This window comes from Agromyces sp. C10 (assembly GCF_023217995.1).
Classification (GTDB): domain Bacteria; phylum Actinomycetota; class Actinomycetes; order Actinomycetales; family Microbacteriaceae; genus Agromyces; species Agromyces indicus.
Window position 1 is genome coordinate 56,099 of sequence record NZ_JALPSX010000013.1, and the last position, 54,490, is coordinate 110,588.

General features: G+C 74.2%; 57 protein-coding genes (2 of these 57 cut by a window edge). 26 read left to right on the forward strand and 31 right to left on the reverse strand.

Translation table 11 applies throughout. The annotated features are described in order from the left end of the window. The 4 genes in view from paaD to paaA are tightly spaced (at most 32 nt apart) and all read right to left on the reverse strand, a layout consistent with a single transcriptional unit that may run on beyond the window. Positions 1-444 carry the 5' portion of a 1,2-phenylacetyl-CoA epoxidase subunit PaaD gene (gene paaD, locus M1L56_RS14540; protein WP_067948148.1) on the reverse strand. The gene continues 54 nt to the left of window position 1, outside the view, so the window shows 444 of its 498 coding nt (coding positions 1-444); it begins with the start codon at positions 442-444; its stop codon lies beyond the left edge, outside the window. A 32-nt stretch (positions 445-476) separates the two neighbouring features. After that, positions 477-1,334 (reverse strand): 1,2-phenylacetyl-CoA epoxidase subunit PaaC, encoded by an 858-nt coding sequence (gene paaC, locus M1L56_RS14545; RefSeq protein WP_248599775.1) that lies wholly within the window; start codon positions 1,332-1,334, stop codon positions 477-479. After that, positions 1,331-1,636, reverse strand: coding sequence for a 1,2-phenylacetyl-CoA epoxidase subunit PaaB (paaB, locus tag M1L56_RS14550; RefSeq protein ID WP_067948099.1), 306 nt, complete (start codon positions 1,634-1,636; stop codon positions 1,331-1,333). Before paaB ends, paaC begins: the two co-directional genes overlap by 4 nt. Further along, positions 1,636-2,607 carry a 1,2-phenylacetyl-CoA epoxidase subunit PaaA gene (paaA, locus tag M1L56_RS14555; RefSeq protein WP_067948101.1) on the reverse strand — a complete coding sequence of 324 codons (972 nt, stop codon included), beginning with the start codon at positions 2,605-2,607 and terminating at the stop codon, positions 1,636-1,638. Before paaA ends, paaB begins: the two co-directional genes overlap by 1 nt. 106 nt (positions 2,608-2,713) lie before the next feature. On the opposite strand from paaA, the gene paaI reads away from it, so the two are divergent. From paaI to M1L56_RS14575, 4 genes are all read left to right on the forward strand, one after another. Next, positions 2,714-3,223, forward strand: a complete 510-nt coding sequence (gene paaI / locus M1L56_RS14560; RefSeq protein ID WP_231878589.1) for a hydroxyphenylacetyl-CoA thioesterase PaaI — start codon at positions 2,714-2,716, stop codon at positions 3,221-3,223. 116 nt (positions 3,224-3,339) lie between these two features. Beyond that, positions 3,340-4,602: a phenylacetate--CoA ligase PaaK gene (gene paaK / locus M1L56_RS14565; protein WP_082847121.1), complete on the forward strand. Its 1,263-nt coding sequence runs from the start codon at positions 3,340-3,342 to the stop codon at positions 4,600-4,602. 16 nt (positions 4,603-4,618) lie between these two features. Beyond that, complete coding sequence (locus M1L56_RS14570) at positions 4,619-5,245, forward strand: TetR/AcrR family transcriptional regulator (protein WP_248599776.1); 627 nt, start codon at positions 4,619-4,621, stop codon at positions 5,243-5,245. A 29-nt stretch (positions 5,246-5,274) separates the two neighbouring features. Next, positions 5,275-6,042, forward strand: coding sequence for an SGNH/GDSL hydrolase family protein (locus M1L56_RS14575; protein WP_248599777.1), 768 nt, complete (start codon positions 5,275-5,277; stop codon positions 6,040-6,042). A gap of 6 nt (positions 6,043-6,048) precedes the next feature. Here M1L56_RS14575 and M1L56_RS14580 read toward each other — a convergent pair whose 3' ends face one another. The 3 genes from M1L56_RS14580 to M1L56_RS16155 are packed head-to-tail and all read right to left on the reverse strand — an operon-like array spanning position 6,049 to position 8,130. Continuing rightward, entirely contained in the window at positions 6,049-6,822 is a 774-nt protein-coding gene (locus M1L56_RS14580) for an ABC transporter permease (RefSeq protein ID WP_248599778.1), read from the reverse strand. Then, positions 6,819-7,562: an ABC transporter ATP-binding protein gene (locus M1L56_RS14585; RefSeq protein WP_248599779.1), complete on the reverse strand. Its 744-nt coding sequence runs from the start codon at positions 7,560-7,562 to the stop codon at positions 6,819-6,821. Before M1L56_RS14585 ends, M1L56_RS14580 begins: the two co-directional genes overlap by 4 nt. After that, entirely contained in the window at positions 7,555-8,130 is a 576-nt protein-coding gene (locus M1L56_RS16155) for a TetR/AcrR family transcriptional regulator (RefSeq protein ID WP_248599780.1), read from the reverse strand. The genes M1L56_RS14585 and M1L56_RS16155 overlap by 8 nt, the downstream gene beginning before the upstream one ends. Before the next feature lie 132 nt (positions 8,131-8,262). Between M1L56_RS16155 and M1L56_RS14595 the strand changes: the two genes are divergently transcribed. Both M1L56_RS14595 and M1L56_RS14600 read left to right on the forward strand, forming a co-directional pair. After that, positions 8,263-8,967 (forward strand): GAF and ANTAR domain-containing protein, encoded by a 705-nt coding sequence (locus M1L56_RS14595; protein ID WP_248599781.1) that lies wholly within the window; start codon positions 8,263-8,265, stop codon positions 8,965-8,967. Then, positions 8,964-9,677, forward strand: a complete 714-nt coding sequence (locus M1L56_RS14600; protein WP_248599782.1) for a GAF and ANTAR domain-containing protein — start codon at positions 8,964-8,966, stop codon at positions 9,675-9,677. The genes M1L56_RS14595 and M1L56_RS14600 overlap by 4 nt, the downstream gene beginning before the upstream one ends. An 18-nt stretch (positions 9,678-9,695) precedes the next feature. Here M1L56_RS14600 and M1L56_RS14605 read toward each other — a convergent pair whose 3' ends face one another. Continuing rightward, positions 9,696-10,055 carry a hypothetical protein gene (locus M1L56_RS14605; protein ID WP_248599783.1) on the reverse strand — a complete coding sequence of 120 codons (360 nt, stop codon included), beginning with the start codon at positions 10,053-10,055 and terminating at the stop codon, positions 9,696-9,698. A gap of 176 nt (positions 10,056-10,231) precedes the next feature. Between M1L56_RS14605 and M1L56_RS14610 the strand changes: the two genes are divergently transcribed. After that, on the forward strand, positions 10,232-12,334 hold the full coding sequence (locus M1L56_RS14610) for a RecQ family ATP-dependent DNA helicase (protein ID WP_248599784.1): 2,103 nt from the start codon (positions 10,232-10,234) through the stop codon (positions 12,332-12,334). Positions 12,335-12,344: 10 nt separating this feature from the next. On the opposite strand, the gene paaZ is transcribed toward M1L56_RS14610, so the two are convergent. The 5 genes from paaZ to M1L56_RS14635 form a co-directional block, all read right to left on the reverse strand. Beyond that, a complete protein-coding gene (gene paaZ, locus M1L56_RS14615) occupies positions 12,345-14,420 on the reverse strand; it encodes a phenylacetic acid degradation bifunctional protein PaaZ (protein WP_248599785.1) in 2,076 nt (691 codons plus the stop codon). A gap of 61 nt (positions 14,421-14,481) precedes the next feature. Beyond that, complete coding sequence (locus tag M1L56_RS14620) at positions 14,482-15,345, reverse strand: 3-hydroxyacyl-CoA dehydrogenase family protein (protein ID WP_248599786.1); 864 nt, start codon at positions 15,343-15,345, stop codon at positions 14,482-14,484. Then, complete coding sequence (locus tag M1L56_RS14625; RefSeq protein WP_248599787.1) at positions 15,342-16,112, reverse strand: enoyl-CoA hydratase/isomerase family protein; 771 nt, start codon at positions 16,110-16,112, stop codon at positions 15,342-15,344. Before M1L56_RS14625 ends, M1L56_RS14620 begins: the two co-directional genes overlap by 4 nt. After that, a complete protein-coding gene (locus tag M1L56_RS14630) occupies positions 16,109-17,311 on the reverse strand; it encodes an acetyl-CoA C-acyltransferase (protein ID WP_248599788.1) in 1,203 nt (400 codons plus the stop codon). The genes M1L56_RS14625 and M1L56_RS14630 overlap by 4 nt, the downstream gene beginning before the upstream one ends. 266 nt (positions 17,312-17,577) lie before the next feature. Further along, positions 17,578-19,545 (reverse strand): DEAD/DEAH box helicase, encoded by a 1,968-nt coding sequence (locus M1L56_RS14635; protein WP_248599789.1) that lies wholly within the window; start codon positions 19,543-19,545, stop codon positions 17,578-17,580. A 286-nt stretch (positions 19,546-19,831) separates the two neighbouring features. On the opposite strand from M1L56_RS14635, the gene M1L56_RS14640 reads away from it, so the two are divergent. The 6 genes from M1L56_RS14640 to M1L56_RS14665 all read left to right on the forward strand — a co-directional run bounded on the left by M1L56_RS14640 (position 19,832) and on the right by M1L56_RS14665 (position 26,024). Beyond that, entirely contained in the window at positions 19,832-20,359 is a 528-nt protein-coding gene (locus M1L56_RS14640; RefSeq protein ID WP_231878590.1) for a GNAT family N-acetyltransferase, read from the forward strand. A 10-nt stretch (positions 20,360-20,369) separates the two neighbouring features. Further along, entirely contained in the window at positions 20,370-21,518 is a 1,149-nt protein-coding gene (locus M1L56_RS14645; protein WP_248599790.1) for a hypothetical protein, read from the forward strand. A gap of 79 nt (positions 21,519-21,597) precedes the next feature. Further along, positions 21,598-22,611: an alpha/beta hydrolase gene (locus tag M1L56_RS14650; protein WP_248599791.1), complete on the forward strand. Its 1,014-nt coding sequence runs from the start codon at positions 21,598-21,600 to the stop codon at positions 22,609-22,611. A 43-nt stretch (positions 22,612-22,654) separates the two neighbouring features. Continuing rightward, entirely contained in the window at positions 22,655-23,650 is a 996-nt protein-coding gene (locus M1L56_RS14655) for a YihY/virulence factor BrkB family protein (protein WP_248599792.1), read from the forward strand. Between the two features lie 56 nt (positions 23,651-23,706). Beyond that, positions 23,707-24,294: an antibiotic biosynthesis monooxygenase gene (locus M1L56_RS14660; protein ID WP_067948140.1), complete on the forward strand. Its 588-nt coding sequence runs from the start codon at positions 23,707-23,709 to the stop codon at positions 24,292-24,294. After that, a complete protein-coding gene (locus M1L56_RS14665) occupies positions 24,291-26,024 on the forward strand; it encodes a glycosyltransferase (RefSeq protein ID WP_248599793.1) in 1,734 nt (577 codons plus the stop codon). The genes M1L56_RS14660 and M1L56_RS14665 overlap by 4 nt, the downstream gene beginning before the upstream one ends. Before the next feature lie 34 nt (positions 26,025-26,058). On the opposite strand, the gene M1L56_RS14670 is transcribed toward M1L56_RS14665, so the two are convergent. Together M1L56_RS14670 and M1L56_RS14675 are read right to left on the reverse strand one after the other, a co-directional pair. Continuing rightward, complete coding sequence (locus tag M1L56_RS14670; protein WP_248599794.1) at positions 26,059-27,003, reverse strand: NADP-dependent oxidoreductase; 945 nt, start codon at positions 27,001-27,003, stop codon at positions 26,059-26,061. Between the two features lie 38 nt (positions 27,004-27,041). Continuing rightward, positions 27,042-27,818, reverse strand: coding sequence for an IclR family transcriptional regulator (locus M1L56_RS14675; RefSeq protein WP_248599795.1), 777 nt, complete (start codon positions 27,816-27,818; stop codon positions 27,042-27,044). Positions 27,819-27,900: 82 nt separating this feature from the next. Between M1L56_RS14675 and hutH the strand changes: the two genes are divergently transcribed. From hutH to hutI, 4 genes are all read left to right on the forward strand, one after another. After that, positions 27,901-29,511, forward strand: a complete 1,611-nt coding sequence (hutH, locus tag M1L56_RS14680) for a histidine ammonia-lyase (RefSeq protein WP_248599796.1) — start codon at positions 27,901-27,903, stop codon at positions 29,509-29,511. 122 nt (positions 29,512-29,633) lie between these two features. Then, on the forward strand, positions 29,634-31,082 hold the full coding sequence (locus M1L56_RS14685) for a M23 family metallopeptidase (RefSeq protein WP_248599797.1): 1,449 nt from the start codon (positions 29,634-29,636) through the stop codon (positions 31,080-31,082). A 78-nt stretch (positions 31,083-31,160) separates the two neighbouring features. After that, entirely contained in the window at positions 31,161-32,882 is a 1,722-nt protein-coding gene (gene hutU, locus M1L56_RS14690; RefSeq protein WP_248599798.1) for a urocanate hydratase, read from the forward strand. Between the two features lie 3 nt (positions 32,883-32,885). After that, a complete protein-coding gene (hutI, locus tag M1L56_RS14695; RefSeq protein ID WP_248599799.1) occupies positions 32,886-34,121 on the forward strand; it encodes an imidazolonepropionase in 1,236 nt (411 codons plus the stop codon). A gap of 20 nt (positions 34,122-34,141) precedes the next feature. Here the strand turns inward: hutI and M1L56_RS14700 are convergent, their stop codons facing one another. Both M1L56_RS14700 and M1L56_RS14705 read right to left on the reverse strand, forming a co-directional pair. Continuing rightward, positions 34,142-34,438, reverse strand: coding sequence for a DUF503 domain-containing protein (locus tag M1L56_RS14700; protein WP_248599800.1), 297 nt, complete (start codon positions 34,436-34,438; stop codon positions 34,142-34,144). 52 nt (positions 34,439-34,490) lie between these two features. Then, complete coding sequence (locus M1L56_RS14705) at positions 34,491-35,141, reverse strand: hypothetical protein (protein WP_248599801.1); 651 nt, start codon at positions 35,139-35,141, stop codon at positions 34,491-34,493. A gap of 59 nt (positions 35,142-35,200) precedes the next feature. On the opposite strand from M1L56_RS14705, the gene M1L56_RS14710 reads away from it, so the two are divergent. Beyond that, entirely contained in the window at positions 35,201-35,590 is a 390-nt protein-coding gene (locus M1L56_RS14710; RefSeq protein ID WP_374256929.1) for a DUF2200 domain-containing protein, read from the forward strand. Here the strand turns inward: M1L56_RS14710 and M1L56_RS14715 are convergent. Genes M1L56_RS14715 through M1L56_RS14725 form a run of 3 tightly spaced genes read right to left on the reverse strand, consistent with a single transcriptional unit; the run spans position 35,565 to position 37,161 of the window. After that, entirely contained in the window at positions 35,565-35,822 is a 258-nt protein-coding gene (locus M1L56_RS14715; RefSeq protein WP_067949076.1) for a DUF6510 family protein, read from the reverse strand. The two genes, M1L56_RS14710 and M1L56_RS14715, sit on opposite strands and share 26 nt — an antisense overlap. Further along, on the reverse strand, positions 35,822-36,562 hold the full coding sequence (locus M1L56_RS14720) for an FAD-binding oxidoreductase (RefSeq protein WP_248599828.1): 741 nt from the start codon (positions 36,560-36,562) through the stop codon (positions 35,822-35,824). Before M1L56_RS14720 ends, M1L56_RS14715 begins: the two co-directional genes overlap by 1 nt. Positions 36,563-36,567: 5 nt before the next feature. Then, positions 36,568-37,161, reverse strand: a complete 594-nt coding sequence (locus M1L56_RS14725; RefSeq protein ID WP_248599803.1) for a sulfite oxidase-like oxidoreductase — start codon at positions 37,159-37,161, stop codon at positions 36,568-36,570. A 92-nt stretch (positions 37,162-37,253) separates the two neighbouring features. Here M1L56_RS14725 and glp (M1L56_RS14730) point away from each other — a divergent pair, with 92 nt between their 5' ends. From glp (M1L56_RS14730) to M1L56_RS14750, 5 genes are read left to right on the forward strand one after another with little or no spacing between them, the layout of a single operon-like run. Then, entirely contained in the window at positions 37,254-38,504 is a 1,251-nt protein-coding gene (gene glp, locus M1L56_RS14730) for a gephyrin-like molybdotransferase Glp (RefSeq protein WP_248599804.1), read from the forward strand. Further along, entirely contained in the window at positions 38,501-39,106 is a 606-nt protein-coding gene (locus tag M1L56_RS14735; RefSeq protein ID WP_248599805.1) for a molybdenum cofactor guanylyltransferase, read from the forward strand. Before glp (M1L56_RS14730) ends, M1L56_RS14735 begins: the two co-directional genes overlap by 4 nt. Beyond that, positions 39,103-39,363: a DUF6457 domain-containing protein gene (locus tag M1L56_RS14740; protein ID WP_248599806.1), complete on the forward strand. Its 261-nt coding sequence runs from the start codon at positions 39,103-39,105 to the stop codon at positions 39,361-39,363. The genes M1L56_RS14735 and M1L56_RS14740 overlap by 4 nt, the downstream gene beginning before the upstream one ends. A gap of 52 nt (positions 39,364-39,415) precedes the next feature. Then, positions 39,416-40,483: a GTP 3',8-cyclase MoaA gene (gene moaA / locus M1L56_RS14745; RefSeq protein ID WP_248599807.1), complete on the forward strand. Its 1,068-nt coding sequence runs from the start codon at positions 39,416-39,418 to the stop codon at positions 40,481-40,483. Continuing rightward, positions 40,476-40,748: a MoaD/ThiS family protein gene (locus M1L56_RS14750; RefSeq protein WP_231878609.1), complete on the forward strand. Its 273-nt coding sequence runs from the start codon at positions 40,476-40,478 to the stop codon at positions 40,746-40,748. The genes moaA and M1L56_RS14750 overlap by 8 nt, the downstream gene beginning before the upstream one ends. 14 nt (positions 40,749-40,762) lie before the next feature. Here M1L56_RS14750 and M1L56_RS14755 read toward each other — a convergent pair whose 3' ends face one another. From M1L56_RS14755 to M1L56_RS14775, 5 genes are read right to left on the reverse strand one after another with little or no spacing between them, the layout of a single operon-like run. Continuing rightward, entirely contained in the window at positions 40,763-41,059 is a 297-nt protein-coding gene (locus tag M1L56_RS14755) for a winged helix-turn-helix domain-containing protein (protein WP_067949064.1), read from the reverse strand. 36 nt (positions 41,060-41,095) lie between these two features. After that, entirely contained in the window at positions 41,096-41,515 is a 420-nt protein-coding gene (locus M1L56_RS14760; RefSeq protein WP_248599808.1) for a molybdenum cofactor biosynthesis protein MoaE, read from the reverse strand. Next, on the reverse strand, positions 41,508-42,626 hold the full coding sequence (moaCB, locus tag M1L56_RS14765; protein WP_248599809.1) for a bifunctional molybdenum cofactor biosynthesis protein MoaC/MoaB: 1,119 nt from the start codon (positions 42,624-42,626) through the stop codon (positions 41,508-41,510). The genes M1L56_RS14760 and moaCB overlap by 8 nt, the downstream gene beginning before the upstream one ends. After that, on the reverse strand, positions 42,623-43,816 hold the full coding sequence (gene glp, locus M1L56_RS14770; protein ID WP_248599810.1) for a gephyrin-like molybdotransferase Glp: 1,194 nt from the start codon (positions 43,814-43,816) through the stop codon (positions 42,623-42,625). Before glp (M1L56_RS14770) ends, moaCB begins: the two co-directional genes overlap by 4 nt. Then, the gene (locus M1L56_RS14775; RefSeq protein WP_248599811.1) at positions 43,816-44,943 is read right to left on the reverse strand and encodes a ThiF family adenylyltransferase; all 1,128 of its coding nucleotides are present in this window, start codon (positions 44,941-44,943) and stop codon (positions 43,816-43,818) included. Before M1L56_RS14775 ends, glp (M1L56_RS14770) begins: the two co-directional genes overlap by 1 nt. 128 nt (positions 44,944-45,071) lie before the next feature. Here M1L56_RS14775 and M1L56_RS14780 point away from each other — a divergent pair, with 128 nt between their 5' ends. After that, complete coding sequence (locus M1L56_RS14780; protein WP_248599812.1) at positions 45,072-45,782, forward strand: GNAT family N-acetyltransferase; 711 nt, start codon at positions 45,072-45,074, stop codon at positions 45,780-45,782. A gap of 1 nt (position 45,783) precedes the next feature. Here the strand turns inward: M1L56_RS14780 and M1L56_RS14785 are convergent, their stop codons facing one another. Both M1L56_RS14785 and M1L56_RS14790 read right to left on the reverse strand, forming a co-directional pair. Next, complete coding sequence (locus tag M1L56_RS14785) at positions 45,784-46,266, reverse strand: histidine phosphatase family protein (protein ID WP_248599813.1); 483 nt, start codon at positions 46,264-46,266, stop codon at positions 45,784-45,786. Beyond that, positions 46,263-47,240 carry an arginase family protein gene (locus M1L56_RS14790; protein ID WP_248599814.1) on the reverse strand — a complete coding sequence of 326 codons (978 nt, stop codon included), beginning with the start codon at positions 47,238-47,240 and terminating at the stop codon, positions 46,263-46,265. Before M1L56_RS14790 ends, M1L56_RS14785 begins: the two co-directional genes overlap by 4 nt. 152 nt (positions 47,241-47,392) lie before the next feature. On the opposite strand from M1L56_RS14790, the gene M1L56_RS14795 reads away from it, so the two are divergent. Both M1L56_RS14795 and M1L56_RS14800 read left to right on the forward strand, forming a co-directional pair. Further along, positions 47,393-49,567: a copper-translocating P-type ATPase gene (locus tag M1L56_RS14795; protein ID WP_248599815.1), complete on the forward strand. Its 2,175-nt coding sequence runs from the start codon at positions 47,393-47,395 to the stop codon at positions 49,565-49,567. A 45-nt stretch (positions 49,568-49,612) separates the two neighbouring features. Beyond that, the gene (locus tag M1L56_RS14800) at positions 49,613-50,029 is read left to right on the forward strand and encodes an MmcQ/YjbR family DNA-binding protein (RefSeq protein WP_248599816.1); all 417 of its coding nucleotides are present in this window, start codon (positions 49,613-49,615) and stop codon (positions 50,027-50,029) included. 4 nt (positions 50,030-50,033) lie between these two features. Here the strand turns inward: M1L56_RS14800 and M1L56_RS14805 are convergent, their stop codons facing one another. From M1L56_RS14805 to M1L56_RS14820, 4 genes are all read right to left on the reverse strand, one after another. Beyond that, on the reverse strand, positions 50,034-50,558 hold the full coding sequence (locus M1L56_RS14805) for an HAD family hydrolase (protein ID WP_248599817.1): 525 nt from the start codon (positions 50,556-50,558) through the stop codon (positions 50,034-50,036). Beyond that, entirely contained in the window at positions 50,555-51,319 is a 765-nt protein-coding gene (locus M1L56_RS14810) for a GntR family transcriptional regulator (protein ID WP_248599818.1), read from the reverse strand. Before M1L56_RS14810 ends, M1L56_RS14805 begins: the two co-directional genes overlap by 4 nt. A gap of 105 nt (positions 51,320-51,424) precedes the next feature. Further along, positions 51,425-52,066 (reverse strand): DUF305 domain-containing protein, encoded by a 642-nt coding sequence (locus tag M1L56_RS14815; protein WP_248599819.1) that lies wholly within the window; start codon positions 52,064-52,066, stop codon positions 51,425-51,427. A gap of 77 nt (positions 52,067-52,143) precedes the next feature. Beyond that, positions 52,144-54,490 carry the 3' portion of an efflux RND transporter permease subunit gene (locus M1L56_RS14820; protein ID WP_248599820.1) on the reverse strand. Its footprint extends 1,025 nt past the window's final position, so only the last 2,347 of its 3,372 coding nucleotides appear in the window; the start codon falls outside the window, past its right edge; the stop codon is at positions 52,144-52,146.

Below are 54,490 nucleotides of genomic sequence, written 5' to 3' on the forward strand. Positions count from 1 at the left end.
CGCCTTGCACGACGTCGAGCCGAAGCGGGCGAGTTCGCGGGTGTTCAGGGAGTCGCAGCGCGGGCACTTGACCGCCATCTGCAGGCGGATCGGCCCGCCCCCGCGCACGGGCGCGTGTCCCGACGGCGCCTGGATGCCGTAGGTCCGGAGCTTCTCCTTGCCGGACTCGCTCATCCAGTCGGTGGTCCATGCGGGCGAGAGCACCAGCTTCACGTCGACGTGGTCGTAGCCCGCGTGCGTGAGCGCGAGCACGACGTCGTCGCGCATGGCGTCCATCGCGGGGCAGCCGCTGTAGGTGGGCGTGAGCTCGACGTGCACGCCGTCGTCGTCGACGGCGACCGAGCGCAGCACCCCGAGGTCCTCGATCGTGAGCACCGGCACCTCCGGGTCGGTCACCGTGGCGGCGACCTCCCACGCGGCGCGCGAGGCCGGGTCGCTCGGCACCGGGCGGGCGACGGATGCCTCGGGGGTCCCGGTCACCACGACGCTCCCGGGTGCGACCGGGCGAGCACCTGCATCTCGGCGAGCATCGGGCCGAGGTGCTCGGTGTGCCCGCCCTGGCGTCCGCGGCCGCCGACGACGAACGCGAGGCGCCCTTCGGGGCGGGTGAGCTCGGCCTCGGCGAAGACCTGGTCGATGACGGCGTCGAACGCGGGCCGCAGCGACGACGGCAGCGGCGCGACGCCCTCGGCGGCGAGGCGCTCGGCGAGTTCGTCGTCGCGGAACAGCTCGTCGACGTACGGCCAGGTCTGCTCGACGGCGCGGATCATGCGGCGGCGCGACTCGTCGGTGCCGCCGGCGAGGCGCAGAGTCCACTGCACGGCGTGGTCGCGGTGGTAGTCGACCTCCTTGGAGGCCTTGGCCGCGATCGCCGCGAGCGTGGCATCCATCGACTGCTCGAGGTGCCGGTAGAGCTCGACGAGGTAGGTCGACGCGAACAGCTGGCGCGCGATGGTGTGCGCGAAGTCGCCGTTCGGCTGCTCGAAGAGCCACGCGTTGCGGAACTCGGGCTCGTCGCGGAAGTACGCGAGGTCGTCCTCGCTGCGGCCGTCGTGCGTGCCGGCGTAGTGCAGCAGCGAGCGCGCGTGGCCGAGCAGGTCGAGGGCGATGTTGCCGAGGGCGACGTCCTCCTCGAGCTCGGGGGCGCGCGTGATCCAGTCGCCGAGGCGCTGGGCGAGCACGAGGGCGTCGTCGCCGTAGCGCAGGGCGACCTCGGCGACGTCGGCGGATGCCGCGTGGCCGGCGCTCGCCTCGGCGCCCGCGAGTTCCTCGGCGAGCGCGACGCGGTCGACGGTGACCTCGCCGTGCGGGTCGAGGTCGGTCTCGGCGCTCACAGGTGCTTCACCCCTTCGGACTTCGTGTAGTACACCGCGTGCCGGTAGTTCTTGCCGGCCGGGCTCTCGAAGAACGCGCCCTTGGCGTCGGGGTCGCTGGTGGTGACCGCGTCGGCGGGCACGACCCAGATCGACACGCCTTCGTTGCGGCGGGTGTAGAGGTCGCGCGCGTTGCGGACGGCCATGTCGGCGTCGGGTGCGTGCAGCGATCCGACGTGCACGTGGCTCAGGCCGCGGTTGGCGCGCACGAAGACCTCCCAGAGGGGCCAGGCCTCGGTGCCGGTCTCACCGGGGGTCGACATCACGCCACCGCCTTCTGCTTCGCGGCCTGCTTGCGGGCGTACTCGGCGGCCGCCTCGCGCACCCAGGCGCCCTCCTCGTGGGCCTCGCGCCGGCGGCGCAGCCGCTCGGCGTTGGCGGGGCCGCGGCCGGCGAGGACCTCGTGGAACTCGGTCCAGTCGATCTCGCTCATGTCGTAGCGCTGCTCCGCCTCGTTCCACTTCAGGTTCGGGTCGGGCAGGGTGACGCCGAGCACCTCGGCCTGCGGCACGAGCATGCCGACGAAGCGCTGGCGCAGCTCGTCGTTGGAGAAGCGCTTGATGTTCCAGGCCATGGACTGGGCGGAGTTCGGCGACTGGTCGTCGGGCGGGCCGAACATCATGAGGCTCGGCCAGTACCAGCGGTCGACCGCGTCCTGTGCCATCTCGCGCTGCTCGGGCGTGCCCTGCATGAGCTCGAGCAGGATCTCGAAGCCCTGCCGCTGGTGGAACGACTCCTCCTTGCAGATGCGGACCATGGCGCGGCCGTAGGGGCCGTAGGAGGCGCGGCACAGCGGCACCTGGTTGCAGATCGCGGCGCCGTCGACGAGCCACCCGATGGCACCCATGTCGGCCCACGTCGGCGTCGTGTAGTTGAAGATCGAGGAGTACTTGGCCTTGCCCTCGATGAGCTGCTGCATCATCTCCTCGCGGCCGATGCCGAGCGTCTGGGCCGCCGAATAGAGGTAGAGCCCGTGGCCCGCCTCGTCCTGCACCTTGGCCATGAGGATCGCCTTGCGCTTGAGGCTCGGGGCGCGGGAGATCCAGTTGGACTCGGGCTGCATGCCGATGATCTCGGAGTGGGCGTGCTGGCTGATCTGCCGGATCAGCGTCTTGCGGTACGCGTCGGGCATCCAGTCGCGCGGCTCGATGCGCGAGTCCTGGGCGATGAGCTCGTCGAAGCGGGCCTGGGCGGCCTCGTCCTCGACCACGCTCAGATCGGCGGGTGCGGTCATCGTCGACTCCAATGCTCTCGGGACCGGCGGCGGCGGGTGCCGTGGCATCCGACATTACCAACCGATCGTTCAGTTAGTATAAGCTCGTGTCCAGCGCCTCGGCAACATGACCGACGGCGATCCCCACGCACTCGACGAGGAGCAGCGCATGACGGATGTCGCGACCGAACGCCACGACGCCGGCCGGCCGGCGGGCGAGCAGGCGGATGCCGCGGCATCCGCTCGCCCGAACCGCGCCATGATGCAGCGCGACCTCGCCTCGGCGTCGCTCGGCATGGTCGTCGAGCGCGACGACCCCGGCCATGCCGTGGTGTCCATGCGCGTGCGGGAGGACATGACGAACGGCTTCGCCATCACCCACGGCGGGCTCGTCTTCACGCTGGCCGACACGGCCTTCGCGATCGCCTGCAACGAGGACCACCAGGTCACCGTGGCCGCGGGCGCCGACATCACCTTCCTGAAGTCCACGGTCGCCGGGCAGACGCTCACCGCGACCGCCGTGCGCCGCGCACGCAGCGGGCGCACGGGCCTCTACGACGTGACGGTCGTCGACGAGCAGGGCGACGCCGTCGCCGAGTTCCGCGGCCGCTCCATCACCACCAACCGCACCCTCTGACCCACCCGGGAGCCACCGTGTCGACGACGACCCTTCCGCAGACCCCCGCCGAGTCCCGCCCGACCGTGTCGGGCCTCGTGCCCGCGTCGCCCGACGAGCTCGACCCCGAGGAGCGCATGTCGCGCGCCGAGATCGAGGCGCTCCAGCTCGAGCGGCTGCAATGGACCGTGCGCCACGCGTACGAGAACGTGCCGCTGTACCGCCGCAAGTTCGACGAGCACGGCGTGCACCCCGACGACATCCGAACGCTGGCGGATGTCGCGAAGCTGCCGTTCACGACCAAGGCCGACCTGCGCGAGACCTACCCGTTCGGCATGTTCGCCGTGCCGATGGACCGCGTGGCGCGCATCCACGCGTCCTCCGGCACGACCGGCCGGCCCACGGTCGTCGGCTACACGCACGCCGACCTCGACCGCTGGGCGACGCTCGTCGCCCGCTGCCTCCGCGCGAGCGGCGTGCGGCCCGGCATGAAGGTCCACAACGCCTACGGCTACGGCCTGTTCACGGGCGGCCTCGGCGCGCACGCCGGCATCGAGAAGCTCGGCGCGACCGTGATCCCGATGTCGGGCGGCCAGACGGCGCGGCAGGTGCAGCTCATCCGCGACTTCGAGCCCGACGCCATCATGTGCACGCCGAGCTACCTGCTCACCATCGCCGACGCGATGGAGGAGGCGGGCATCGACCCGCGCTCGACGACCCTGAAGACCGCGATCCTCGGAGCCGAGCCGTGGACCAACGAGATGCGCCGCCGGATCGAGGAGCGTCTCGGCATCGACGCCGTCGACATCTACGGGCTCAGCGAGGTCATGGGCCCCGGCGTCGGCAACGAGTGCGTCGAGGCGAAGGACGGCCCCCACCTCTGGGAGGACCACTTCCTCCCCGAGATCATCGACGGCGACACGGGCGAACCGCTGCCCGACGGCGAGCGCGGCGAGCTCGTGTTCACGTCGCTGACCAAGGAGGCCTTCCCGGTCATCCGCTACCGCACGCGCGACCTCACCCGGCTGCTCCCCGGCACCGCCCGCCCGGGCATGCGCCGCATGGAGAAGATCACGGGCCGCAACGACGACATGATCATCCTGCGCGGCGTGAACCTCTTCCCGACGCAGATCGAGGAGCTCGTGCTCGGCATCGAGCACCTCACGCCGCACTTCATCCTCGAGCTCACCCGCACCGGCCACATGGACGACATGACGGTGCGGATCGAGCGCCACCCCGACCTGCCCGTCGAGGCCTGCCAGGCCGCGACGGTCGTGCTCGCGGGCCGCATCAAGGAGTTCGTCGGTTCGTCGGTGCGCGTCCAGCTCGAGGAGCCGGGTGCGCTCCCCCGCAGCGAGGGCAAGTACAAGCGCGTGTACGACCTGCGCGAGCCCCGGTGATGCGAGACTGAAGCGGATGACGGAGAACGGGGCGCGGCGCGGACGGCCGGGGTACGACCAGCAGGGCATCCTCGAGGTCGCGGTGGCCGCGTTCAACGAGTACGGCTACGACGCCACGTCGATGGGCGTGCTCGCCGACCGTCTCGGCCTGTCGAAGTCGGCGATCTACCACCACTTCGCCTCGAAGGACGAGATCCTCGAGCGCGCGCTCGACCAGGCCCTCGGGGCGCTCGAGGGCGTCCTCGACGAGTCCGGCGCGTCCGAGGGCAGCGCGGCCGACCGGCTCGACCACGTGCTGCGCGGCGCCGTGCACGTCCTCGTCGACCAGCTGCCGTACGTGACGCTGCTGCTGCGCGTGCGCGGCAACACCGAGATCGAGCGGACCGCCCTCGCCCGCCGGCGCGCGTTCGACCGCCGCGTGATGGCGCTCGTCGAGACGGCGCAGGCCGAGGGCACGCTCCGCACCGACATCGACGGCCGCATCGTCGAGCGCCTGCTGTTCGGCATGATCAACTCGATCGTCGAGTGGTACCGGCCCGGCGGCCGCGAGGACGCGGCCCGGCTCGCCGACGACGTGATCGCGGTCGCGCTCGACGGGCTCCGCGTCCCCGCCGCCGAGCGGGAGGCCGTGCTGGGCGGCTGACGCCCAACCGAGTGCTCTACCATCGATCCGTGCCCGACCAGCCTCGCCCCGTACGATCGCGCGCGCTCGCGATCACCCGGGTCGCGGCGACCCTGGTGATCGGGACCATGCTCGGCGCCGGCGTGGGCGTGGCCGTGGTGGCCGACCCGCTCGCCTCGTCGGAGCTCCCGCCCGAGGAGCGGGCGCCCGTCGATCCGCTTTCGACGCTGCCCGACGAGCCCACCGCGCTGATCATCGGCGACTCGTTCTCGGAGGGCGTCGGCGCCTCCAAGCCCGACGCCGGCTGGGCGCGCACGGCCTCCGACGCGCTGTCGTGGCGCGCCACGATCGACGCGGTCGGCGGCACCGGCTTCACGAAGGGCGTCGCCTCCGACGGTCGCACCGGCCTGGCGTTCGGCGACCGCATCGAGGCGCACGCGGCGACCGGCGCGGAGTACGACGTCATCGTGCTCCAGGGCGGGCTCAACGACTTCCTCGCCCCGCACCGCGAGGAGGTCGTCGCGACGAAGCAGGCCGTCGAGGCCGCCCGCGAGCGCTGGCCGGATGCCGCGATCGTGGTGTTCGGACCGCTCGAGCCGCTCGCGCTCGGCGTGCAGCGCAGCGCGCGCCTCGCCGCGATCCGCGAGGGCGCCGACGAGGCGGGCGCGACCTTCGTCGACCCGAAGCTGCCGGACGCGTGGATCAACGAGCGCAACTCGGTCCGGTTCGACGCGGGCGACGGCCTGCACCTGAACGACGCCGGGTACGCGTTCATCGCCGCGCGGTTCGCCGCGGTCATCGAGTCGTACGCCGGCTGAGCTCCGTCAGCGATCGAGCTGCAGCCGCGACCACGCCCGCGCGCACAGCCCGGCGAAGGCGAGGGCGGTGACGGGCACGAGCGCGAGGCCCCAGCCGGTCGCGGCATCCGGCTCGATGGCCCAGAGTGCGGGAGCGACGAACGGGATGGCCCCGCCGACCCCCACGACCGCGAGCACCTGGGCCACGGCGATCAGCGCGACCGTCGCGGCGATGCCGGGGAGCAGGCCCCGGCCCGCCGTCGCCGCCCACGCGGCGGGGGTCGCGATGAGCGCGGTGAGGACGGCGAGGGCCGGGATGCGCAGCAGCGACGCCGCGGCATCCGTCACGCCGTGCCCGAGCGCGAGCCCCGCGACCGCGACCGCGCCCGTCAGGAGGACCGCCACGGTCGCCGCCCACGCGAAGTAGACCACGAGCTTGGCGACGGCGATCGTCGACCGCCGGATCGGCAGGGCGAAGAGCCCGGCGACCGTGCCGTCGGCGAACTCGCGGCCGACGAGCCAGCTCAGGGCGACGCCGAAGCCGAGCAGCGCGGCCGCCGACTCGACCTGCGCGACGACCCCGACCAGACCGTTCCAGCCGCCCGCGCCCGCGAGCGGTCCGAGTTTCGCGGCGAGCCGTTCGTCACCGGAGGCGGCGCCCGCCGCGGCTCCGACCGCGAGCACGACGATGCCGACGACGAGGAACGCCGTGATGCCCTGCAGCGCCCGCGACGCCACGGCCTTCCGTGCCTCGACGGCGATCGCGGTGCCGATCCCGTGCAGGGGTCGCGAGCCGGTCATGTCCCGCTCCGTTCGAGGTCGTCGGCGTGCACCCGCGCGAAGAACGCCCGTTCGAGGTCGGCTCCGGCGGGGTCGAGGGCGCCCACCACCCGGCCGGCGTTGACGACGGTGATGCGGTCGGCCACGCGCGCGACCTCGTCGAGGTGATGGCTCGAGACGAGCACGCCCGCGCCGTCGGCGGCCAGCGCGAGCAGTTCGGCGCGCAGCAGCAGGACGCCGGCCGGGTCGAGCGCGTTGGACGGCTCGTCGAGCACGACGAGCCGCGGCCGGTGCTGCAGCGCCGCGGCGAGACCCAGGCGCTGGCGGTTGCCGAGCGAGAGCTCGCCGACGCGTCGACGCTCGAGGCCCTGCAGGCCGAGGGCCGCGATGCCGCGCTCGACGACCTCGCGCACGTCGCCGCGGGGCACGCCCCGCAATCGGGCGACCGCAGCGAGGCTCGTCGCCACGTCGAGCTCGCGATAGGCGAACGGCTGCTCGACGAGGTGACCGACCGCCGACCACGCCTCGGGCGGCGCGAGCTCCATGTCGTGGCCGAGCAGGCGCACGCGGCCCGCGTCGAGCCGGAGCATGCCGAGGACGGACCGCAGCAGGGTCGTCTTGCCGGCGCCGTTGAGCCCGGCGAGCGCGTGGATCTCGCCGGCCGCCACGTCGAGGTCGATCCCGCGGATGCCGGCATCGCCGCGGAACCGGCGGACGAGTCCCCTCGCCTCGAGTCGCGCCGCGGTCGTCGCCTCAGTCACGGTCGGCTCCCACCACGGCGAGCGCGCGCTCGATCGCCGCGCCGAGGGTCTCGACCTCGCCGTCGGCCCACGCATACAGTCCCGTCACGAGGGCGGCGAGCACCGCGGATGCCGCGACCCGGGCATCGAGCGGGTCGGTGCCGTCGTCGACGAGCTGCGCGACGATCGCCGCCTCGGTGCTGCCGGTGCTGCGCCACATCGCCCCGCGCAGCGCCGGCGTGCGCGCTGCGATGCGCACCCGCCGCCGGATCTCGGGCTGCTCGGGCTCGGGCAGCGAGCGCCAGACGGCGAGGATGCCCGCCGCGGCGCGCCGGAGCGGGGGCAGCTCGCGCGGCTGCTCGCCGATGCCGGAGGCGAGGAAGGGGTCGTACGGGTCCTCGAGGACGAGCTGCTCCTTGGTGGCGAAGTGCCGGAAGAAGGTCATCTCGGTCACGCCCGCGGCCGCGGCGATCTGCGCGGCGGTGGTCTGCTCATACCCCTGCCGCTCGATCAGCTCGAGCCCGTGATCGATGAGGCGCTGTCGCGTGCGCGCCCGGCGGTCAGTAGGGGAGGTCGAGGACGTGGTCACGGCGGAATGTTAGTCACTAACATCAGTGCCGGCAAGAGGCGCATGCGCTGCGACGTCCGGTCCCCCTGACGCGGCCCCCTCGGCGGAGTACCGTGGGACGGAGGCGCACCTTGCGTCCGAAGGGGTGATCGGGTGGACGACGCGTTCGACTCGGCCATGGACGGGCTCGCGGACCGCCGCGCCGCCGAGGCGGACCTGGCCTCGACGGTGCTCCGCGCCGTCCCGGTCACGGGCGCTTCGGTCTCGACGCTCGGGGGCATCCTCGAGAAGGAGACGATCTCGTCGACCGACCCGATCGCCGCGCGCGTCGACGAACTGCAGTTCGACCTCGGCGAAGGGCCGTGCTGGGATGTCGTGACGGCGGGCCGCCCGATCTTCGAGCCCGAGATCCAGACCCGACCCCGTCACCGGTGGCCCGCGTTCATCGAGGCGATCCAGCGCGAGCCCGTGGGGGCGATCTTCGCCTTCCCGCTGTCGATCGGCACGCTGCGGATCGGCGCGCTCGACCTCTACCACGAGGGGCCGGCCGAGCTGAGCGACGAGGACGCGCGTCGCGCCGCAGCCATGGCCACGCTGATCAGCCGGTACGTGATGCGTCGGGCGCTGCGGCTGGCCGGCGAGCCGGACCCCTCCGATCACCGCCACGCACGCCGAGTGGTCCACCAGGCGACCGGGTTCGTGATCGCCCAGCTCGGGCTCTCGCCGGAGGACGCGTACCTGCTCATCCAGGGCCAGGCGCTCGCCCAGGGCCGCACGATGAACGAGATCGCCCACGACATCATCGATCGCCGCCTGTCGTTCACGACGGATGACGGCCGGATCGAGGAGGAATCATGACGAAGACCTCGCGCCAGGAACGACTTCTCGAGGTCTTCGCGACCCTCGCGGACACCCTCGTCGACGACTACGACACCGTCGAGCTCCTGCAGATGCTCGTCGAGAGCTGCCAGGAGCTGCTCGACGTCTCGGCCGTCGGCCTGCTGCTCGCCGACGCCGACGGCAACCTCGAGGTGATGGCCTCGACCGGCGAGGACAGCGAGCTCGTCGAGACCATCCAGCTCGCCGCCGAGGACGGCCCCTGCATCGAGGCGTTCCGGACCACGTCGGTGGTGCACGTGCCCGACATCGCCTCGGCGCCGGAACGCTGGCGCGGGTTCAAGGTGGCGGCGCTGCACAGCGGGTTCGCGTCGGCCTACGGCATTCCGATGCGGCTGCGCGAGGAGACGATCGGCTCGCTCAACCTGCTCCGCACCGAGCCGGGCGAGCTCAACCGCCTCGACCTCCGCACGGCGCAGGCGCTCGCCGACGTCGCGACCATCGGCATCCTGCACGAACGCGCCCTGCGCGCGAGCGACCTGACGCGTCGGCAGCTGCAGCTCGCCCTGAACTCGCGCGTGACCATCGAGCAGGCGAAGGGCGTGCTCGCGCACACCCACGACATCTCCCCCGAGGAGGCGTTCGGGCTCCTGCGCACCCACGCCCGGAGCCACAGCCTGCCGCTCGGCGTCGTCGCCGAGCGGGTCGTGCACCGGGAACTCATCTTCTGAGCCGCGCGCCGGCTGCGGTCAGAACTCGTCGTAGGCGCTCAGCAGGTCGGAGTGCCCGTTCCCCTCGCCGTCCAACCGGATCGTCGGGCTCCGTCCGAACGCCGCCGCCCGGTGCCGGATGAGCGCGGCGGCCGCCTCGTCGTCGGGGTGGGAGTCGATGGCCGTCGACTCCTCCCACTTCGCCTCGCTGGCGAGCGGCATCCCGTCGCCGATGAGGAGCCGCATGCGGCCGACCGAGCCGTCGATGCGGCGGGTCCGCACGTGCACGACATCGACCCGCGCGCGGCGTGCGAGCGTGAGGGCGTAGTCGAGGAGCGCGTCGGCGACGATGTCGGCGACGATGAACTCGCCGCCGGCGTAGGTGATCCGCTGCGCCATGTCGCGCCTCCTCGAACGTATCGTCCGTGTGCCCCAGGGTCCGGGGGGCGCATGCGCATGCATTCTACTCGCGGCTTCCGGACGCGCTCAGGGGGGTTGCGCATCGCGAAACCGGGCCGGGCTGATCCGGTCGGACCGCCCGAGCGGCTGTCGGCGGCATCCGCCAGAGTGGAGCCATGACCTCCGTCGACGCGCCCTCCGCCACTCGCGCCGAGGCGCTCGCCGCGCTTCGCGACCTCGTCGGTCGCCCCGATGCCGACTTCCACGAGGGCCAGTACGAGGCCATCGAGGCGCTCGTCGACGGGCGGCGCCGTGCGCTGGTGGTGCAGCGCACGGGCTGGGGCAAGTCGGCGGTGTACTTCGTCGCGACGCTGCTGCTGCGCCGTCGCGGCGGCGGGCCGACCGTGCTCGTCTCCCCGCTGCTCGCGCTGATGCGCGACCAGATCGCCGCGGCGGAACGCGCCGGCGTCCGCGCCGTCGCCATCAACTCGACCAACCCGCACGAGTGGGCCGACGTGCAGCAGCGGCTCGCCGATGACGCCGTCGACGTGCTCCTCGTCTCGCCCGAGCGGCTGAACAACCCGGCGTTCCGCGAGCAGCAGCTGCCGTCGCTCGTGCGGCGCATCGGCATGCTCGTGGTCGACGAGGCGCACTGCATCAGCGACTGGGGGCACGACTTCCGCCCCGACTACCGGCGGCTGCGCGACCTGATCGCCGAGATCCCGGCTGGGGTTCCGGTACTCGCGACCACCGCCACGGCGAACAGCCGGGTGGTGGCGGATGTCGCGGAGCAGCTCGGATCGGGCGCCGACGTCCTGACCATCCGCGGCCCGCTCGCCCGCACCTCGCTCCGGCTCGGCGTGCTGCGCCTGCCCGACGCGCCGACGCGGCTCGCCTGGCTGCTCAGCCATCTCGATGACCTTCCGGGCTCGGGCATCATCTACGCGCTCACGGTCTCGGCGGCGAACGACACCGCCCGGCTCCTGCGCGAGCGCGGCCACGACGTGCGCGCCTACACCGGCCAGACCGACCCGGAGGAACGCGAGGAGTCCGAGGCGATGCTGAAGCGCAACGAGGTGAAGGCGCTCGTCGCGACGAGCGCGCTCGGCATGGGCTTCGACAAGCCCGACCTCGGGTTCGTCGTGCACCTCGGGGCGCCGTCGTCCCCCGTCGCCTACTACCAGCAGGTCGGCCGCGCCGGCCGCGCGAGCGAGAACGCCGATGTGCTGCTGCTCCCCGGCCCCGAGGACCGCGCCATCTGGCACTACTTCGCGACCGCGTCGATGCCCGATGAAGACCGCGCGCGGCGCGTCATCGACGAGCTCTCCGACGTGCCGCTTTCCACGCCGGCGCTCGAGGCGCGGGTCGACATCCGGCGCACCCCGCTCGAGCTGCTCCTCAAGGTGCTCGACGTCGACGGCGCCGTCAGGCGCGTGCAGGGCGGCTGGGTCGCCACGGGCGAGCCGTGGTCGTACGACGCCGACCGCTACGCGCGCATCGCCGCCGAGCGCGAGGCCGAGCAGCAGCACATGATCGAGTACGAGACGACCGACGGATGCCGCATGGAGTTCCTGCAGCGCTCCCTCGACGACGACACCGCGAAGCCGTGCGGCCGCTGCGACAACTGCGCCGGCGCATGGTACCCGGGCGGCCTCGACTCGGGAGCCGCCGAGGCGGCGGCCGCCGCGCTCGACCGCGTCGGCGTGCCGATCGAGCCGCGCCGGGCGTGGCCGACCGGTGCCGATCGCCTCGGCGTCCCCGTGAAGGGGCGCATCGCGCCGGGCGAGCAGGCCGCCGAGGGGCGCGCGCTCGCGCGGCTCACCGACCTCGGCTGGGGCGGCACGCTCCGCGAGCTGTTCGCGGCGGGAGCGGGCGACCGACCGGTCCCGCCGCAGGTCATGGCTGCGTGCGTGCGCGTGCTCGCCGACTGGGGCTGGGCCGAGCGGCCCGTCGCCGTGGCATCCGTGCCGTCACGCTCGCGGCCGCAGCTCGTCGACTCGCTCGCCCGCGGGCTCGCCGAGGTCGGGCGCCTGCCGTACCTCGGCGCGCTCGCCCCCGCGGACGGCGGGCCCTCCGGCGCGCCCGGCGGCAACAGCGCCTTCCGCCTCGCGGGCGTCTGGAACCGCTTCTCCGCCGACGGACTCGAGGTGCCCGCGGGTCCGGTGCTGCTCGTCGACGACCTCGCCGACAGCCGCTGGACCCTCACCGTCGCCGCCCGGGCGCTCCGGCAGGCGGGCGCGACCGGCGTCCTGCCGTTCGCGCTCGCCCTCCGCGGCTGACCGCGCTCGGCTACGCCGGCTGCGGCACCGGCGTCGGCTCCTTGGCGACCAGCGTGAGCACGTCGTAGGTCGCGACGATCTCGTCGTCCTGGTTCTTCAGCACCGCATCCCAGCGCACCTCGCCGTACTCGTCGGTCTCGCGCGGCGAGATCTCCTTGGCGGTGAGTTCCACGCGGATCGAGTCGCCGGGCGAGACGGGCGTGATGAACCGCAGGTTCTCGAGACCGTAGTTGGCGAGCACCGGGCCGGGCGCGGCATCCACGAACAGGCCCGCGGCCCACGACACGAGCAGGTACCCGTGCGCGACCCGGCCGGGGAAGAACGGGTTCGCGGCCGCGGCCTCCTCGTCCATGTGCGCGTAGAACGTGTCGCCCGTGAAGTGCGCGAAGGTCTCGATGTCCTCGAGCGTCACCGTGCGCGGCTCCGAGGCGACCTGGTCGCCGATGCGCAGGTCGGCGAGCGACTTGCGGAACGGGTGCGGCTCCCCCGCGGCGAGGTACGGGCGGGCCTCGGCGCCCGAGTGCCAGACGCCCGTGAGCGCGGTGAGCATGGCGGGCGAACCCTGCACCGCGGTGCGCTGCATGTAGTGCTTGACCGCGCGGATGCCGCCGAGCTCCTCGCTGCCGCCCGCTCGGCCCGGTCCGCCGTGCACGAGGTGCGGCACGGGCGACCCGTGGCCGGTGGATGAGCGCGCGTCGTCGCGGTCGAGGAACAGCAGGCGGCCGTTCATGGGCGCGATGCCCGTCGCGAGGGCGACTGCGACCTCCGGGTCGTGGGTGGCCACGCTGGTCACGAGCGAGCCGCCGCCGCGCGCGACGAGATCGACGGCCTGGTCGATCGAGTCGTAGGCGATGACGGATGCCACGGGGCCGAACGCCTCGACCTCGTGCACCGCCGGCGCCGTGGCATCCGCGAACTTCAGCAGCATCGGCTCGACGAACGCCCCCTCGGCCGCGACGCCCGCCGGTGCCTCGGTGGTGCCGATGACGAGCTCGCCGCCGGCGTCCTGCAGCTTGCGCACCTGGCGCAGCACCTCGTCGCGCTGGCCGGTCGAGGCGAGCGGACCCATCGTCGTGCCCTCCTGGCGCGGGTCGCCCACGACCACGCGCTCGGCGAGCCGCTCGCGCACCGCGTCGACGAGCGCGTCGACGGATGCCGCGGGCACGATCGCCCGGCGGATGGCGGTGCACTTCTGCCCGGCCTTCGACGTCATCTCGGTGACGAGCTGCTTGACGTAGGCGTCGAACTCGGGCGTCTCGGGCGTGGCATCCGTGCCCAGCACCGACGCGTTGATCGAGTCGGTCTCGCTCGAGAACCGCACCCCGCCGGTCTGCACCGAGTCGTGCGCGCGGAGCCGCTCGGCGGTGGACGCGGAGCCGGTGAACGCGACGTGGTCGCCGAGGCGCAGGTGCTCGAACAGGTCGGGCACGCTGCCCGACACGAGCTGCAGCGAGCCGGCGGGCAGCAGCCCGGACTCGACGAGGATGCGGACGTACGCCTCGGTCAGGTAGCCGGTGGGCGTCGCGGGCTTCACGACGGTCGGGACGCCCGCGAGGAACGCCGGGGCGAACTTCTCGAGCGAACCCCAGACGGGGAAGTTGAAGGCGTTGATCTGCACGGCGACGCCGGGAAGCCGGGTGTAGACGTGGCGGCCGATGAACGAGCCGTCCTTCGAGAGCGGCTCGACCGGGCCGTCGACGAGCACCTTGCCGTTCGGCATCTCGCGGCGACCCTTCGACGAGTAGGTGAAGAGCACGCCGATGCCGCCGTCGATGTCCACCCACGAGTCCCGCTGGGTCGCGCCCGTGCGGGCCGAGAGCTCGTAGAGCTCGGCCTTGCGCTCGGTGAGCACGAGCGCCATCTGCTTGAGCAGCACCGCGCGCTGGTGGAAGGTCAGCTCGCCGAGGCGCTTCTGGCCGACCGTGCGGGCGTGCTCGAGCACCGCGGCCAGGTCGAGGCCCTCGGTCGAGACCCGGGCGACGACCTCGCCGGTCGACGCGTCGCGCACCTCGGCAGCGGATGCCGCGGCGTCGTCGCCGGGCGTCCACCATGCGTCGCGGACGTAGCTGGGCAGGATCTCGGTCATCTGGTTTCACTCCTCGGTGGTCGAGCAGCACCGCCGGAGGCGGCGCGTATCGAGACCCGCACTACTGCGCGTCCCACAGGTAGAAGCCCTCGCCGGTCTTGCGACCGAGCTTGCCCTCGGCGACCATGCGGCGCAGCAGGGCGGGCGGTTCGAATCGCTCGCCGAGCTCGCCCGCGAGGTACTCGGCGATGCCGAGCCGCACGTCGAGGCCGACGAGGTCGGTCAGCTTCAGGGGGCCGACCGGGTGCTTGTAGCCGAGCGCCATGGCGGCGTCGATGTCCTCGGCGGAGGCGACGCCCTCCTCGAGCATGCGGATCGCCTCGATTCCCAGCGCGACGCCGAGCCGGCTGGAGGCGAAGCCGGGGGCGTCGTGCACGATGATCGGGGTCTTGCCGATCGCCTGCACCCAGCCGCGGGCCTCCTCGACGAGCGCGCCGTCGGTGCCGGTGCCGCGCACCACCTCGACGAGCGTCGACGCGGGCACGGGGTTGAAGAAGTGCATGCCGAGGAACCGCGCGGGCCGGTCGAGGCGCCCCGCGAGCTCGTCGATCGAGATGGACGACGTGTTGCTCGCGAGCGCGGCATCCGCTGCCAGCACGCCCTCGGCGCGGGTGAGCGCGTCGACCTTGAGGTCGAGGTCCTCGGGGACGGCCTCGACGACGAGCCCGGCATCGGCGAACCCGTCGACCTCGGTCGCCACGGCGAGGCGCCCGCCGAGCGCCTCGGCGGTCTCGTCGGTGGTGCCGCGGGCGACGGATGCCGCGACCGAGTCGAGCACGCGCCCGCGCGCCCCCTCGGCCGCCGCGTCGTCGCGCTCGACGACGGTCACGTGGGAGCCGGCGAGCAGGAACGCGTGCGCGATGCCCGCGCCCATGCGGCCGCCGCCGAGCACGCCGACGCGTTCGGGTGCACTGGATCCGCTCATCTCTTCCGCCTCTCCAGGAACTCGGTCATGCGGCGGTGCTTCTCCGGGCTCTCGAAGAGCTCGGCCTGCACCTCGAGGTCGACGCGCGGGTGGTCCGCGCGCGGTGCGCGCAGGACGCGCTTGGTCGCGATGGTCGCAGCGCGGTCGTTCTTCGCGATGCGGTCGGCGAGCGCGTGCGCCTCGGTGAGCAGGTCGCCGGTCGGGTGCACCCCGGTCACGAGTCCGATCGAGAGCGCCTCGGCGGCGTCGACGATGCGGCCCGTGAGGAGCAGCTCGGCCGCGCGGGCCTCGCCGACGATCTCCTTCAGGCGCCAGGTCGCCCCGGCCGCGGGGATGATGCCGAGTCCCGTCTCGGGGTTGCCGAAGCGCGCGTCCGGTGTCGAGATGCGGATGTCGGCGGCGTACGCGAGCTCGGCGCCGCCACCGAGCGCCCAGCCGTCGACCGCCGCGATGACGGGCATCGGCAGCTCGTTGATGCGCACGAAGGCGTTCGCGTTGATGCCCGCGAGCGCGTCGGCGGCGCGTCGCTCGCGCAGCTGCGCGATGTCGGCGCCCGACGCGAAGACGCCGTCCGCACCGGTGAGGATGAGGATGCGCGGGTCGGCCTCGAGCTCCGCGCAGAGCGCGTGCAGGGCGTCGATCGTGGCCTGGTCGATCGCGTTGCGCTTGTCGGGACGGCTCAGCGTCGCCACGACGCGGTCGTCGCGACGCTCGACGAGGAGCGGCTCCGGCGTCTCGGGTCCCACCGCGACATCCGACGTGTTCATCGCACGCCCTCGACGATGAGCGCCGAACCCTGCCCGACGCCGACGCACATCGTGGCGAGCCCGTAGCGGGAGCCCTCGCGCTCCATGCGCCCGAGCAGCGTCACGACGAGCCGGGCACCGGACGAGCCCAGCGGGTGGCCCAGCGCGATCGCGCCGCCGTCGGCGTTGACGATCTCGGGGTCGAGCCCGAGCCGGCGCATGCTCGCGAGCGACTGCGTCGCGAAGGCCTCGTTGAGTTCGATCGAGCCGAGGTCGCCGACGCTCATGCCCGCGCGAGCCAGTGCCTTCTCGGTGGCCGGCACCGGTCCGAGGCCCATGATCTCGGGCGCGAGGCCCGCGGAGGCGCCCACGACCACGCGGGCGCGCGGCTCGAGCCCGTACTTCTCGACGGCGGCCTCGCTCGCGACGACGATCGCGGACGCGCCGTCGTTGAGCGAACTCGAGTTGCCCGCGGTGACGACCGAGCCGCCCCGCACGACCGGCCGCAGCCCGGCGAGCGCCTCGAGCGACGTGTCGCGGCGCGGGCCCTCGTCGACGAGCACCTCGCCGTGCCCGGTCGGCACGCCCACGATCTCGGCCTCGAAGCGGCCCGCGTCGATCGCGGCCGCCGCGCGCTGCTGGCTGCGGAGCGCGAACGCGTCGGCGTCCTCGCGCGTGATGCCGTCGACGCGGGCGACCTCCTCGGCCGTCTCGGGCATCGAGTAGGTGGCCTTGTCGCGCGCGAGCAGGGTCGGATTCGGGAAGCGCCACCCGATCGACGTGTCGTACGCGTCGCCGGGCTTCGCCCACGGCTTGGCGGGCTTGGCCTGCACCCAGGGCGCGCGGGTCATCGACTCGACGCCGCCGGCGACGATGAGGTCGGCGTCGCCCGCGCGGATCGCCTGCGCCGCCATCGTGATCGCCGACATGCCCGACGCGCAGAGGCGGTTGACGGTGATGCCCGGCACCGAGTCGGGCAGGCCCGCGAGCAGCACCGACATGCGGGCGACGTTGCGGTTGTCCTCGCCGGCCTGGTTCGCGGCGCCGAGGATGATCTCGTCGATCGCGCCCGCCTCGATGGCGGCCTGCTCGAGCCCGGCGCGCCGCACCGCCTCGCCCACGACGAGGCTCGCGAGGTCGTCGGGTCGCACGCTCGCGAGCGCGCCCCCGTAGCGACCCACCGGGGTCCGCACTCCGCCGACGAGGTACGCGTCCGCCATGCCCACTCCTGACCACGTTGTCGGGGATGTCCGTCGCCGGCGCAGGGCGAGCGCGGCATCCGCTCTCGGCTGCGCTTTCACAACCGACCGTTCAGTCAGTAAGTATGCCGAACGGATGCCGCATCCGCCAGTCGGGCGCCGCCGACCCCCTCCCCCGACCCGGCATTCCCGTTCTCAGGAGCCTCCGGTCGGTGCACCGCGTTTCTCAGGACGACACGCGGGGGTTCGCACGGTGGTGCGGCGCGCCGTCCTGAGAAACGAACGGGTCAGAGGGCGCTGAGCACCTCGTCGCCGAGGCGCACGTCCTCGAAGTCGACCTCGATCTCGGCGCGGCCGAGCAGGTCGGCCAGGCGGCGCTGGCGGTTGCGCGGCACCAGGGTCACGACGCGACCCTCGCGACCGGCGCGGCCGGTACGGCCCGAGCGGTGCAGGTACGTCTTGTACTCGTCGGGCGCGTCGGCCTGGATGACGAGGTCGATGTCGTCGACGTGGATGCCGCGGGCGGCGACATCCGTCGCGACGAGCACGTCGACCCGACCGCTCGTGAGCTGCTGCAGGTTGCGCGTACGGCGCGACTGGTTCAGGTCGCCGTGCAGCGCCACCGCCAGGATGCCGGCGTCGGCGAGGTGGTCCGTGAGGTCCTCCGCGAACGCACGCGTCCGCGAGAAGACCAGGGTCTTGCCCTCGCGGTCGGCGAGCTGGGCGACGATGTCGCGCTTGTCGCGGTTGTCGATCACGAACACGCGGTGCTCGATCGTGCCCGAGGCCTGGTCCTCACCGGCGACCTCGTGCACGGCCGGGTCGACGAGGAACTCGTCGACGAGCGTGGCCACGCCCGAGTCGAGCGTCGCCGAGAACAGCAGCTTCTGGCCGTCCGGCGCGGTGCGGCGGAGGATCCGCTGCACCGGCTCGAGGAAGCCGAGGTCGCACATGTGGTCCGCCTCGTCGAGGATCGTGATCGCCACCTCGCTGAGGTCGAGGCGGCCCTGCTCGATGAGGTCCTCGACACGACCGGGGGTGCCGATGACGATGTCGACGCCGCGCTGGAGCGCGCCGACCTGGCGACCCTGGGGCACGCCGCCGTAGATCTGCGTCGTGAACAGGCCGACGCTCTGCGCGATGGGCTGCACGGTGCGGTCGATCTGCAGGGCGAGCTCGCGCGTCGGCGCCAGGATGAGCGCACGGGGCTTGCGACCGAACTGGCGCTTGCCGCCGGCGCGGCCGCCGTTCTCGGCCCAGAGCGTCATGAGGCGCTCCACGGTCGGCGCACCGAACGCGATGGTCTTGCCCGACCCGGTGCGGCCGCGGCCGAGCACGTCGCGACCCTCGAGCACGACCGGGATGGTCGCAGCCTGGATCGGGAACGGCGTCTCGGCGCCGAGCTCCTTCAGGGTGCGGACGATGTTGCCGCCGAGGCCGAGGTCGGCGAAGCCGATGCCGTCGACCTGCTCGGCCTGGATGGCTTCGGCCTCGAGGCGCTCGAGCACGACGTCGTCGGCCGGAGCGAAGCGCTCGGCGCGCTCGGGCGCCGGGTAGAACGAGGAGGGCCGGCGCTCGGAGTCGCGGAAGCCGGGACGGTCGAACTCGCGGGCGCGACGGGGGGCGCGGTCGAACTCGCGGTCGCGACGGGGGGCGCGGTCGTCGCGGTCTCGATACGCGCCGCTCCGCGGTGCTACTCGACCACCGGCGGTGCGGTCGTCGCGGTCGAACCGGCGGGGGGCGCGGTCGTCGCGGTCTCGATACGCGCCGCTCCGCGGAGCTACTCGACCACCGGCGGCGCGGTCGTCGCGGTCTCGATACGCGCCGCTCCGCGGAGCTACTCGACCACCGGCGGAGCGGTCGTCGCGGTCTCGATACGCGCCGCTCCGCGGTGCTACTCGACCACCGGCGGAGCGGTCGTCCCGGTCGAACCGGCGCGGCGCGCGGTCGTCGCGGTCCCGCGACGGGCCGCTGCGCGGGGCGCCTCGACCGGCGATGGGACGGTCGTCACGACGACGCTCGTCGCGACCGGGCCGCTCGGCGCGGTGCGGCGTGCGGCCGGACTCGACGCGCTCCTCGCGGCTCCAGCGCGCCTTGCGCGGCGCCTCGGCCTCCTCGGGACGGTAGCCGCGGTGGCTCGGGCTGCGCGAGCCGGGCTTGCGCTGGGCCGAGCCGCCCGAGCGGCCGCCCTTCGCGTACGAGGGGTCGAAGTTGCGGGCGGGGCGTCCGCCGGCGGGCTTCTTGTTCTTGGGCATGGCTGCTTCCTGGGTTGTACTCGTGTACATGGCAGCCGGCCGCGCTGGCGCGACCTGACTGAGAACCCGGGCAGTCGTCGACCGGGGCCGTTCACATACATGTGACTATCCGCCGCGGAGTGCAGCGGAACCGGCCCTCAGGACTCACAAACCCATCCGCGCACGGCGCGGTGTCCAGAACCGACCTCCCAAGGGTACCGGAGGTGCTCCTGTGAATCCGCCCGGCAGCCCACGCGCGATGACGGAACGTAACGACCCGGTAACGCGGATCGCGTACGCTCTCGCCGTGACCACACCGCTGTCGATCTCCATCGAGTCGCCCCGCGAGCCGGGCATCGATCGCCTGCTCGCCGGCAGTACCGCCCACGCGCAGTCCCTGTACCCGCCGGAGTCGAACTTCCTCCTCGAGGTCGAGGAGCTCGAGGCACCGGGCACGACCGTGTACGTGGCGCGCGGCATCGACGGCGTGGCCCTCGGCATGGCCGCCCTGGTGGAGTCCGACGAACTCGGCCCGGCTCGCGGCGAGCTGAAGCGCATGTTCGTCCACGACGACGCGCGCGGCCTCGGGGTGGGCAGCGCGCTCATCGAGCGAATCGAGACGGATGCCGCGGGCCGGGGGATCCACGAGATCCTCCTCGAGACCGGCCCGCTGCACCACGCGGCGCTGGCGCTGTACGCGAAGCACGGCTACCGCCGGATCCCGCAGTTCGGGCAGTACGTCGGCGAGCGGTTCAGCGTCTGCATGTCGAAGTCGCTCGTCGGATTCGCGAGCGGGCCGCGCACGGGCGAGGTCCCGGTGGCGGTCGGCGAGTAGCCTTCTTCGCGTGCTCGCGTTGATCTCGGCCGTCGCCTTCGGCGTGACGCTCGGGGGTGCGATCGGCGCGATCGCGACGGGCGACCCGCGCTACATCATCGCGTGGAGCCTGGCCCTCCCGATCGCCATCGTCGCCGCCGTGTTCGCCTTCCTGCGCTCGGTGGGCGCCGTCGGGCGCGCCGCCGGCACCGGCGCTGCGCCGCCGACGGGCGAGCTGGCGCTGGCGCGCGTCGAGCGGATCGGCCGGACCGGCCTCACCGTGAGCGGGCAACCGCAGGTCGAGCTGCTCCTCACGGTGGCTCCGCGGTTCCGCGCCGCGTACACGACGACGCACCGACAGGTCGTCGACGTCGTGGCGATCCCTCGCGTGCAGCCGGGCGAGGTCGTGGTGGTGCGGCGTCCGGATGACGCGGCTCCCGAGGTCGTCCTCGAACTCGATCCTCCGGCGGACTGGGCGCGGCTGCGCGACGCCGAGCAGCTGCGGACGGGCGCCGAGCGCACGATTCCGCTCGCGGAGCAGGCGCCGAGGTGGGAGCCCGTGGAACCGTCGGCGGCGTCCGCGGGCCGCCGCGCGACCGCACCGCGGCGGACGGCGCGGCGCGTGCTCCTCGCGGGCACGGCCGTCGCGACGGCGGCCGTCGTGCTGATCCCGGCCTACGACGCCATCGGACGCACCGCGCGGGCGATCGCCTCGGGCGACCCGGCGTCGGCCGGGGTGGTCCTCGGCGACCGGCATCGCGAGATCGTCGACGCGCTCGTCGCGGAGACCGGCGGCACGCGGTTCGTGAGCATCGGGTTCTACGGCGAGTACGCGCTCGCCTCCGCGCCGAGCGAGCCCGGCGCGCTCACCATCGACTCCTACGAGTACCGCTACGACCGCACCTCGCACGGCGGACCCGATCCGATCCAGCCGGACGATCCCGAAGCCGCGCTGTTCGACGTCGGCGACGTCGACTGGGACCGCATCCCCGCGTTCATCGACGTCGCCGAGGAGCACTCGGGCATCGCCGAGCCGACGGGCGTGATCGTGACCGTGTCGCGGTCGCCGGTGGCGGATGCGACGGGCGCGCTGCCGCTCCGGATGCTCGTCATGCTCGGCTCCGCGTACGAGGACGCCGTGGTGCCGTTCGACGCGACGACGGGCGAGCTGCTCGGCTGACGAGCCCGAGTTCGATCCGGAGGGCGGCATCCGTTCGAACCTGAGGTAGCATCACCTCACCCCTGAACCCGGAGCCCCCGTGACCCCCACCCGAATCTCCGGCGGTCGCGGAGGCCGGCGCCGCCGGTCCGTCCGGGTCGCCCTCGCCGTCGCCGCGGCGCTCTCGATCGCGGCTGCCGTCTCGGCGTTCCACCAGCCGGTGCGCGAGCTCGACCCGACCGCCGAGCAGGCCTCGAGTGAGGTGGCAGGCGCCGAGATCATCGGCATCCGCACGTTCGAGCCGCCCGCCGGCCTGCGGGTGGACGCCGACCTGCAGTACGGCATCGCCGCCGACGGCACGCTGCTGACGCTCGACGTGTGCCGTCCGCCCGCCGACACCGTGGGCGGATCGCAGCCGGTCGTGGTGTCGGTGCACGGCGGGAGCTGGGCCCGCGGCGACAAGGCGAACGCCGACTGGCGCAACGTGTGCCTGTGGCTGGCGAGCGAGGGCTTCGTCGCGGCATCCGTCAACTACCGGCTCGTGCCGGAGGCGCGCTACCCGGCGCAGATCGACGACGTCGCGGCGGCAGTCGCCTGGCTGCGGGAGCCCGCGCAGGTCGAGCGCTTCGACCTCGACCCGGCCCGCATCGGCGTCTTCGGCGGCTCGGCCGGCGGGCACCTCGCGGCGCTGCTCGGCATGCTCGGCGACGGGCCGCTCGACACCGGGTCGCGCGTCGCCGCCGTCGCACAGCTGTCGGGCCCGGTCGGCCTGGGTGCCGCCGAGCTCGAGGCCGACGGCGCCTCCGAGTGGTTGCGCGGCATCGTCGGCGAGTTCCTCGGCTGCGAGCCGGCGGCGGACGACGCGGCGTGCCCCCAGGCGATCGAGGCGTCCGCGACGGCGCACGTCGACCCGAGCGACCCGCCCGTGCTCATCGGCCACGCGGCCGACGAGGTCGTGCCCGTGGGTCAGGCCGAGCGGTTCGCGGCCACCCTCCGCGCCTCCGCCGTGCCGGTCGAGGTCGCCCTCGTCCCCGGCTCGGCCCACTCCATCGGTATCCTCGACGCGCCCCTCCGCGAGCGCGTCGCCGCATTCCTGCATACGCACCTCGGGTAGGCAATCCCCTGCGCCGGCGTCGGGCCGTGCCTAGGCTCGGGTCATGCTCACGACGACGGCGACCCGTCCCGACTGGCAGGTCATCGCGACCCGCACCATGCACGAGTTCCGCATCCACCAGTGCTGGGACCTGGCCGCCGCCCTCACGTACTACGTGGTGCTCACGGTGTGCCCGGCACTGCTCGCGGCGGCGGCGCTGCTCGGCGTGTTCGGCAGCGCCGACGAGGTCGCCGGTGGTGCCCTCGCCGCGGTGCGCGACCTCGGTGGCGAGGATGTCGCGTCGGCGCTCACCGAGCCGCTCGACCAGTTGCTGAACGCCTCCCGCGCCGGGCTCGCGCTCGCCACCGGGCTCGTGGTCACCCTCTGGACCGTGTCCGGGTACCTGGGCACGTTCGGACGCGGGATGAACCGGATTCTCGGCGTGCCCGAGGGCCGCCCGTTCTGGAAGTCCCGCCCGGCGATGCTGGGCGCGGCGGCCGTGCTCGTCGTGCTCGGCTCGCTCGTCGCGGTGGCGCTCGTCGTGAGCGGCAACGTCGCGACGGCCATGTTCCGGGCGCTCGGCATCGACGACGGCTGGGTGCTCGTCTGGGATCTCGCCAAGCTGCCGTTCGTCGCGGTCCTCGCGGGACTCATGCTCGCCGTGCTCTACTGGGCCGCCCCGAACGTGCGCCGACCCCGTCGTCGCTGGATCTCGGTCGGGGCGGGCGTCGCGCTCGCCGTCTGGATCCTGACGACCGTGCTCTTCGGCCTGTACGTGTGGAACTTCGCCAGCTACGACCGCGTCTACGGCGTGCTCGGCGGCATCATCGCCTTCCTCCTGTGGACCTGGCTCGGCAACATGGCCGTGCTGGTCGGCGCGGTGCTGGACTCCGAGGTGGAGCGCGCCCGCCAGCTCCGGGCGGGGATCCCCGCGCAGGAGACGCTCCGGCTCGAGCTGCGCGACGAGCGCCTCGTGCGCCTCAACCGCGAGCAGCGCGAGGCCGACATCCGCGCGTCGGCCCGGATGCTCGCCGGCGCGCGGCAGGAGGGCGCTGGATGAGGGCGGCCGGCGGCATCCGTTACGCACCGGCAACGCGCGTGGGGTTCGATGGTGGCATGGCCAGCGAACCGATCACCGTCTCGATCCGCCGCGAGGTGGATCCCGACCGCATCGCCGAGGCGACCGTCTGGGTGCAGACCGGCGTGAACCTCGCCAACCGGTACCCGGGCTTCCTCGGGTCGGGCTGGGTGCGCGCGGGCGACGACTCGACGGTGTGGCACATGCTGTACCGCTTCTCCGACGAGCAGACCCTCGCGGCGTGGGAGGACTCCCCCGAGCGCGCGTGGTGGCTCGAGATGGGCCGCGGTTTCGTCCGCGACGAGCGGGCGAAGCGACGCACGGGCATCGAGGGCTGGTTCGACGACCCGCCCACGGGCTCGGTGCCCTCGGTGACGGATGCCGCGGAGCCGGCCGCCCTGCCCGCCGCGCCCCCGCGCTGGAAGCAGGCGGTGAGCATCTGGCTGGGCTTCTTCCCGGTGAACCTGGTGTTCGCGCTGCTCATGGCGTTCGTCCCAGGCTGGGACGACGTGCCGCTGGCGCTGCGCGTGCTCGCGACGACCCTCGTGCTGACGCCGATCATGACGTACTGGGTGCTGCCGTGGGTGACGCGGATGCTGCGGAACTGGCTGGTGCCCGCCGCATGACGCCGCGAGAGGACCGCGAGTTCCTGCCGCACGGTCGCCAGCTGGCCGTGACGTGGAGCATTCCCGATGCGGCCGGCGGCATGACGGGGGCGATGCTCCGGCGGTCGCGTTCGTTCGTGAGGCTCGCCGGCGCCGAGGTCGACGTGCTCACCTTCGACGCGCGCACCGACTATCCCGCCGTGCGCGAGCGGCTCGAGGCGCGCGGCGAGCTCGTGCCCGGGCTGCGCATCCGCAACCTCTACGAGGAGCTGCGGGGCGACCCGGCCGACGCCGGACCCGGCACGGTGGTCACCCAGGAGGTCGCGCGCGGCCTCCGCGTCGAGCACCGCCGCGCCGACGGCTCGCTCGCGGTGCTCGACGAGCAGCCGCGGAACGACGGCGAGCGTCGCCGCATCACGGCCTTCGACCGCGAGGAGCGGCCGGTGCGCCGGTGGGAGTCGGCGTGGGCCTGCTACGCCGACTGGATCGCCGACGTCGCGGGCGACGGGCCGGCGTTCGCGATCGTCGACAGCAAGACCGCGGCACGGTTCATGGCGCGCGTGCACCTGCCGGAGGTCGTGACGCTGCACGTCGTGCACAACGCGCACCTCTCGGGGCGGGGTCGGCCGCTGGGGCCGCTCCGCGCGTCCCGGCGCGACGCGCTCTCGCGTCCGGAGCGGTTCGATGCGGTCGTGTTCCTCACCGAACGGCAGCGAGCGGATGTAGTGACCCTCCTCGGCGACGGCGGCAACCTCGCCGTCGTGCCGAACGCCACCCCCGCCCCGATCGACCCGGCCGCTCCGGAGCCGACCGCGGACGACGCGACCCGCGACCCCGCGTCCGTCGTCGTCGTCGCGGGCCTGACCGGGCGCAAGCGCGTGCACCACGCGGTCGAGGCGGTCGCACTCGCGCGCGAGGACGGCGTTCCCGCGACGCTGCGCATCTTCGGCTCGGGACCCGAGCGGGCGCGTCTCGACGCCGCGGTGCACGACCGCGGCCTGGGCGAGGTCGTCGAGTTCGCCGGGCACCGGACGGACGCCGCCGAGGCGTTCGCCGAGGCATCCGTCACCCTGCTCACGAGCACGTCGGAGGGCGCGCCGCTCGTACTGCTCGAGGCGATGTCGCGCGGCTGCGTGCCGATCGTGTACGACATCCCCTACGGACCGGCCGACCTCATCGAGCACGGCGTCGACGGGTTCCTCGTCGCGCCGGGCGACGTGCGGGCGCTCGCCGACGCCGTCCGGCACGTGGCGGAACTGCCCGAGACGGATCGGGCGCGGCTGCGGGAGGCGGCCCGAGCGGCCGCCGCGCGCTTCGGCGACGCCGAGGTGGTCGCACGATGGGGCGAGGTGCAGCGTCGGGCGGCGGTCCGCCACCGCGCGGTGCCGCTGCCGGCGTTCGAGGCGGCGCGGCTGCGACTGCGGCGCCCGGGCGACCGCCTGCGCCTCTCGGCGCGACTCGATGGCGTTCCGGATGGCGCGGGCGTGCTGGTGCGCCTCGAGCGGCGCGCGTCCGGCGTCCTGCTGCGGCGGCGCGCCGAGCTCCGGCGCGGGCGCGTCGAACTGCGGCTCACGCCGGAGGAGACGGCGTTCCTCGGCGAGGGGTCGCTGCACGTGGGGTTCGTCGTGCTCGACGGCGACCGTCGCGCCGAGGTGGCCGCGGGTCGCGTGCACCCCGACACGCGTCCACTGCCGCGCCGCGTGACGGCGGGGGTCCGATCCCGCCTCGGCCGCGCGCGACGGCGGGGCTGAGCGCGGCCCCCACGGCGCGGAACGACGGCGGGGCTCAGGGCACGAGCACGAGCTTGCCGCGCACGTGGCCGTCCTCGCTCTCGCGCTGCGCGTCGGCGGCCTCCGCGAGCGGGTACCGGCCGGAGATCTCGACCTCGAACCGCCCCTCGGCCGCGAGTCGCGCGGCCTCGGCGACGCCCTCCGCACGCAGCCGGACCTCCTCGGGTCCCATGGTCGACGGGATCGCGCCGGACCAGGTCCGGATGCCGAGGTCGGCCGCGTCGGCCATGCGGACGATCGTCGCGACGCGATCGCGGTCGGGCACGAGCTCGAGGCTCGCCTCGATGGCCTCGTCGGTGCCGGCCCCGTCGAGCGCGACGTCGTAGCCGTCCGGAGCGGCCTCGCGCAGGCGGTCGACGAGCCCGGGCCCGTACGCCACGGGGACGGCGCCGAGCTCCCGCAGGCGGTCGTGGTTCGCGGGCGAGGCGGTCGCGACGACGCGGGCCCCGAAGGCGCGCGCGAACTGGATGGCGGCCTGTCCGACGCCGCCGGAGCCGGCGTGCAGGAGCAGCCTCTCGCCCTCGCGCAGGCCGAGCGAGCGCAGCACCTGGTACGCGGTCCCCGCGGGGATGCCGAGGGCCGCTCCCTGCTCGAAGCTCAGCTCGGCGGGCTTGGGCACGAGCTGGTCGGGCGTCGCGACGACGTGGCTCGCGTACGCCCCCGAGGCGCCGTGCACGATGACCTCGTCGCCCGGCCGCACGGCGTCCACGCCGTCGGCGACGGCGACGACGACGCCCGCGGCATCCGCCCCCAGGCCCTGCGGCCGGCTGAAGTCGCGCGTGCCGCGCCGGCCGCTGCGGATCTTCGAGTCGACGGGGTTCACGCCCGCGGCGCGCACCTCGACCACGACGCCGCCCGCGGGCGGGTCGGGCACCGGGCCCTCGACCGGGGTGAGCACCTCGGGTCCGCCGTGCTCGGTGTACCGGATGAACTGCGCCATCGTCGCCTCCTCGTCGTGGCTCTCCACGCTAGCCGCGGTCAGCGGGTCCCGCGGATCCGGCGCGACAGGGTCGCCGCCGCGTCCGTCACCGCGCCGGTCGCCGCGCGGACGAGCTCGTCGGACGACCCCTCGGCGAAGGTCACGGCGATCGCGGCCGCCGGCCAGCCGAGGTGGTCGACCACGGCCGCCCCGACCGAGGCCAGGCCGCTCGTCACCTCGCCGTGCTCGCCCGCGACGCCCGCGGTCCGCACCTCGGCGAGGACCGACTTCAGGCGCGAGTAGGTCCAGGGCGCGGCATCCGCGGGGCCGGACGCGCGCTCGGCGAACGCGGCGCGATCGGGGTAGAGCGCCCGGAGCTGCGCCGGCGGGAGCACCGCGAGCATCGCCCGGCCGGACGCGGTGAGGTGCGCGGGCAGGCGGACGCCGACGTCGGAGACGAGCGACGGGCGCCTGGCGGCGCGCTCCTCGACGAGGTACAGCACGTCGCGCCCGTGGAGGACCGCGAGGTGGCCGGACTCGCCGAGCCGGTCGACGAGGCCCGCCACGAGCGGTCGCCCGAGCCGCGTGAGCGGCTGCTGGCGGCTGAAGCCGCTCGAGAGCTCGAACGCGGCCACGCCGAGCCCATAGCGGCGCTCCTCGGGCAGGTGCACGACGAAGCCGCGTTCCTGCAGCACGGCGAGGAGCTGGTACGTCGTGGAGCGCGGCAGGCCGAGCGCCGTCGCGATCGCGGCGGCCGGTGCGGGGCCGCGCTGGGCGGCCAGGTGCGTGAGGATGGCGAGCACCTGGTCGGCCGCCGGCGCCTTCGGCTCCGCCATCGCACCTCCTCGTCCGGGATCCCGGACGCCAGCGTACTCCGGGGCGTTCCGGCGCGCACCGCCCCGGTGTGGAATCGGTGACATGAGCACCATCGCGCCCGAGAACGCCCGCACCGCGGCATCCGTCGACGCCGTCACCGTCGGCACCGGACCGCTCACCACCGACGAGGTGGTCGCCGTCGCGCGCCACGACGCGCGCGTCGTGCTCGACCCCGCCGCGCTCGAGGAGGTCGCCGCGAGCCGCGCGATCATCGAGGGCCTCGCCGCCGACCCCGAACCGCACTACGGCATCTCGACCGGGTTCGGCGCGCTCGCGACCACCTTCATCGCCGAGGACCGCCGCGCGCAGCTGCAGGCGAGCCTCGTCCGCTCGCACGCCGCCGGCTCGGGGGCCGAGGTCGAGCGCGAGGTCGTTCGCGCCCTCATGCTGCTGCGCCTGTCGACCCTCATGACCGGGCGCACGGGTGTGCGCCGCGAGACGGCCGAGACGTACGCCGCCATCCTCAACGCGGGCATCACCCCGGTCGTGCGCGAGTACGGCTCGCTCGGCTGCTCGGGCGACCTCGCGCCGCTCGCCCACTGCGCGCTCGTCGCCATGGGCGAGGGCGAGGTGCGCGTCGACCCCGCCGGCGGTCGAGGCGCGAGCGCCGGCGAGCGTCCCGAGACCACGGATGCCGCGTCCGCCCTCGCCGCCGCCGGCATCGCACCCGTGCGCCTCGGCGAGAAGGAGGGCCTCGCCCTCATCAACGGCACGGACGGCATGCTCGGCATGCTCGCGCTCGCCATCCACGACCTCCGCACGCTGCTGACCACGGCCGACGTCGCGGCCGCCATGAGCGTCGAGGGCCTGCTCGGCACCGACGCCGTGTTCGCCGCGGACCTGCACGAGCTGCGCCCGCAGCGCGGACAGGCCGTGTCGGCCGCGAACCTCCGGCGGCTGCTCGCGGGCTCGCCCATCGTCGCGAGCCACCAAGGCCCCGAGTGCACGCGCGTGCAGGACGCCTACTCGCTGCGCTGCGCCCCGCAGGTGCACGGCGCGGCGCGCGACACCCTCGCGCACGCGGCATCCGTCGCCGAGGCCGAGCTCGCGAGCGCCATCGACAACCCGGTGCTCACGCCCGACGGGCGCGTCGAGTCGAACGGCAACTTCCACGGCGCCCCCGTCGGGTACGTGCTCGACTTCCTCGCGATCGCGGTGGCGGATGTCGCCTCGATGAGCGAGCGCCGCACCGACCGGTTCCTCGACCGGGCCCGCAACCAGGGACTGCCGCCGTTCCTCGCGCACGAGGTGGGCGTCGACTCCGGGCTGATGATCGCGCAGTACACGGCCGCGGGCATCGTGTCGGAGCTCAAGCGCCTCGCGGTGCCGGCGTCGGTCGACTCGATCCCGTCGTCGGCCATGCAGGAGGACCACGTCTCGATGGGCTGGGCTGCCGCGCGAAAGCTGCGGCGCGCGATCGACGGGCTCACGCGCGTGCTCGCGATCGAGGTGCTCGCCGCGGCGCGCGGCCTCGCGCTCCGCGCGCCGCTCGCGCCCGGCGCCGCCACGGGCGCCGTGGCCGCCCTCGCGGTCGAGCGAGGCGGTGCCCCCGGACCCGACCGCTTCCTCGCGCCCGAGATCGAGTCGGTCGTCGAGGCGGTGGCCTCGGGCGAGGTCGTCTCGCGCGCGGCATCCGTCGTCGATCTCGGCTGAGCGGATGCCGCGGGTGGCCCCCGAACTGTGGGTATGCCGTTCCCATGGCGTGGTTGTGCGGTAACCCGCCCGATGCAAGACTTGGGCATCGCCGACGAAGACCGTCGGCGATGGACTCACTTATGCATCAGCGCATCGACGACACCGACCCGTTCCGAGCGAGGCCCGCCCGGCGGTGCACGCTTGCCGTCGCCGCGATCGCCGGCACCCTGCTCCTCGGCCTCGTTCCGACGGCGCCCGCCTTCGCCTCCCAGACCGACCAGACGACGAGCTCGAGCGAGACGGCTGCGCCGACCGCCGAGCCGACGCCCACGGATCCGGCGCCGACGATCCCCACCGAGCCGACGCCGACCGAGCCCGCGCCGACCGACCCGGCGCCCACCGACCCGGCGCCCACCGACCCGGCGCCCACCGACCCGGCACCGACCCCGACTCCCACGCCGACTCCGACGCCCACGCCGACCCCGACGCCCACTCCCGCGCCCACGACGCCGGCCCCGTCCCCGGCGCCCAAGCCGACGCCGGCTCCCACGACCCCGGCGCCGTACGTGCTCGTCGGCGACGGACCCGTGGCGCGCATGGCGACGACCGACACCTCCGCCGACACCGAGGTCACGGCGCTGCTCGGGCTCCGCACGCAGCTCGAGCGCGCACAGGCCGACCTCCGCGAGGCCGAGGCCGCCCTCGACGCCGGGCGGACGACCCAGCAAGTGGCGCGCGCGACGGCCGAGCGACTCGACGAGCGCGCTGCCGAGGCCCGCGGGGTCGCCGAGCGCGCTGCGGCCGCCTACCTCGCCGCAAGCCGTGGCGACGGCGCGGCGATCACCTCCGTCGACGCGGCGTTCAAGGCCGGCAACGACCTCCTCGCGGGCCTCGGCGGCCTCGAGCGCGTACAGCAGCTCTCGGGCGACGTCGACCGGCTGCGCGAGATCGCGGAGCGCCGCGAGGCCGACGCCGTCAAGGCCGAGGAGCGCGCCGCGGCCGCGTGGCTCGCGGTCGATGCGGTGCCGATCGACGACCTCCAGGCCGCGGTCGACGCCGCCCGGGCCGCCGTCACCGCCGCGCGCGCCGACCTCCGCGGGCTGCAGTCCCGCGTCGCGGCCGAGACGGTCGCGATCGTCGACACCCTCCCGCAGGACGTGGGGCAGCTCAGCGAGCAGGGGTGGGCGAACCCGGCCACGGGCACGATCTCCGACGTGTTCGGCCCGCGACCCGTGAAGCCCGTCCCCGGCGTGAACGAGTTCCACCGCGGGACCGACATCGCCGCCCAGTGCGGCGCGGGCATCTACGCGGCGACGGGCGGCACCGTGGCGACCGCCGGCCCGAACGGCACGTACGGCAACTGGATCCTCATCGACCACGGCGCGGGCATCTCGACCGGCTACGCCCACATCCGCGAGGGTGGCATCCTCGTCGACCCGGGCCAGGAGGTCGCGGCAGGCGAGCTCATCGCGGTCGTCGGCAGCACGGGCGCCTCGACCGGATGCCACCTCCACTTCGAGGTGCGCATCGACGGCACCGCGGTCGATGCGGTCCCGTTCATGGCCGCCCGCGGCGTGAAGCTGGGCTGAGCCGACCCGTCCGGGATCCCGGACAGGTCGAGTGCGGCATCCATTGCCCGCCCCGCCCCCAGGGTGTGGGATCGGAACATGACCACCGCTGCACCCACCTCGACCGGCACCGCCGCCGGCCCCCGCACCGTCCGCGCCGCGCGCGGCACCGAGCTGACCGCGAAGAGCTGGCAGACCGAGGCGCCGCTGCGCATGCTCATGAACAACCTCGACCCCGAGGTCGCCGAGCGCCCCGAGGACCTCATCGTCTACGGCGGCACCGGCAAGGCGGCACGCAACTGGGAGGCCTACGACGCCATCGTGCGAACGCTCGAAGGCCTCGACGCCGACGAGACGCTGCTCGTCCAGTCGGGCAAGCCCGTCGGCGTCTTCCGCACGCACGAGTGGGCGCCCCGCGTGCTCATCGCGAACTCGAACCTCGTCGGCGACTGGGCGACGTGGCCCGAGTTCCGCCGCCTCGAGCAGCTCGGCCTCACGATGTACGGGCAGATGACGGCCGGCTCCTGGATCTACATCGGGACCCAGGGCATCCTGCAGGGCACCTACGAGACGTTCGGCGCCGTCGCCCGCTCGCTCGCCGCCAAGCGCGGGGCGACCGCGGGCGAGGTCGCGTCGGCGACGCTCGCCGGCACGCTCACCCTCACCGCCGGCTGCGGCGGCATGGGCGGCGCGCAGCCGCTCGCCGTGACGATGAACGGCGGCGCCGTGCTCATCGTCGACGTCGACGAGACGCGCCTCCGGCGACGCGTCGACCACGGGTACCTCGACGAGGTCGCACCGTCGCTGGACGCCGCGGTCGAGCGGGTGCTCGCCGCGAAGGCCACGGGGACCGCGCTCAGCGTGGGGGTCGTCGGCAACGCGGCCACCGTGTTCCCGGAGCTCCTCGAGCGGCGCGTCCCCATCGACATCGTCACCGACCAGACGAGCGCGCACGACCCGCTCTCGTACCTGCCCGAGGGCGTGTCCGTCGACGAGTGGCACGCGCTCGCGGCATCCGACCCGCACGAGTTCACCGAACTCGCCCGCCGGTCGATGGCCCGGCACGTCGAGGCCATGGTCGGCTTCCAGGCCGAGGGGGCCGAGGTGTTCGACTACGGCAACTCCATCCGGCGCGAGGCCGAGCTCGGCGGGTACGTGCACGCGTTCGACTTCCCGGGCTTCGTGCCCGCCTACATCCGCCCGCTGTTCGCCGAGGGCAAGGGACCGTTCCGCTGGGCGGCGCTGTCGGGCGACCCGGCCGACATCGCGGCGACCGACCGCGCCATCCTCGAGCTGTTCCCGGAGGACGCGCACCTGCGCCGCTGGATCGAGCAGGCCGGCGAGAAGGTGCACTTCGAGGGCCTGCCGGCGCGGATCTGCTGGCTCGGCTACCAGGAGCGCCACCTCGCGGGGCTGAAGTTCAACGAGATGGTCGCCTCGGGCGAACTGTCGGCGCCCGTCGTGATCGGGCGCGACCACCTCGACTCCGGCTCCGTCGCCTCGCCGTACCGCGAGACCGAGTCGATGGCCGACGGCTCCGACGCGATCGCCGACTGGCCGCTGCTCAACGCGCTGCTGAACACCGCGTCGGGCGCGACCTGGGTGTCGATCCACCACGGCGGCGGCGTCGGCATCGGCCGCTCCATCCACGCCGGCCAGGTCGTCGTCGCCGACGGCACCGACCTCGCCGCCGAGAAGATCGCGCGCGTGCTCGTGAACGACCCCGGCACGGGCGTCATGCGGCACGTCGACGCCGGCTACGACCGTGCGGTCGAGGTGGCCCGCGAGCGCGGCCTCCGCGTGCCGATGCTCGAGGGCTGACGGATGCCGCACGCCGCAGCATCCGGACGGCTGCTCGTCACCGGCATCGGCGAACTCGTCACGAACGACCCCGCGCCGGATCGCGAGGGCGGCCCGCTCGGCATCCTCCGCGACGCGGCCCTCGTCGCCGACGACGGCGTCATCACCTGGATCGGGCGATCCGTCGACGCTCCGTCGCTCGAGGCGACGGCGAACGCGCCGCACCCGCACCGCATCGAGGTACTCGACGCCCGCGGGCGCGCGGTGATCCCCGGGTTCGTCGACTCCCACACGCACCTCGTCTTCGGCGGCGACCGGGCGGAGGAGTTCGCGGCACGCATGGCCGGGCGCGCGTACGAGGCGGGCGGCATCCGCTCGACCGTCGCGGCGACGCGAGAGGCGACCGACGACGAGTTGCGCGCCCGGCTCGCGGGGTTCGTCCGCGAGCTGCACGGGCAGGGCACGACGACGTTCGAGGTGAAGACCGGGTACGGCCTCTCGGTCGTCGACGAGGAGCGCCTCGCGCGGCTGGCCGCCGAGGTGACCGACGAGGTCACGTTCCTCGGTGCGCACGTGGTGCCCGCGGAGTTCACCGAGCGCGCCGGCGGCGCCGACGGCTACGTCGAGCTCGTCGCCGGCGAGATGCTCCAGGCGTGCAAGCCCCACGTCCGCTGGGTCGACGCGTTCTGCGAGCGCGGTGCCTTCGACGCCGAGCAGTCCCGCCGCGTGCTCGAGGCGGGCCGCGCCGAGGGCCTCGGCGTGCGCGTGCACGGCAATCAGCTCGGCGAGGGCGACGGCGTGCGCCTCGCGGTCGAGCTCGATGCGGCATCCGTCGACCACTGTACGTACCTGAGCGACGCGGATGTCGCGGCGCTCGCGGGTTCGCGGACCGTGGCGACGCTGCTGCCGGGCGTGGAGTTCTCGACGCGGCATCCGTACCCCGATGCCCGGCGCCTCATCGACGCGGGCGTGACCGTGGCGCTCGCGAGCGACTGCAACCCCGGGTCGAGCTTCACCAGCTCGATGCCGTTCTGCATCGCGCTCGCGGTGCGAGAGATGGGCATGACGCCCGCCGAGGCGGTGCGGGCCGCCACCGCGGGGGGTGCCGCGGCGCTGCGGCGAACGGATGTCGGCGTCCTCCGTCCCGGGGCCCGAGCCGACCTCGCGCTGCTCGACGCGCCGTCGCACGTGCACCTGGCCTACCGGCCGGGCGTGCCGCTCGTCGCCGAGACGTGGAAGGACGGGGCGCGCGTGGCGTGAGCCCGCCGCGCCTCCGGCACTCAGTCGTCGTCGCTGCGGCGCAGGCCGCGTCGCGCCGAGAGGAGCGTGAACTCGGGGTGCGCGGCGACGAGCCGCTCGGCGCGGTCGAGCACCTCGCCGACGCGGCCGGCGTCGGCCGCCACCACGCCGACGCCGATCGCGGCACGGCGGTGGAGGTCGTGGTCGCCCACTTCGGCGACGGAGGCCTCGGTGGCGCGCCGCAGCTCGGCGAGCACCGGACGCAGCGCGCCCCGCTTCTGCTTCAGCGAGTGCACGTCGCCGAGCAGCAGGTCGAACTCGATCCAGCCGATCCACACGTGCTCAGCCTCCCACGGGCCGCGACGACCCGTCGCGGAACCGACGGTGCCGTCAGCGTGCGGGCGTGATGATGTCCACCGTCCGCGTGCGATCGAGGCGGTTCGCGAGCACGATGGCCAGCACGCCGAGGAACACCGCCGCCGCGGCCCGCGCGAGCCCGTCGAGGGAGACGAGCAGCGTCAGGATGGCCTGATCAGCCGACTGCGGCGCCGCCGCGACGACCAGCGCCTGTGCGAGCGACGGCAGGATCACCGCGACGAGCGCCCAGCACGGCGCCCAGTTCCACGGCGCGGGGACGACGCCGGCACGTGCGATCTGCACGCAGGCCACCGCCGCCAGCACCGCCCTGAGCAGCGGGATCGCCGCGAACAGGAAGCCGAAGCGCTCCGGGGTGGACTCGTCGAGCGGCAGGAGCCACCAGACCGCACGATCCGCGAACGACCACAGGGCGAGCAGCACGAGCGCGACCGTCCCGAGCGGCCGCCCCGCGGTGACGCTGCCGGCGCCGCGGAACCCGAAGGCGAAGAGCAGCAGGGCGACCGCGACGAGCACGGGGCCGAGGAACTCCCCGCCCGGGACCGACCAGAGGACCGGTCCGAGGAACGCGGCGACGAACGTCGAGGCGATGAGCAGCGCACCGCCGATCGTCCACGCCAGTCGGGCGTGCTGCGTCATCGCGTCGTTGGGTCGGGGCCGGCGCACGAGAGGCAGCCTATCCTCGGACGAGACGGAACGAACGCGACGCGACCGCGGGAGGCGCCATGGACGGACACCGGGTATTCCGGATGAGCTTCGCGAGCATCCATCCGCTCTACGTGCAGAAGGCGGAGAAGAAGGGTCGCAGCCGCGCCGAGGTCGACGAGGTCATCCGCTGGCTGACGGGGTACGACGAGGCCGGCCTCGAGGAGGCCATCGACGACGGCCGCGACCTCGCGGCGTTCTTCGCGAACGCGCCGGCGATGAACCCGAACGCCGAACTCATCACGGGCGTCGTCTGCGGCGTCCGGATCGAGCAGATCGACGACCCGCTCATGCAGCAGATCCGGTACATGGACAAGCTCGTCGACGAGCTCGCCCGCGGCAAGAAGATGGCCTCGATCCTGCGGTCGCCGGATGCCGCGGCCGTCAGCGCCGCACCTCGATCGCGCTGACCCCGGCCAGGTCGATCCAGGCGCGCTCGCCCGTGTCGACGAGCACCGCGAGCACGTGGTCGCAGGTCGCGCACCGCACCACCGTGCCCGCTCCGCTCACGTAGACCATGGCGCGGGCGAGCTCCGCGACGGTGCCGCACGCCTTGCACCGGCCCGTCGCCGTGGTGATGTCGAACGAGAAGAAGTCGGCGAGGGGCCCGGCGAGGGCGTTGCCGTCGAGGTGACTCGTCATCACGTGCCTCCGTATCGTTCGGTGCGGATGTCGCGGGGTTCGTGCCCGAGTTCGACGAGCCAGTCGGCGACGCGCTCGACGAACCCCGTCGAGCCGCAGACGAACACCCGGGGGCGCTCCGCCGCGGGCACCGCCGCGGCCTCGAGTGCGTCGCGCGTGATCCGCCCGGGCGGGGCGGACCACCCGTCGGGGGTGCGCCGCGTGTACACGAGATCGAGGCGCAGCGGTGCGGATGCCGCGGCGAGCGCCGCCCACTCGGACGCGAAGTACACGTCGTCCGGCGTCCGCACCGAGTACAGCAGCCGGAACGGGGTGGGATCGGCGGCGGCGGCGTGCGCGTGGGCCATCGCGAAGAGCGGCACGACGCCCGAGCCGCCCGCGATGAGCTGGACCGGCCGCGCGTCATCCGTCACCGCCGCCGGTCGCCAGATGAAGAACGCGCCGAGCGGGCCGTGCACCTCGAGTCGATCGCCGGCACGGAGTTCGTCGACGAGGTACGGCGAGACCTCGCCGTCGGGCAGCTTGTCGACCGCGAGCACGACGCGCGATCCCGCACCCGAGGAGGCGATGGAGTACGAGCGGGTCGCCGTGTAGCCGTCGGGGGCGGTGAGCCGCACGTCGAGGTGCTGGCCGGCCTCGTTGCCGGGCCACCCGTCGACGTCGAGCTCGATGCGCGTCGCGTTCGGGGTCTCGCGGCGGGTCGCGGCGACCGTGGCGACGTGCCATCCGGGCCGCGGCATGCCGCTCACCAGTACCGCTCCTCCTTCCACGGGTCGCCCCGCAGGTGGTATCCGTTCTGCTCCCAGAACCCGGGCTCGTCGTCGGCCATCATTTCGAGCCCGCGCACCCACTTCGCGCTCTTCCAGAAGTACAGGTGCGGCACGAGCAGTCGCGCGGGCCCGCCGTGCTCGGGGTCGAGCGGTTCGCCGTCGAACTCGAAGGCGACCCACGCCTTGCCGTCGAGCAGGTCGTCGAGGGGCACGTTCGTGGTGTACCCGCCGTAGCTGTGCGCCATCGTGTACTCGAGCTCGGTGTCGACGTCGGCGAAGAGCGTGTCGAGCGACACGCCGCGCCATCCGGTGCCGAGCTTCGACCAGTGCGTGACGCAGTGGATGTCGGTCGTGACGTCCTCGATGGGCAGCGCCATGAACTCGTCCCAGTTCCAGGAATGCTCGGTGCCGGACTCGGTTCGGATGGTGAACGCCCAGTCGCCGGTGTCGATGTCGGGCGTGGGTCCGGCCGACAGCACCGGGAAGTCGCCGACCAGCGTCTGGCCCGGCGGCAACCGGTCGTCGCGCTCGCGGCCCCGCCCGGTGAATCCCCTCGTGATGAACGACATGCCCGTCTCCTCCCGCTCGGACCGGACGCCGTCGGGGTCACCCTAGCCCCGCTCCGGCGTCATGTCACTGCCCCGAGGGCTACCGTTGGGTCATGCCGACGTTCACGCCGGCGCCCGACGGCGTCGACCGCGTCTCGGTGGACGCGCACCTCGCGCGCGTCCTCGCCGGGGTCGCGCCGCTCGGCAGGGTCGAGACGGTCGGGCTCGCGGAGGCCGCGGGGCGCACGCTCGCGGTCCCGGTCGACGCGCTCGTCGACCTGCCTTCCTTCGACAACTCGGCCATGGACGGCTACGCCGTGCGCGAGGCGGATGTCGCGACCGCCGCCGGTGACGCCCCGGTGGTGCTCGACGTCGTCGCCGACCTGCCGGCCGGCTCGGCGAGCGGGGCGACGGTCGGCGCGGGGCAGGCGGCGCGCATCATGACGGGCGCGCCGATCCCGCCGGGTGCCGACGCGGTGGTGCCCGTCGAGCGAACGGATGCCGGGACCGAGCGGGTCGCGATCCGCACCGCCCCGCGGCCGGGGCACCACATCCGCCGTCGTGGCGAGGACCTCCACGCCGGCGACCCGCTGCTCGGTGCGGGCGTCGTGCTCGACGCGCGCCGGGTCGCGGCCGCCGCCGCGGCCGGCCTCTCGGAGCTGCCCGTGGCGGCCGTCCCGCGCGTCGCCGTCGTCGCGACCGGGACGGAGCTCGCCGCGCCCGGCGCGCCGCTCGGGTTCGGCCGCATCCACGACTCGAACTCGGCGCTGCTCGCGTCGCTCGTCGCCGAGGCCGGCGGCGCGGTGAGCGAGTCGCTCCGGCTGCCCGACGACCCGGCGGCGCTCCGCGGATGGCTCGAGCGGCGGCATCCGTGCGATCTCGTGGTGTTCGCGGGCGGCGTGAGCGTGGGCGCGCACGACGTCGTGCGCCACGTGCTCGCGGGGCTCGGCACGGTCGGCTTCGCGCGGGTGGCGATGCAGCCGGGTGCGCCGCAGGCGTTCGGCGAGCTGCCGGGCGGCACGCCCGTGTTCGGGCTGCCGGGCAATCCGGTGAGCGTCGCCGTGTCGTTCGAGGCGTTCGTGCGGCCCGCGATCCTGCGGCTCCTGGGCCGCGCCGAGACCGGGCGTCGCACGTGGCCCGCAGTCGTGGAGCACGGATGGCGCTCCCCCGCCGGCCGGCGCCAGTACATGCCGGTCGCCCTCGGGCGGCACGACGGACGCCCTTCGGTGCGTCCCGCGGCGGCGGGCGGCGCGGCCTCGCACCTCGCCGCCGGACTCGCCGGGGCCGACGGCTTCGCGATCGTGCCGGAGGACGTCGACGAGGTCGCGCCCGGCGACCTCGTCGAGGTGGCGGTCACCCGATGAGCGGGGTCGACGCCGTCATCCTCGCCGGAGGTCGCGCCGCGCGGCTCGGCGGGGTCAGCAAGCCGGACCTCATGGTCGACGGCCGTCGCCTGCTCACGACGGCCGTGGACGCCGCCCGGGCGGCGGGCTGCGAGCGCATCGTCGTCGTCGGGCCCGCGGAGCTCGCGGCGCCCGGATGCCTGCGCGCCCGGGAGGACCCGCCCTTCGGCGGACCCGTCGCCGCGCTCTCGGCCGGGCTCGCGGCACTGGGTCCGGCCGGCGGAGCCGACGTCCTCGTCCTCGCGTGCGACATGCCCGACCTGGGAGCCGCCGTCACCCGGCTGGCCGCCGCGCGGGGTGCGTACCCCGACCGCGACGGGGTCGCGCTCGTCGACGCCTCCGGGCGCACGCAGTGGCTCGCGATGCGGTGCGCCCGAGCGTCACTGGAGCGCGCCCTCGACGCGATCGCGCCCGACGGGGACCGCGCAGCGCTGCACGGCGCCCCGATGCGGCGGCTCGCGGCATCCGTCGACCTCGCCACCGTCGCCGACGGGGGCAGCACGCACGACATCGACACGTGGGGCGACCTCGCGCGCGCCACCGGACCGGAGGGAGCACCATGACCGAACCGCTCGCACCCGAGGCGCTCGACGACTGGGTGGCCGAGGCCGCAGCGCTGCTCGGCATCGACCCCGCCGACGTCCCCGTGGGCACGGTGCTCGACCTCGCGCGTCGCGTCGCGCACGGCGTCGCGCGGCCCGCGGCGCCCGTCACGACGTTCCTGCTCGGGCTCGCGGTCGGCGCGGGACGCCCCGACGACCTCGCCGTGCTCGCCGACCGGCTGGGCGACGCCGCCGAGGCTCGCGCCCCGGAAGCCTGAGGATCCGGCCGCCGTCATAGGCCGGAAACGTACGCCTGCGTATCGTGGGGGGATGACCGCCATCGCGCTCGGCATGCCCGCACTGCGTCGGGCGCCGTCGGACGCGCCCTCGACCGAGGGGCGGCCGGATGTCGCGGGACTCGTCGATCGCTTCGGCCGCGTCGCGCACGACCTGCGCATCTCGATCACCTCGGCCTGCTCCCTGCGGTGCACCTACTGCATGCCCGCCGAGGGGCTCCCCGTGATCCCGCGCGACGAACTGCTGTCGGCGGCCGAGATCGCGCGACTCGTCGGCATCGCCGTGCACGACCTGGGCGTCCGCGAGATCCGCTTCACGGGCGGCGAACCGCTCACCCGTCCCGACCTCGTCGAGATCGTGCGGCTCAGCGCCCTCGCGGCACCCGGCACGCCGCTGTCGATGACGACGAACGGCATCGGGCTCGACCGCAAGGCGGAGGCCCTCCGGGATGCGGGCCTGTCGCGCGTCAACGTGTCGCTCGACACGCTCGACCGCGAGCACTTCGCCCGGCTCACGCGGCGCGACCGGCTCCCGGCGGTGCTCGCGGGCATCGCCGGCGCGCACCGCGCCGGGCTCGGCCCGCTCAAGGTCAACGCCGTGCTCATGCGCGAGACGCTGCACGACGCCCCCGACCTCCTGGCGTGGGCGATCGAGCACGGATGCCGCCTCCGGTTCATCGAGCAGATGCCCCTCGACGCCGACGAGGCGTGGCGGCGCGCGAACATGGTCGACGCCGAGGAGCTCCTCGCCGTGCTGCGCACGCGCTTCGGGCTCGAGGCGGTGGGCCGCGAGGACCCGGCCGCCCCCGCAGAGGAGTGGCTCGTCGACGGCGGCCCCGCGACGGTCGGCGTCATCGCGTCGGTGACGCGACCCTTCTGCGGCGCCTGCGACCGCACGCGCCTCACCGCGGAGGGCTCGGTGCGCTCGTGCCTGTTCGGCGACGACGAGACCGACCTGCGCGCGATGCTGCGCGCGGGCGCCGACGACGCGGAGCTCGCCGAGCGGTGGCGCGCGGCGATGTGGGCGAAGAAGGCCGGGCACGGCATCGACGACGTCGACTTCGTGCGCCCGGCGCGGAGCATGGGAGGCATCGGTGGCTGACGGGACGACGACCACGACCGGCACGCGCACGGTGCTGGTCCGCTACTTCGCGGCGGCGGCCGAGGCCGCGGGCGTGGAGGAGGAGCATCTCGCGGCGACGGCGACGCTCGGGGAGCTCCGTGACGAGCTCGTCGCTCGCTACGGCGCCGCCATGGCCCGCGTCGTGGCGAACGGCTCGTTCCTCGTCGACGGCGTGGTGCGCCGGGACCCCGCGACGCCGATCGGCGCGCAGGTCGACGTGCTGCCGCCCTTCGCGGGCGGCTGAACCGGCCGCGCCGGTCAGTCCCGGCTCGGTCGTCCCGGCAGGTCGGCGAGCGCCCGGATCAGCTCGCCCGCGGTGTGCGCCGCGTTCGACGGGTGCCGCAGCGGCCGCTCCGGGTAGAGGATGTAGTGGTTCCGCCGGCCTCGCCGCTCGCGCTCGAGGTACCCGCCGTCCTCAAGGTCGTTGAGGATCGTGACGGCGGCGCGCGTGGAGATGCCGACCTGCTCGGCGATCGACCGCACGGTGGCGTCGCGGTCGAGCGCGACCGCGAGCAGCACGTGCGCGTGATGGGTCAGGAACGTCCACTCGCGCATGCGCCCATCATCCCAGCTTCGGGTCGTCGCCGCGGGTCAGAGGTTGACCCATTCCGTCGCGCCGCCGTCGAGGTGCTGTCGCTTCCAGATGGGCGTGCGCTCCTTGATGCGGTCGACGAGCAGCGCGCACGCAGCGAACGCCTCGGCGCGGTGCGGGGCGGCGACGGATGCCACGAGCGCGACGTCGCCGATCCCGAGCGCGCCCACGCGGTGCGCCGCCGCCACGCGCAGCCCCGTCTCCCGGGCGACCTCCGCGCACGTCTCGCGCAGGAACCGCTCGGCGTCGGGGTGCGCGGAGTAGTCGAGCGCGGTGACCGCCGCCCCGTGGTCGTGGTCGCGGATCACGCCCTCGAACGTGACGAGCGCGCCGTCCTGCCGGGAGCACACGAACGCCTCGATCGCGGCACGATCGAGCGGTGCGTCGGTGACGAGGGCGAGCACCTCGGGCTCAGGCATGCGGTGCGCCTCCGTGCTCCAGTCGGTCGGCCTCGCCGGACGCGGTTCCGGCGGCGACGCCGTGGGCGGCGTGGCTCGGCCCGTCCTCCGGGTGGCGCGGATGCCGCGGCCGGGGCGCGTGGTCGCCGCCCGCGACCTGGTCGAGCAGGTGCGGCAGCAGGTCGGCGAGCACGGCGAGCCCGTCGTGGACGCCGCCGCGCGAGCCGGGCAGGTTGACGACGACGGTGCGGCCGGCGACGCCCGCGAGCGCGCGGCTGAGGGCCGCGGTCGGGGTCGCGCCGCGACCGGCGGCGCGGATGGCCTCGGCGACGCCGGGCAGTTCCTGGTCGAGCACGGCACGGGTCGCCTCGGGGGTGCGGTCGCTCGGGTTCACGCCCGTGCCGCCGGTGGTGAGGATCACCGCGGGCGACTCCGCGACCGCCTGCCGGAGGGCCTCGGGGAGGTCGGCGTCGGCGACGACGCGCGGCGCGCCGGGCTCGAGTCCGCGTTCGGCCAGCCAGGCGGCGATCACCGGCCCGGTGGTGTCGTCGGCCGTGCCGGCGGCGGCCCGGGTCGAGGAGACGAGAACGACGGCACGGCGGGAGGGCGCGGCATCCGTCGGCTCGTCGGCATGGGCCGCGTCGGCGCCGGTCGCACCCGCGTCATCCGCTCGCCACACGCCGCGCTTGCCGCCGCGCTTCTCGACCAGGCGGACGCCGCCGAGGCTCGCCGCGGGATCGACGGCCTTCACCATGTCGTGCAGCGTCAGGCCGGCGACGGCGACGGCGGTGAGCGCCTCCATCTCGATGCCCGTGCGGGCGGTCGTCGAGACGGTCGCGCGGATCGTGATCGCGGCCTCGTCGAAGCCGAAGTCGATGGAGACGGCGTCGAGCGGGACGATGTGCGCGAGCGGGATGAGCTCGCTCGTGCGCTTGGCGCCCTGGATGCCGGCGATACGCGCGGTCGGCAGCACGTCGGCCTTCTTCAGTCCGTCGCTGCGCACGAGGCCGACCACCTCGGCGGTCGTGTCGAGCCGCCCCTCGGCGATCGCGACCCGGCGGGTGACGGGCTTGCCGCCGACGTCGACCATGCGCGCGCGGCCGTCGTCGTCGAGGTGGGTGAGCTCGCTCATAGGTCCACGGTATCGACCGGCTCGCCCGCGTCGAGGGCCTCGACCGCTTCCGGGACGACGATGAGCAGGTCGGAGGCCGCGAGCGCCGCCACCAGGTGCGAACCCGGCCCGCCGACGGGGAGCGCGCGGCCGTCGTCGGTGCGGCGACCGCGCAGGTACTGGCGACGGCCGGGGATGGAGCGCACGGGCTCGGCGAGCGGCATCCGCTCGGCGCGCGCGGGCGGCAGGCCGGCCACCGCGCGCAGCGTCGGCGCGACGACGAGCGCGAACGAGAGCTGGGCGCTCACGGGGTTGCCGGGGAAGCCGATGACGGGCACGCCGCGGTACACCGCGGTCGCCTGCGGACCGCCCGGTTGCATCGCGACGGAGCCGACCCACGCGCCGAGGGGCTCGAGCAGCTCGCGGACGACCTCGTAGGCGCCCTGCGAGATGCCGCCGCTGGTCAGGATGAGCTCGGCTCCCGCCTCGACGGCCGCGTCGAGCTCGGCCCGCAGGCCGTCGACGTCGTCGCGCACCCGCCCGGCGTGGACGACCACGGCGCCGGTCGCCCGGACGGCCGCCTCGAGCGCGACCCCGTTCGCGTCCGGGATCTCGCCCGGCCCGAGCGGTTCGCCCGGCGCCACGAGTTCGCTGCCGGTGCTCACGACCGCCACGCGCACGCGCTCGCGCACGAGCAGGCGGGTGAGGCCGGATGCCGCGGCGGCGGCGAGGTGCCGCGGGGCGAGCCGCACGCCCGCGGGCAGGACGTCGTCGCCCGCCGCGAGGTCGGAGCCGGCTTCGCGCACGTACTCTCCCGCCCGGCGGGCCCGGAGGATGCGCACGCCGTCGCCGTCGGGCTCGGTGTCCTCGACGGGCACGACCGCGTCGGCGCCGTCGGGCACGGGCGCGCCCGTCATGATCCGCACGGCGGTGCCGGCCGCGAGCGCCGCCGGTGCGCCGGGGGCTGCAGCGACCTCGCCGGAGACGGGGAGGACCACGGGCGCGGCGGCGACGTCGGTCGCGCGCACCGCGAACCCGTCCATCTGCGAGTTCCGGAACGGTGGCAGGTCGAGCGGCGACTCCACGGGCGAGGCCGTGATCCGCCCCAGCGCGTCGGCGAGCGCCACGACCTCCGAGGGGCGCGCGCCGAGGGGCGCGAGCAGCGACCGCACGAATCGGGCGTGCTCCTCCACCGGCATCCGCTCGCCCATCAGTACCGCACCACGCCCTCGTCGACGGTGCGCGACCAGGCGTCGATGCCGCCCGTGAGGTTGCGGACGTCGGCGAAGCCCGCGCCCGCGAGCATGCGGGCGGCGTACTCCGATCGCACCCCGAGGTGGCAGTACACGACGACGGATGCCGCGGGGTCGAGCTCGCCGAGCCGATCGCCGAGCTCGCCCAGGGGGATGAGCACCGACCCGTGGATGGCGGCGATCTCGACCTCCCACGGCTCGCGGACGTCGAGGAGAACGGGCGCCGAGCCGTCGGCGAGCTCCGCTGCGAGGGATCGGGCATCGACATCGGCCGTCACAGGTCTCGGGCGAGGCACCTCGGGTCCTCCACGACCGGCGGCGGCTCGGGCGGGGCCCGGGGGGCTGTCGTGGGCGGCGGCTGCGGCATCGCGGCGATACGCGATCTCCCGGGTGCGGCCCGAGAGCGCGTCGTAGACCGCGACCCGTCCGAGGAGCGGCTCGCCGATGCCCGTCAGCACCTTGAGCGCCTCGGTCGCCATGAGGCCCCCGGTCACGGTGCACACCGACGGGAGGATGCCGTCCACCTCGCAGCTCAGCCCGGCGTCGGCCGGGGGCTCGGGGAAGAGGTCGCGGTACGAGACGCCGCGCGCGTCCCAGCACACGCCGACCTGCCCGCCGAACCGCGCCGCCGAACCCCACACGAACGGGATGCCGGCGCGGGCCGCCGCGGCGTCGGCGGCGTAGCGGGTGCCGAGGTCGTCGGTGCCGTCGATCACGAGGTCCGCACCCGCGAGCAGTTCGTCGGCGCGCTCGTCGTCGAACCGGTGCGGCACGGCGACGACCTCCGTGTCGGGCGACAGCGCCGCCGCGGCATCCGCCGCCGAGTCGACCTTGGGCCGCCCGACGTCGGCCGGTTCGTGCAGGAGCTGCCGGTGCAGGTTGGTCTCGTCGACGCGGTCGTCGTCGACGATCGTGAGGCGACCCACGCCGGCCGCGACGAGGATGGGCACGACCGCGCTGCCGAGGCCGCCGGCGCCGAGCACGACCACGTGCGACTCGGCCAGGCGCTGCTGGCCGGCCGCGCCGAACCCGGGGAGGACGCGCTGCCGCGCGTACCGCGGCGAGGTGGGATCGAGTGGCGGCATGCGTCGATTCTCGCAGCCCGCGGACCACCCCGGACCGGAACGGAACTTGTCAACCCGTCCGTCTTGAGGCGCTCTCACAGGCGGGATTCCGGAAGAATAGTGGCATTGCGACCACGAGGGGGCCGCCGATGAGCCGGACGGAAGACGGATCACCGAAGCGCCACGCCGGCTTCGGGGACCTCGTCCGGGCCGCCCTGCCCCGCCGGCCCCGCTTCATGCGCGGGCCCCGGATCGCCGATCCGCTGCGAGCTCCGGTGATCCGGACGGAACGACTCCTGCTGCGCCCGCACCGGCTCGCCGACGCGCCCACATGGTACGCGTGGCAGTCCGACCCGGCCGTGATCGAGCATCTCTCATGGCCGCTGCGCACCCGCGCCGAGTCGTACCTGCACCTCATGCACCGCACGCACCACACCCGGCTCGAGCAGCTCAACGACTTCCTCGCCCTCGGCGTCGAGTACGACGGGCGCCTCGTGGGCGACGTGTCGCTGCACCTGCGCTCGCTCGAACCCGAGACGCGACGGCTCGAGATCGGCTGGCTCGTCGGCCCCGAATGGCAGGGCCGCGGGTTCGCCCGCGAGGCCGCCGAGGGGATGCTCGGGCTCGCGTTCTACCGCATGCACGCCGCGACGGTCGTCGCCATCATGACGATGGGCAACGAGGCCTCGCACCTGCTCGCCGTGCGACTCGGCTTCGAGGAGGCCGGCGAGACCGACGGCGACCGCGTGACGGTGCTCACCGCCGAGCGGTACCGCGCGATGCGCGGCGACCGGGCGACCGGTGAGCCCGCGACGGGCGAGGCCGCGACCGGCGACGAGACGATCCCTCCGGCCGCCTGAGTCAGCGCGGGGTGTCGAAGCGGATCTCGACCGGATCGGCGTCGGCGAGCTCGGCCCACGACCGGGCGGAGAACTTGAACTCCGCCACGGCGCACGTCGGCATGTGCTTGATCTCGGCCGAGAGCCGGAACGCCAGGTCCGACAGGCCCGGGTCGTGCGCCACCACGAGCGCCGTCGAGAGCCCGTCGTCGAGTTCCGCCACGATGTCGAGGATCGTCTCGGGCGACGAGCCGTAGAGCCGCTCGTCGAGGACGACCGCGGCGGGGTCGACGGCGAGCGCGGCCGCGAGCGCCTCGGCGGTGGTGCGCGCCCGCACGGCCGTGCTCGAGAGGATCGTGTCGGGGCTGGTGCCGCGCTCCCTCAGCCGTCGGCCCATCTCCGGGGCGTCGCGCCGGCCGCGGTCGTTGAGCGGCCGATCGTGGTCGGCGAGCGTCGGATCGGCCCACGCGGACTTCGCGTGACGGACGAGCACGAGGGTCTTCATGTGCCGAGTCTGCCACTGCTCGCCCGGCCCGCCAGGCCCGCGGCGAACTCGAGCACGCAGAGGGCGGCGAGGCGTACGGTCCGGCCGTCCGCGGCATCCGTCGTCGCGTCGATCTCGACGAGGTCGGCGCTGCGCACCCGACGGTCGAGCGCGGCCGCGCGCACGAGCGCCCGCAGCTCCCACGCCTGCACGCCGCCCGGGACCGACGCCGGGCAGGCCGGCGCGATCGAGCGGTCGCAGACGTCGACGTCGATGTCGAGGTGGATGGGGCCGCCGCCCGCCCCGGCGATCTCGAGCGCCTCGGCCATGACGAGCGACGGGTGCGCGCGGTGGTGCAGTTCGTCGCGGTGCACGACCGTGATGCCGAGCTCCTCGGCCCGTCGTCCGTACGCGGCGGAGTTGGCGAAGTCCTGGATGCCGATCTGGACGATCCGGCTCGGGTCGAGGCCGGCCTCGATGAGGCGGCGCACGGGCGAGCCGTTCGAGATACCGTCGCGGAGGTCGTGGTGGGCATCGATGGTGACGAGGCCGGCCGTGGCGAGGTCGGAACCCCAGGCGCCGAGCGCGGTGGCGACCGTGACCGAGTTGTCGCCGCCGAGCGCCATGAGCGCGTCGGACCGGCCGAGCACCCGGGCCACGCGGGCGCGGGTGACGGCCTCGCCGGCCTCGCCGTCGGGATCGGTCACGTCACCGGCGTCGACGAGGCGCAGGTCGCCCAGGTCGACGCTGCCGGCGGGGCGGTCGGAGCCGAGGTCGCGCGATCGGTCCGGCGCGAGGGCCGGACTGTAGCGACGCAGCGCCGCACGGATCGCGGCGGGCGTGGCATGCGCGGCCGTCGGCGAGAGCGAGGTCCGGAAGGCGGGGACGCCGAGCACCGCGAGGTCGGCGTGCTCGCCTGCGGCCATCGCGTCGAAGTCGGGCCAGTCGCCCGCGCGCGGCCAGAGCGGATCGTGCGACAGCGCCGTCTCGGTCATGGCCTCGACGGTAGCAACGCGGGAGCCCGCGTCGTCCGCCGCGCGGGGGCCGATGTCCGCGATCCCGGACGGTCGGGAATGCCCGCGCGTCGGAGACGTTGTGGTTAATACCCCCTAGGGGTATAGTTCCTCGCAGAGCAGGGAAGGCCATCATGGATACGCACCCCGAGACCCCCGCACACGACCGCCACGGCGGCGTCGACGCCGCCGCACTGCGCGACGACCACGAGAGCCAGGCCGGCCACGATCCGCACGCCGGCCACAATCCGCAGGGGGACCACGACGCGCACGCCGGCCACGATCCTCACGCCGGCCACGGCTCGCATGCCGGGCACGCAGGGCACGGCGACCACGTCGGCCAGTTCCGCCGACTGTTCTGGATCATGCTCGTCATCGCCGTCCCGACCATCGCCTTCTCAGGCATGTTCGCCGACCTCCTCGGCTACGAGCTGCCCGACACCCCCATCGTCATGTGGATCCCCCCGGTGCTCGGCACGGTCCTGTACTTCTGGGGCGGCTCGCCGTTCCTCACGGGAGCCTGGTCGGAGCTGAAGGCCCGCAAGCCCGGCATGATGCTCCTCATCGGCCTGGCCATCACGGTCGCCTACGTCGCCTCCCTCGGCGCGAGCCTCGGGTTCTTCCCCCATCACCTCGACTTCTGGTGGGAGCTGGCACTCCTCATCGTGATCATGCTGCTCGGCCACTGGATCGAGATGCGGTCGCTCGCCGCGACCTCGTCGGCGCTCGACGCGCTCGCGGCCCTGCTGCCGGACGAGGCCGAGCGTGTCACCGACGCGGGCATCGAGACCGTCTCCCCCGCCGAGCTCCAGCTCGGCGACGTGATCATCGTCCGGCCCGGCGGCCGCGTCCCCGCCGACGGCGACATCGTCGACGGCACGGCGGCGATGGACGAGTCGATGATCACCGGCGAGTCGCGCACCGTGAGTCGGGGGCCCGGCGAACGCGTCGTGGCCGGTACGGTCGCGACCGACACCGCCATCCGTGTGCGGGTCGCGGCCGTCGGCGACGACACGGCGCTCGCCGGCATCCAGCGGCTCGTCGCCGAGGCGCAGGCCTCCAGCTCGCGCGCCCAGCGCCTCGCCGACCGTGCCGCGGGCTGGCTGTTCTGGTTCGCGCTCGTCGCGGCGGCGATCACCGCGGTGGCGTGGGCCGTCGTCGGCCTGCCCGACGAGGGCGTCATCCACACCGTGACCGTGCTCGTGATCGCGTGCCCCCACGCGCTGGGGCTCGCCATCCCGCTCGTCGTGCAGATCGCGACCGAGCGCGCAGCCCGCGGCGGGGTCCTCGTGACCGACCGGCTCGCGCTCGAGACCATGCGCACCGTCGACGCCGTGCTCTTCGACAAGACCGGGACGCTGACCCGCGGCGAGCCCGCGGTGACCGATGCCGCGGCCGCCCCCGGCCACGACCTCGACGAGGTGCTCGCGCTCGCCGCCTCCGCGGAGCACGACTCCGAGCACCCGCTCGCGAAGGCCGTCGTGGCCGACGCCGAGCACCGTGGACTGCGGCTTCGCGCGGCATCCGGCTTCGCGGCGTCGGCCGCCGTGGGCGTGACCGCGCGCGTCGACGGCCGCGAGGTGCACGTGGGCGGTCCCGGACTGCTCGCCCGCGAGGGCCTGCCGGCGCTCCCCGAGTCAGCCGCGTGGGCCGAGCGCGGGTCGACCGTGCTGCACGTGGTCGTCGACGGCGAGGTGGCGGGCGCCCTCGCCCTGGCCGACGAGGTGCGTCCCGAGTCGCGCGAGGCCGTCGACGCGCTGCACGCGCTCGGCATCCAGGTCGTGATGATCACGGGCGACGCCGAGCCCGTCGCGCGCACCGTCGCCGCCGACCTCGGCATCGACCGGGTGTTCGCGGGCGTGCGCCCCGAGGACAAGGCCGCGAAGGTGCAGGAACTGCAGCGGGAGGGCCTGTCGGTCGCGATGGTCGGCGACGGCGTCAACGACGCCCCCGCCCTCGCGCAGGCCGACGTCGGCATCGCGATCGGCGCGGGCACGGATGTCGCGATCGCCTCGGCGGGCGTCATCCTCGCGTCGAGCGACCCGCGTTCGGTGCTGTCGGTGATCGAGCTCTCGCGGGCGTCGTACCGCAAGATGCAGCAGAACCTGTGGTGGGCGGCCGGGTACAACCTCGTGTCGGTCCCCCTCGCGGCGGGCGTGCTCGCCCCCATCGGGTTCGTGCTCCCGATGTCGGTGGGTGCGATCCTCATGTCGCTGTCGACGATCATCGTCGCCGCGAACGCGCAGCTGCTGCGCCGGCTCGACCTGCGACCCGAGGCGTCGGCGCGCGCCGTGCTCGAGCGCGCCTAGCACCGCAGCGTCCCGTCGTCGGGGGTGCACCATAGGCTCGGCAGCGTGGCCACCCTCGACGACGTCCGCCGCATCGCCCGCGCCCTCCCCGGCAGCGAGGAGCGGGTGACGACGGGCGGCGCCGCCTGGTTCGTGCGGGGTCGTCTCTACGCGTGGGAATGCCACCCGTGGCCGAGCATCCCCGACGACATGCGCGAGATCATCGCGTCCGAGCTCGTCGTCGGCGTCAAGGTGGGCGACCCGGTCGATGCGCTGGCCCTCGTCGAGATGGCGCCCGAGGTGTTCCTGCGCACCACGACCGCGTGGGGCGAGCCCAAGGTGGCGTTCCGGATGGCGCGGATCGATGCCGACCATCTCGGCGAGCTCGTCACCGAGGCCTGGCGCGTGCAGGCGCCGAAGTACCTCCGACGCGAGTTCGACGCCGCCGAGGCGGCACGCGCGGCCGACCTGCCGCGCGGCTGACGTCTCAGCGGGCCGGAGCCGCCGGAACCGCGAGGGCGAGCAGGTCGTTCACCGACGAGAGCACCGCGTCGTGCGGCGCCGCCTCGAGCTCGTCCCGTCGGGCCGTTCCCGTGAGCACGCCGACCACCCAGCCCGCTCCCGCGGCCCGGCCCGCCTCGAGCATGGGCAGGCCGTCGCCGGCGACGAGCACCTGTCGCACGTCGGACGTGCCGGTGAGCTCCATGGCGTGGTGCACGGCGTAGGGTGCGGGCGGCGCCACGGCCACCTCGTCGGCGCAGACCACGGCGTCGACGACGCCGAGCCCGTCGGATGCCGCCCCGACCCGCCAGCCCAGCGCAGCCAGGGTCGCCTCGGCCACCGAGCGGGTCGCCTCGCACACGAGCGCGATCCGCACACCGCGTCGCCGGAGTTCGAAGAGCGTCGCCTCGACCCCGCGGATCGGCTCCGGGGCGTTCGCGAAACCCGCGGCATCCGTCGACCGGCGCCGGATGGCGGCACCCTCGAAGCCGAGGACGGCGAGCGTGATCACCGGCGCCTCCCCTCGACCGGATGGGATCGACGCAGCGGCGTGCGCCGGTCGACCTCGTTCTCGATCGTGAAGGTCGCGAGCTCGGGTCGGTACCGGTCGTCCGCGAACGACAGCGGCCGCCGTGCCGTGTCGAAGGTGATGCGGCGTTCGCGCAGCAGCGGACTGCCCGCGCACACCTCGAGCGCCTCCGCATCGAGCGGGTTGGCGGCGACCGCGTCGATCGTGTGCCGCGCCCGCCGGAGGTCGACGCCCTTCGCGACGAGGTGCGCGTGCAGCGAACCCCGGTCGGCGTCCATGTCGGCGAGCAGGGCGCCGATGTCGGGGGCGAACGACGTGCGCTCGACCATGGTGGGCACGTCGTCGAGCAACCGGACGCGCACCACCTGCACCACCGACGCGCCCTCGTCGAGTCCGAGCACTCCCGCCACCGCCGAGGGGGCCGGCCTGCGCGCCGCCTCGATGGTGCGCTGGCCCGGCGTCCGCCCGATCGATCGCGCCCACTCGGTGAACGACGAGAACGTCGAGAACGGCTGCGAGGGCACCACGCGGGCCACGACCGGCGCGCGGCCGCGACCGCCGACGATGTAGCCCTCCTCGCGGAGCGCGAGCAGCGCCCGGCGGACGGGCCCGCGCGACGTGCCGAACTCGCGGCACAGCGCCGCCTCGCTCGGCAGCCGCATCCCGGCCGTCCAGGTGCCGCGCCCGATGCGCTCGCGGAGCGCATCGTGCACGCGTTCGTGGAGCGGCACCTCGGTCGACATGCATCGAACGTACGGACTCCGCCCCGCCCGTGCGGTGGGCGCGACACGACCGTCCGGTGAAGGTTCGGTGAACCCGCGGAGACCCGGCGCCGTGGTCGGGTGGCGTCAGTCGCCGAGCAGTTCCCGCATCTGCTCGATCTCGCCGGTCTGCGATTCGATGATCGACGCCGAGAGCTCGAGCGCCTCCGCGTTCTCCCCGGTCTGCTGGTGCTGCTCCGCCATGTCGATGGCGCCTTCGTGGTGCTCGATCATGCCCTCGAGGAACAACCGCTCGCCGTCGGCGCCGTCGGCCGCCTCGATCTCGTCCATCTCCTGCTCCGTGAGCATGCCGTCCATGCCGCCGTGCGCGCCATGGCCGCCGTCCATCATGCTCGGCATGCCCCACTCCTCGAGCCAGGCCTCCATCTGCTCGATCTCCGGCCCCTGGGCGGCCTTGATCTGCTCCGCGAGTTCCACCACCGCCGGGTCGACGCCGTCCTTGGCCAGGATCAGGTCGCTCATCTCGATCGCCTGTTCGTGGTGCGGGATCATCATCTGCGCGAACATGACGTCCCCGCGCGAGAAGTCGTCGCCCGATTGCGAGCTGCCGGGCATGCCGCCCATGCCGTCGCGGTCCCGATCGCGGTCGCCGTCGTTCGTCACGATGACGCAGCCGCTGAGGCCGAGGGCGAGGGCGACCGCCGTGGCGGCGGCGGCGAGGCGGCGCGCGCCCGCGGCGCGGACCGGGTATCGGGTGGACTGGCGCATGGGGAACCTCCGAGGTCGCGTCCGATACCCCTCAGGGTACTCCTCCGCGAGCCCCGGTGGCCCGGCAGACCTCAGGGCTACCGGCGCACGTCGACGGATGCCGCGGCATCCGTCGCCTCGGCCTGTCGCGCCGCACGCCGCGCGCGCCGTCGCTCGCGGGACCCCTCGACGAGGTCGTACAGCGCGGGCAGCACGAGCAGCGTGAGCACGGTCGACGACAGCAGCCCGCCGATCACGACGAGCGCGAGCGGCTGCGAGATGAACCCGCCGCTGCCCGTGATGCCCAGCGCGAGCGGCATGAGCGCGAAGATCGTCGCGAGCGCCGTCATGAGGATCGGCCGCAGTCGCCGCGAGGCGCCGTGGAGCAGCGCGTCACGGACGGTCATGCCGCGGTCGCGGTACTGGTTCACGAGGTCGATGAGCACGATCGCGTTCGTCACCACGATGCCGATGAGCATGAGCACGCCGACCAGCGACGCGACGCCGAGCGGGATCCCCGTCACGACCTGCAGCAGGATCGCGCCCGTCGCGGCGAACGGCACCGAGACGAGCAGCAGCAGCGGCTGCAGCAGCGACCGGAACGTGGCCACCATGACGATGTAGACGATGAGGATCGCGGCGAGGAGGGCGAGTCCGAGCTGGGAGAACGACTCCTGCTGGTCGGCCGTGACGCCGCCGATGGACGCCGAGGTGCCGTCGGGCAGGTCGACCGCATCGACCGCGGCCTGCACCTCGGCGCTCGCGGTGCCGAGGTCGTCGCCGTCGGGCGTGGCCGCGACGGTCGCGCTGCGCAGCCCCTTCACGGTCGTCACGGAGGCCGGACCTTCGGCCTGCTCCACGGTCGCGAGCGAGTCGAGCCGGACCGTGCCGGTCGGCGTCGGCACCGGCAGGGCCGAGAGCGCCTCGACCGTCGTCGGCGGTTCCTCCGCCGCGAGGTAGATGGTGAGGGTCTGCTCCTCGATCACGATCGACCCCGCCGCCTGCGGCTGCATCGACGCCGAGACGATGCCGCTGAGCGCCGCCTCCGAGTAGCCCGCCTCGGCCGCCGCCGCGCGGTCGACCGAGACCGCGATGTACGGCTGCGACGCCTCGAGGTTCGAGGTGACCTGGGTGAGCGAATCGAGGCCCGCGAGCTCGTCGACCACTGCCTGCGTCGCGTCCCGCAGGTCCTCCTGGTTCGACGCGGTGATGTCGACCTCGATGTCGCTCGAGGCGCCGAACCCGCTCTGCACGGCGAGCGTGATCTCGCCGACGTCGTCGAGCTCCTCGAGTTCGGCGCGCACCTCGGCCTGCAGGGCGGCCTGGTCGGCACCCTCGTCGGTGGTGACGTTGTAGGCGATGGTGTTGCCGCTGCCGCCGAACGCGGCGAGCGCCCCGCCGCCGGTCGACGTGCCGATCGAGGTCTGCACGGTCTCGACGCCCTCGACGCCGCGGATGGCCTCCTCGACCGGCTCGGACGCGCTGGCGAGGAATTCCAGGCTCGAGCCCACCGGCAGCTCCTGGGTCACCCGGAAGGTGTTCTGGCCGCTGTCGCCGAGGAAGTTCGTCTTCATGAACGGCGCGAGCGCGACGGTCCCGGCGAGCACGAACACCGCGGCGATGATCGTGATGGCCGAGTGCCGCAGGGTCCACCCGAGCACCGGCAGGTAGCCTTTCTGCAGTCGCGACGGGTGCTCCAGCTCGTCGACCGCGCCGGCGCGCGGGGGTGCAGCGGATGCCGCGGGGCCGGCCGCCGCCGCGCCGGCCTTCGGCCGCAGCCCGGTGCCGCCGTCGGCGTCGCGGAGCTCGGGCGCGAGCCACACGTCGTCGACGAACGCGGCCGCGGCAGCGGCATCCGCTTCGGTCTGGCCCTTGGCGGGCTTGGCCGGCTTGAGGAACCAGTACGCGAGCACCGGCACGATCGTGAGCGACACGAGCAGCGACGCGAGCAGCGCGATGGTGACCGTCAGCGAGAACGGACGGAACAGCTCGCCCGTGACGCCCTCGACGAGCGCGATCGGCAGGAACACCGCGACGGTCGTGATCGTGGACGCCGTGATGGCGCCCGCGACCTCGCGGACGGCGTGGATGATCGTCGACGCCTTGTCGACGCCCGCGACGTAGTGCCGCTTGATGTTCTCGATGACGACGATCGAGTCGTCGACGACGCGTCCGATCGAGATGGTCAGCGCGCCGAGCGTGAGGATGTTCAGCGTGTAGTCGGCCGCCTGGAGGCCGATGAACGTGATGAGCACCGACGTCGGGATCGAGATCGCGGTGACGAGCGTCGCGCGCACCGACAGCAGGAACACGAGGATCACGAGGACCGCGAACACGAGGCCGAGGGTGCCCTCGACCGCGAGCGTCTCGATGGAGCGTTCGATGTACGGCGCCTGGTCGAACACGACCGTGAACTCGGCGCCGGGATTGGTGGTGTCGAGCGCG

Excerpts from the sequence above, each read along its gene's own strand:
- paaB (WP_067948099.1), bottom strand. The coding sequence starts at position 1,636 with ATGTCGACCCCCGGTGAGACCGGCACCGAGGCCTGGCCCCTCTGGGAG.
- paaA (WP_067948101.1), bottom strand. The coding sequence starts at position 2,607 with ATGACCGCACCCGCCGATCTGAGCGTGGTCGAGGACGAGGCCGCCCAG.
- paaI (WP_231878589.1), top strand. The coding sequence starts at position 2,714 with ATGACCGACGGCGATCCCCACGCACTCGACGAGGAGCAGCGCATGACG.
- paaK (WP_082847121.1), top strand. The coding sequence starts at position 3,340 with ATGTCGCGCGCCGAGATCGAGGCGCTCCAGCTCGAGCGGCTGCAATGG.
- M1L56_RS14570 (WP_248599776.1), top strand. The coding sequence starts at position 4,619 with ATGACGGAGAACGGGGCGCGGCGCGGACGGCCGGGGTACGACCAGCAG.
- M1L56_RS14580 (WP_248599778.1), bottom strand. The coding sequence starts at position 6,822 with ATGACCGGCTCGCGACCCCTGCACGGGATCGGCACCGCGATCGCCGTC.
- M1L56_RS14600 (WP_248599782.1), top strand. The coding sequence starts at position 8,964 with ATGACGAAGACCTCGCGCCAGGAACGACTTCTCGAGGTCTTCGCGACC.
- M1L56_RS14605 (WP_248599783.1), bottom strand. The coding sequence starts at position 10,055 with ATGGCGCAGCGGATCACCTACGCCGGCGGCGAGTTCATCGTCGCCGAC.
- M1L56_RS14610 (WP_248599784.1), top strand. The coding sequence starts at position 10,232 with ATGACCTCCGTCGACGCGCCCTCCGCCACTCGCGCCGAGGCGCTCGCC.
- paaZ (WP_248599785.1), bottom strand. The coding sequence starts at position 14,420 with ATGACCGAGATCCTGCCCAGCTACGTCCGCGACGCATGGTGGACGCCC.
- M1L56_RS14620 (WP_248599786.1), bottom strand. The coding sequence starts at position 15,345 with ATGAGCGGATCCAGTGCACCCGAACGCGTCGGCGTGCTCGGCGGCGGC.
- M1L56_RS14625 (WP_248599787.1), bottom strand. The coding sequence starts at position 16,112 with ATGAACACGTCGGATGTCGCGGTGGGACCCGAGACGCCGGAGCCGCTC.
- M1L56_RS14630 (WP_248599788.1), bottom strand. The coding sequence starts at position 17,311 with ATGGCGGACGCGTACCTCGTCGGCGGAGTGCGGACCCCGGTGGGTCGC.
- M1L56_RS14635 (WP_248599789.1), bottom strand. The coding sequence starts at position 19,545 with ATGCCCAAGAACAAGAAGCCCGCCGGCGGACGCCCCGCCCGCAACTTC.
- M1L56_RS14655 (WP_248599792.1), top strand. The coding sequence starts at position 22,655 with ATGCTCACGACGACGGCGACCCGTCCCGACTGGCAGGTCATCGCGACC.
- M1L56_RS14660 (WP_067948140.1), top strand. The coding sequence starts at position 23,707 with ATGGCCAGCGAACCGATCACCGTCTCGATCCGCCGCGAGGTGGATCCC.
- M1L56_RS14665 (WP_248599793.1), top strand. The coding sequence starts at position 24,291 with ATGACGCCGCGAGAGGACCGCGAGTTCCTGCCGCACGGTCGCCAGCTG.
- M1L56_RS14670 (WP_248599794.1), bottom strand. The coding sequence starts at position 27,003 with ATGGCGCAGTTCATCCGGTACACCGAGCACGGCGGACCCGAGGTGCTC.
- M1L56_RS14675 (WP_248599795.1), bottom strand. The coding sequence starts at position 27,818 with ATGGCGGAGCCGAAGGCGCCGGCGGCCGACCAGGTGCTCGCCATCCTC.
- hutH (WP_248599796.1), top strand. The coding sequence starts at position 27,901 with ATGAGCACCATCGCGCCCGAGAACGCCCGCACCGCGGCATCCGTCGAC.
- M1L56_RS14685 (WP_248599797.1), top strand. The coding sequence starts at position 29,634 with ATGCATCAGCGCATCGACGACACCGACCCGTTCCGAGCGAGGCCCGCC.
- hutU (WP_248599798.1), top strand. The coding sequence starts at position 31,161 with ATGACCACCGCTGCACCCACCTCGACCGGCACCGCCGCCGGCCCCCGC.
- hutI (WP_248599799.1), top strand. The coding sequence starts at position 32,886 with ATGCCGCACGCCGCAGCATCCGGACGGCTGCTCGTCACCGGCATCGGC.
- M1L56_RS14710 (WP_374256929.1), top strand. The coding sequence starts at position 35,201 with ATGGACGGACACCGGGTATTCCGGATGAGCTTCGCGAGCATCCATCCG.
- M1L56_RS14715 (WP_067949076.1), bottom strand. The coding sequence starts at position 35,822 with ATGACGAGTCACCTCGACGGCAACGCCCTCGCCGGGCCCCTCGCCGAC.
- M1L56_RS14720 (WP_248599828.1), bottom strand. The coding sequence starts at position 36,562 with ATGCCGCGGCCCGGATGGCACGTCGCCACGGTCGCCGCGACCCGCCGC.
- M1L56_RS14725 (WP_248599803.1), bottom strand. The coding sequence starts at position 37,161 with ATGTCGTTCATCACGAGGGGATTCACCGGGCGGGGCCGCGAGCGCGAC.
- glp (WP_248599804.1), top strand. The coding sequence starts at position 37,254 with ATGCCGACGTTCACGCCGGCGCCCGACGGCGTCGACCGCGTCTCGGTG.
- M1L56_RS14735 (WP_248599805.1), top strand. The coding sequence starts at position 38,501 with ATGAGCGGGGTCGACGCCGTCATCCTCGCCGGAGGTCGCGCCGCGCGG.
- M1L56_RS14740 (WP_248599806.1), top strand. The coding sequence starts at position 39,103 with ATGACCGAACCGCTCGCACCCGAGGCGCTCGACGACTGGGTGGCCGAG.
- moaA (WP_248599807.1), top strand. The coding sequence starts at position 39,416 with ATGACCGCCATCGCGCTCGGCATGCCCGCACTGCGTCGGGCGCCGTCG.
- M1L56_RS14755 (WP_067949064.1), bottom strand. The coding sequence starts at position 41,059 with ATGCGCGAGTGGACGTTCCTGACCCATCACGCGCACGTGCTGCTCGCG.
- M1L56_RS14760 (WP_248599808.1), bottom strand. The coding sequence starts at position 41,515 with ATGCCTGAGCCCGAGGTGCTCGCCCTCGTCACCGACGCACCGCTCGAT.
- moaCB (WP_248599809.1), bottom strand. The coding sequence starts at position 42,626 with ATGAGCGAGCTCACCCACCTCGACGACGACGGCCGCGCGCGCATGGTC.
- glp (WP_248599810.1), bottom strand. The coding sequence starts at position 43,816 with ATGGGCGAGCGGATGCCGGTGGAGGAGCACGCCCGATTCGTGCGGTCG.
- M1L56_RS14775 (WP_248599811.1), bottom strand. The coding sequence starts at position 44,943 with ATGCCGCCACTCGATCCCACCTCGCCGCGGTACGCGCGGCAGCGCGTC.
- M1L56_RS14780 (WP_248599812.1), top strand. The coding sequence starts at position 45,072 with ATGAGCCGGACGGAAGACGGATCACCGAAGCGCCACGCCGGCTTCGGG.
- M1L56_RS14785 (WP_248599813.1), bottom strand. The coding sequence starts at position 46,266 with ATGAAGACCCTCGTGCTCGTCCGTCACGCGAAGTCCGCGTGGGCCGAT.
- M1L56_RS14790 (WP_248599814.1), bottom strand. The coding sequence starts at position 47,240 with ATGACCGAGACGGCGCTGTCGCACGATCCGCTCTGGCCGCGCGCGGGC.
- M1L56_RS14795 (WP_248599815.1), top strand. The coding sequence starts at position 47,393 with ATGGATACGCACCCCGAGACCCCCGCACACGACCGCCACGGCGGCGTC.
- M1L56_RS14810 (WP_248599818.1), bottom strand. The coding sequence starts at position 51,319 with ATGTCGACCGAGGTGCCGCTCCACGAACGCGTGCACGATGCGCTCCGC.
- M1L56_RS14815 (WP_248599819.1), bottom strand. The coding sequence starts at position 52,066 with ATGCGCCAGTCCACCCGATACCCGGTCCGCGCCGCGGGCGCGCGCCGC.